Source organism: Wenzhouxiangella sp. XN79A (assembly GCF_012272825.1).
Lineage (GTDB): Bacteria > Pseudomonadota > Gammaproteobacteria > Xanthomonadales > Wenzhouxiangellaceae.
Genome location: NZ_JAAWWS010000124.1, coordinates 1 through 44,721, shown reverse-complemented (window position 1 = coordinate 44,721; position 44,721 = coordinate 1). Strand labels below are relative to the sequence as shown.

General features: G+C 66.0%; 36 protein-coding genes, 3 tRNA genes and 1 pseudogene. 7 read left to right on the top strand and 33 right to left on the bottom strand.

Annotation, left to right across the window (positions count from 1 at the left end):
* Positions 1-77: 77 nt before the first annotated feature.
* From HFP89_RS01395 to HFP89_RS01385, 3 genes are all read right to left on the bottom strand, one after another.
* Positions 78-153, bottom strand: a tRNA-Thr gene (locus HFP89_RS01395).
* A gap of 432 nt (positions 154-585) precedes the next feature.
* Positions 586-2,310, bottom strand: coding sequence for a type IV-A pilus assembly ATPase PilB (gene pilB / locus HFP89_RS01390; RefSeq protein ID WP_168715853.1), 1,725 nt, complete (start codon positions 2,308-2,310; stop codon positions 586-588).
* 165 nt (positions 2,311-2,475) lie between these two features.
* Positions 2,476-4,545, bottom strand: a complete 2,070-nt coding sequence (locus tag HFP89_RS01385; RefSeq protein ID WP_168715852.1) for a S9 family peptidase — start codon at positions 4,543-4,545, stop codon at positions 2,476-2,478.
* A 199-nt stretch (positions 4,546-4,744) separates the two neighbouring features.
* Here HFP89_RS01385 and HFP89_RS01380 point away from each other — a divergent pair, with 199 nt between their 5' ends.
* Entirely contained in the window at positions 4,745-5,479 is a 735-nt protein-coding gene (locus HFP89_RS01380; protein WP_168715851.1) for a hypothetical protein, read from the top strand.
* Positions 5,480-5,497: 18 nt separating this feature from the next.
* On the opposite strand, the gene HFP89_RS01375 is transcribed toward HFP89_RS01380, so the two are convergent.
* The 4 genes from HFP89_RS01375 to HFP89_RS01360 form a co-directional block, all read right to left on the bottom strand.
* Positions 5,498-7,624: a TonB-dependent receptor gene (locus HFP89_RS01375; protein WP_168715850.1), complete on the bottom strand. Its 2,127-nt coding sequence runs from the start codon at positions 7,622-7,624 to the stop codon at positions 5,498-5,500.
* Between the two features lie 115 nt (positions 7,625-7,739).
* Positions 7,740-8,054: a hypothetical protein gene (locus HFP89_RS01370; RefSeq protein WP_168715849.1), complete on the bottom strand. Its 315-nt coding sequence runs from the start codon at positions 8,052-8,054 to the stop codon at positions 7,740-7,742.
* 353 nt (positions 8,055-8,407) lie between these two features.
* Positions 8,408-8,626, bottom strand: a complete 219-nt coding sequence (locus HFP89_RS01365; protein WP_168715848.1) for a pirin family protein — start codon at positions 8,624-8,626, stop codon at positions 8,408-8,410.
* Between the two features lie 35 nt (positions 8,627-8,661).
* Positions 8,662-9,993, bottom strand: a complete 1,332-nt coding sequence (locus tag HFP89_RS01360) for an alkaline phosphatase D family protein (RefSeq protein WP_168715847.1) — start codon at positions 9,991-9,993, stop codon at positions 8,662-8,664.
* Between the two features lie 156 nt (positions 9,994-10,149).
* On the opposite strand from HFP89_RS01360, the gene HFP89_RS01355 reads away from it, so the two are divergent.
* Positions 10,150-10,428 carry a hypothetical protein gene (locus HFP89_RS01355; protein WP_168715846.1) on the top strand — a complete coding sequence of 93 codons (279 nt, stop codon included), beginning with the start codon at positions 10,150-10,152 and terminating at the stop codon, positions 10,426-10,428.
* 6 nt (positions 10,429-10,434) lie between these two features.
* On the opposite strand, the gene HFP89_RS01350 is transcribed toward HFP89_RS01355, so the two are convergent.
* The 3 genes from HFP89_RS01350 to HFP89_RS01340 form a co-directional block, all read right to left on the bottom strand.
* Positions 10,435-10,704, bottom strand: coding sequence for a DksA/TraR family C4-type zinc finger protein (locus HFP89_RS01350; RefSeq protein ID WP_168715845.1), 270 nt, complete (start codon positions 10,702-10,704; stop codon positions 10,435-10,437).
* Positions 10,705-10,760: 56 nt separating this feature from the next.
* On the bottom strand, positions 10,761-11,375 hold the full coding sequence (locus HFP89_RS01345) for a DUF2238 domain-containing protein (RefSeq protein WP_168715844.1): 615 nt from the start codon (positions 11,373-11,375) through the stop codon (positions 10,761-10,763).
* Between the two features lie 205 nt (positions 11,376-11,580).
* Entirely contained in the window at positions 11,581-11,820 is a 240-nt protein-coding gene (locus HFP89_RS01340) for a DUF465 domain-containing protein (RefSeq protein ID WP_168715843.1), read from the bottom strand.
* Positions 11,821-11,991: 171 nt separating this feature from the next.
* Here HFP89_RS01340 and HFP89_RS01335 point away from each other — a divergent pair, with 171 nt between their 5' ends.
* Positions 11,992-13,044, top strand: a complete 1,053-nt coding sequence (locus HFP89_RS01335; RefSeq protein ID WP_168715842.1) for a hypothetical protein — start codon at positions 11,992-11,994, stop codon at positions 13,042-13,044.
* Positions 13,041-14,849: a M14 family zinc carboxypeptidase gene (locus tag HFP89_RS01330; RefSeq protein WP_168715841.1), complete on the top strand. Its 1,809-nt coding sequence runs from the start codon at positions 13,041-13,043 to the stop codon at positions 14,847-14,849. Before HFP89_RS01335 ends, HFP89_RS01330 begins: the two co-directional genes overlap by 4 nt.
* 28 nt (positions 14,850-14,877) lie before the next feature.
* On the opposite strand, the gene HFP89_RS01325 is transcribed toward HFP89_RS01330, so the two are convergent.
* Positions 14,878-18,315, bottom strand: coding sequence for a methylmalonyl-CoA mutase family protein (locus tag HFP89_RS01325; protein WP_168715840.1), 3,438 nt, complete (start codon positions 18,313-18,315; stop codon positions 14,878-14,880).
* 139 nt (positions 18,316-18,454) lie between these two features.
* On the opposite strand from HFP89_RS01325, the gene HFP89_RS01320 reads away from it, so the two are divergent.
* Positions 18,455-18,817, top strand: coding sequence for a metalloregulator ArsR/SmtB family transcription factor (locus HFP89_RS01320; protein ID WP_240955815.1), 363 nt, complete (start codon positions 18,455-18,457; stop codon positions 18,815-18,817).
* A gap of 6 nt (positions 18,818-18,823) precedes the next feature.
* Here HFP89_RS01320 and truB read toward each other — a convergent pair whose 3' ends face one another.
* The 7 genes from truB to htpG all read right to left on the bottom strand — a co-directional run bounded on the left by truB (position 18,824) and on the right by htpG (position 27,172).
* On the bottom strand, positions 18,824-19,702 hold the full coding sequence (truB, locus tag HFP89_RS01315; protein ID WP_168715839.1) for a tRNA pseudouridine(55) synthase TruB: 879 nt from the start codon (positions 19,700-19,702) through the stop codon (positions 18,824-18,826).
* A gap of 63 nt (positions 19,703-19,765) precedes the next feature.
* Positions 19,766-20,113, bottom strand: a complete 348-nt coding sequence (rbfA, locus tag HFP89_RS01310; RefSeq protein WP_168715838.1) for a 30S ribosome-binding factor RbfA — start codon at positions 20,111-20,113, stop codon at positions 19,766-19,768.
* A gap of 1 nt (position 20,114) precedes the next feature.
* Positions 20,115-22,706 carry a translation initiation factor IF-2 gene (infB, locus tag HFP89_RS01305; RefSeq protein ID WP_168715837.1) on the bottom strand — a complete coding sequence of 864 codons (2,592 nt, stop codon included), beginning with the start codon at positions 22,704-22,706 and terminating at the stop codon, positions 20,115-20,117.
* Positions 22,707-22,771: 65 nt separating this feature from the next.
* Complete coding sequence (gene nusA, locus HFP89_RS01300; RefSeq protein WP_168715836.1) at positions 22,772-24,280, bottom strand: transcription termination factor NusA; 1,509 nt, start codon at positions 24,278-24,280, stop codon at positions 22,772-22,774.
* Positions 24,281-24,395: 115 nt separating this feature from the next.
* Entirely contained in the window at positions 24,396-24,896 is a 501-nt protein-coding gene (rimP, locus tag HFP89_RS01295) for a ribosome maturation factor RimP (protein ID WP_168715835.1), read from the bottom strand.
* A gap of 175 nt (positions 24,897-25,071) precedes the next feature.
* A tRNA-Met gene (locus HFP89_RS01290) sits at positions 25,072-25,148 on the bottom strand.
* 56 nt (positions 25,149-25,204) lie between these two features.
* Positions 25,205-27,172 carry a molecular chaperone HtpG gene (gene htpG / locus HFP89_RS01285; RefSeq protein ID WP_168715834.1) on the bottom strand — a complete coding sequence of 656 codons (1,968 nt, stop codon included), beginning with the start codon at positions 27,170-27,172 and terminating at the stop codon, positions 25,205-25,207.
* Between the two features lie 157 nt (positions 27,173-27,329).
* On the opposite strand from htpG, the gene HFP89_RS01280 reads away from it, so the two are divergent.
* The gene (locus tag HFP89_RS01280) at positions 27,330-28,283 is read left to right on the top strand and encodes a M23 family metallopeptidase (RefSeq protein ID WP_168715833.1); all 954 of its coding nucleotides are present in this window, start codon (positions 27,330-27,332) and stop codon (positions 28,281-28,283) included.
* Positions 28,187-28,630 (top strand): polymer-forming cytoskeletal protein, encoded by a 444-nt coding sequence (locus tag HFP89_RS01275; RefSeq protein WP_168715832.1) that lies wholly within the window; start codon positions 28,187-28,189, stop codon positions 28,628-28,630. Before HFP89_RS01280 ends, HFP89_RS01275 begins: the two co-directional genes overlap by 97 nt.
* Here HFP89_RS01275 and HFP89_RS01270 read toward each other — a convergent pair.
* From HFP89_RS01270 to tuf, 15 genes and pseudogenes are all read right to left on the bottom strand, one after another.
* Positions 28,619-29,101 (bottom strand): DUF4442 domain-containing protein, encoded by a 483-nt coding sequence (locus HFP89_RS01270; protein ID WP_168715831.1) that lies wholly within the window; start codon positions 29,099-29,101, stop codon positions 28,619-28,621. The genes HFP89_RS01275 and HFP89_RS01270 overlap by 12 nt on opposite strands.
* A 142-nt stretch (positions 29,102-29,243) precedes the next feature.
* Positions 29,244-29,606 (bottom strand): 50S ribosomal protein L19, encoded by a 363-nt coding sequence (gene rplS, locus HFP89_RS01265; protein WP_168715830.1) that lies wholly within the window; start codon positions 29,604-29,606, stop codon positions 29,244-29,246.
* A 167-nt stretch (positions 29,607-29,773) separates the two neighbouring features.
* On the bottom strand, positions 29,774-30,505 hold the full coding sequence (gene trmD, locus HFP89_RS01260; RefSeq protein ID WP_346775174.1) for a tRNA (guanosine(37)-N1)-methyltransferase TrmD: 732 nt from the start codon (positions 30,503-30,505) through the stop codon (positions 29,774-29,776).
* 14 nt (positions 30,506-30,519) lie between these two features.
* The gene (rimM, locus tag HFP89_RS01255) at positions 30,520-31,065 is read right to left on the bottom strand and encodes a ribosome maturation factor RimM (protein ID WP_168715828.1); all 546 of its coding nucleotides are present in this window, start codon (positions 31,063-31,065) and stop codon (positions 30,520-30,522) included.
* Between the two features lie 6 nt (positions 31,066-31,071).
* Positions 31,072-31,332, bottom strand: coding sequence for a 30S ribosomal protein S16 (gene rpsP / locus HFP89_RS01250; RefSeq protein ID WP_168715827.1), 261 nt, complete (start codon positions 31,330-31,332; stop codon positions 31,072-31,074).
* A gap of 251 nt (positions 31,333-31,583) precedes the next feature.
* Positions 31,584-35,693 (bottom strand): annotated as a pseudogene (gene rpoC, locus HFP89_RS01245) (DNA-directed RNA polymerase subunit beta'); the annotation flags it as partial.
* A gap of 18 nt (positions 35,694-35,711) precedes the next feature.
* Positions 35,712-39,791, bottom strand: coding sequence for a DNA-directed RNA polymerase subunit beta (rpoB, locus tag HFP89_RS01240; protein ID WP_168715825.1), 4,080 nt, complete (start codon positions 39,789-39,791; stop codon positions 35,712-35,714).
* Between the two features lie 178 nt (positions 39,792-39,969).
* Complete coding sequence (gene rplL, locus HFP89_RS01235; protein WP_168715824.1) at positions 39,970-40,350, bottom strand: 50S ribosomal protein L7/L12; 381 nt, start codon at positions 40,348-40,350, stop codon at positions 39,970-39,972.
* Between the two features lie 35 nt (positions 40,351-40,385).
* Positions 40,386-40,913 (bottom strand): 50S ribosomal protein L10, encoded by a 528-nt coding sequence (rplJ, locus tag HFP89_RS01230; RefSeq protein ID WP_168715823.1) that lies wholly within the window; start codon positions 40,911-40,913, stop codon positions 40,386-40,388.
* A gap of 278 nt (positions 40,914-41,191) precedes the next feature.
* Positions 41,192-41,887 (bottom strand): 50S ribosomal protein L1, encoded by a 696-nt coding sequence (gene rplA / locus HFP89_RS01225; protein WP_168715822.1) that lies wholly within the window; start codon positions 41,885-41,887, stop codon positions 41,192-41,194.
* Complete coding sequence (rplK, locus tag HFP89_RS01220) at positions 41,887-42,321, bottom strand: 50S ribosomal protein L11 (RefSeq protein WP_168715821.1); 435 nt, start codon at positions 42,319-42,321, stop codon at positions 41,887-41,889. The genes rplA and rplK overlap by 1 nt, the downstream gene beginning before the upstream one ends.
* Before the next feature lie 144 nt (positions 42,322-42,465).
* On the bottom strand, positions 42,466-42,999 hold the full coding sequence (gene nusG, locus HFP89_RS01215) for a transcription termination/antitermination protein NusG (RefSeq protein WP_168715820.1): 534 nt from the start codon (positions 42,997-42,999) through the stop codon (positions 42,466-42,468).
* The gene (gene secE / locus HFP89_RS01210) at positions 42,999-43,376 is read right to left on the bottom strand and encodes a preprotein translocase subunit SecE (protein WP_168715819.1); all 378 of its coding nucleotides are present in this window, start codon (positions 43,374-43,376) and stop codon (positions 42,999-43,001) included. The genes nusG and secE overlap by 1 nt, the downstream gene beginning before the upstream one ends.
* A 21-nt stretch (positions 43,377-43,397) precedes the next feature.
* Positions 43,398-43,473 (bottom strand) — tRNA-Trp (locus HFP89_RS01205).
* A 57-nt stretch (positions 43,474-43,530) separates the two neighbouring features.
* A complete protein-coding gene (gene tuf / locus HFP89_RS01200; protein ID WP_168715786.1) occupies positions 43,531-44,721 on the bottom strand; it encodes an elongation factor Tu in 1,191 nt (396 codons plus the stop codon).

Below are 44,721 nucleotides of genomic sequence, written 5' to 3'. Positions count from 1 at the left end.
TGTTGATGGTCGGCGGTTCGAATCGTGCGCCTGGCGACGCGGGCGCATCGGCAGCGTTGGGCGCCGAAATCCGGAAATGGTGCCGGTGGACGGATTCGAACCGCCGACCCACGCATTACGAATGCGTTGCTCTACCACCTGAGCTACACCGGCACTGGCAAGAACAGCCGCGATTGCGGCAAGCCGCGTATTGTAAGACAACTTCCCGGTCGGTGGGAAGCCCCGAGTTGGTCAGGAATCGATCAGGGGTCGTCAGAGGACGCGTGAGTCGGTGAGGAAAACCGAGCAGCATCGCCGGACGTCGGCGGTTCTACGGTCAAAAATCGTTCGTGGTGCCGTTGGGACGCTCGCTGCGGGTGGCCGCCGGAGCGCAGGAACCGCAGTGTACGTTCGGGTACATGAGGATTCCGAGCACCGCCGGACGTCTGTTCTGAATGGTGGAAAATCGTTCGTGGTGCCGTTGGGACGCTCGCTGCGGGTGGCCGCCGGAGCGCAGGATCCGCAGTGTACGTGCCGGGCACATGAGGAATCCGAGCACCGCCGGGCGCCGCCAGGCAGGTGCTCAGTAGTGATATGGTCGATTTTCTAGTCTTTGGTGACTCGGTTCATCTCCACCAGACTGATCACCCCCCCCTTGACCTTGTTCAACGCCGACCGCCGCAGGTCGTTGACGCCTTCCTTCCTGCTCTGCCGCTCGATCTCCAGCGCAGTGCCGCCGGAAAGAATGACCTGCTCGATCTCTTCGGTCACGGGCATCACCTGGAACACGCCGGTCCGGCCCTTGTAGCCGTCGTTGCACTGATTGCAACCCTTGTTGGTGTAGATCTCGAGACCTTCCTCGACTTCTTCTTCGGTGAACCCGATCTTGCGCAGGGCCTCGGCCGGGATGTCCTCTTCTCGGACCTTGCACTTGTGCAGCGTCCGCGCGAGTCGCTGGGCCATGACCATGTGCACGGCCGAGACGATGTTGTAGGGCGGCACACCCATGTTGGCCAGTCGGGTGATCGACTGGGGCGCGTCGTTGGTATGCAGGGTCGAGAGCACCAGGTGACCGGTCTGGGCGGCCTTGATGGCGATCTCGGCGGTTTCCAGGTCACGGATTTCCCCGACCATGATGATGTCGGGATCCTGGCGCAGGAACGAACGCAGCGCGGCCGCGAAGGTCAGGCCCTGCTTCTTGTTCTGCTGCACCTGGTTGACGCCGGCCATCCGGATTTCGACCGGGTCCTCGACCGTGGAAATGTTGACGCCTTCCTGGTTCAGGAGGCCGAGCGCGGTGTACAGCGACACCGTCTTGCCCGAACCGGTCGGGCCGGTCACCAGCACCATGCCGTAGGGCTTGCTGATGGCTTCCATGTAGATGTCCTTCTGCTCGGGCTCGAAGCCGAGCTTCTCCGGGCCGAGGTAGGCGCCGGAGGAATCGAGGATACGCAGCACGACCTTCTCGCCCCACAGCGTGGGACAGGTCGAGACACGGAAGTCGAAGGCGCGGCCCTTCGAGATATTGAGCTTGATGCGGCCGTCCTGCGGCACGCGCCGCTCGGCGATATCGAGGCTGGACATGACCTTGAGGCGCGCCGACAGGCGGCTGGCCATCTTGGTCGGCGGCCGCATCTGCGTCTTCAACACCCCGTCCATCCGGAACCGGATCCGGTAGGTGTCTTCGTACGGCTCGAAATGGATGTCGGAGGCGTCCTTGCGGATCGCGTCGATCAGGACCTTGTTGACGAAGCGGACGATCGGCGCGTCGTCCGAGGAATCGTCCTGCTGCTGGTCCTGGTCCTGCTGCTGGTCGAAGGTCAGCGACTCGAGGTCCTCGTCGCCCTCGGTCAGTTCATCGAAGGCCTGCGAGGAACCGGCGAGCACCCGATCGATCGCCTGGTTGATCGAATCGGATGCAGCCAGCACGGCTTCGATGTTCATGCCGGTGGTGAACGCTACCTCGTCGAGCGCCGACTGGTTGGTCGGGTCGGCGACCGCCACGAACAGCCGTTTTCCGCGCTGGTAGACCGGGCAGACCAGGTGCTTGCGCATCAGGTCTTCCTTGATCTTGTCGTTCGGCGAGTGGCGGATATCGATGGCGTTGAGATCGAGCAGGGGCAATCCGAACTCGCTGGCCGCCACGTGGGCGAAGCCGGTCGGGTCGATCAGATTCTCCCGAACCAGGTGGCTGGTGAAGGTCCGGCCTTTCTCGGCCGCGCCCTCCAGCGCCTTCAGCGCTTCGTCTTCGGTGAGCAGGCCCTCGTCGACCAGCCGGCGGCCGGTACTGGGCAGGCGGGAGGCGGTTACGGATTCAACAGTCGATGCCATGCGGTCGAGCCCCGTTCAGTACGCGAATGGCCCCGCGCAGGGGCCGCAACAGCCGCAGGATACACCGATCCACGGGCCCTGTCTGCGCGAGAAGATCAGAAGCTACGCTCAAGCTCATGAAAAGTCAACAAAAGCCCCGCCGGAATTCCTCCGTCGGGGCCTCCGTCACTCGTCCGACGTGTCGGCCAGGCGATAGTCGACCCGGTACGGCGGCGGCTCGCCGCCCTCGCCGGTCAGGTAATGCTTCATCCAGCGCATCAGGCGCAGCGAATAATCCCAGCGGCTGGCGGCGCGCTGGTTGCCGTGGCCTTCGCCCGGATACAGCACCAGGCGGACCGGCGGCGCGTTCTCCTGCAGCTTCAGGAAGCGGTAGAACATCCGCGACTGGGTCGGATCGACCCGCGGATCGGCATCACCGTGCAGGATCAGGATCGGCGTTGCAGCCCGGGTCACGTGGTACAGCGGCGAGGCCTGCCGGAACAGCTCCCAGTCCTCCCAGGGCCACTTGCGCAGGTGCACGAGATTGAATTCCCAGGGAATATCGGAGGTACCGAAGGCGGCAATCTGGTCGCTCAGACCGACGTTCATGACTGCCGCTGCGAAGCGCTCGGAGTACACGGTCGCGCCCCAGGCCGTTGCATAGCCACCGTAGGAACCGCCGGTGATGCCGACCCGGTCGCCGTCGACCAGTCCTTCGTCGATCAGGTGGTCGACGCCGTCGATCAGGTCGTCGAATTCCTCCATCGCCGGCCGGCCCTGACTGGTCAGGGTGAACTCCACCCCGCGGCCGGTCGAACCGCGGTAGTTCGGGTAGAAGGTGAAGAATCCTTCCGATGCAGCGTGCTGGCCCGGCGTGTTGTAGCGGGTCAGCCAGCCGTTCGAGTAGTGCGCTTCCGGCCCGCCGTGGACGGTCAGGATCAACGGGTAGCGGGTGCCCGGCCGATAGTCCAGCGGGTAGATCAGGAGCCCTTCGATCTCCAGTCCGTCGCGAGCGGGGTAACGAACCACCTGCTGACGGGCCAGCTCGACGTCGGCCAGCCAGGGGTTGGAGTCGGTCCGTCGGAGCCACTCGTCGTCGGCGCGCTCGAGCAGTTCATCGGGATGGGTCGGCGAGCTGGCGGTGACCGCAATGCGCGATTGACCGATCGAGAGACCGGTCAGGATCGGGCCGGGGTCGGCCAGGTCCAGCGGGTTCGACCCGTCCGGTGCCAGCGAACCGAGTCGCGTGGCCACACCTTCCTGTGCGATGTAGGCCAGGCGTCGGTCACTCAACCAGGCCAGGTGCCAGACGTGGCCCTTCAGGCCCGGCAGCAGGTCGGTGAACGGACCGCCGTTGCGGTCGGCGATCAGCAACCGCCCTTCGCGCGGATCGTTGACGATGTTGGTGCCGATGAACGCCAGGTGGTCCCCGGACGGCGACCAGGCCATATCGCCGAGCTTGCCGGGGTTGTCGATCCGGCCGATCGATTCGCCTGCCGGATCGATGATCCGGATGCGGGCGAACATCAGGGTGTCATCGACCAGTTCGCGCGGCGTGACCCGGATCGCCAGGCGGTCGCCGGCCGGCGACCAGGCCACGGCCTGGACCGAAGCTTCGAGCTCGAGCATGCGGGGCCGGGCCTGATCGTCGTCGAGATCGACGATCCAGAGCCGGCGGAACTTCAGGCCCTCTTCGTAGACCTTCTGGTCGAAGCCCTGCTCTTCCAGTGCGGTCACCGCCTCGTCGTCCGGCTCGAACGCGATCAGCGCCACCTGGCTACCGGCGGGATGGAACGAGTAGCCGAGCACGTCGGTCTCGAGACGGGCCAGCACCCGAGCCTCTCCACCGTCCACCGGGATGGCGTAGAGGCGGCGGGCATCGTCGCCCTCGCGCTTGGCGAGGAAGGTGATGTGGCGGCTGTCCGGAGTCCATCCGATCGACGCTACCGATGCCTTGCCGGTGATGAACGCATGCGATTCCCCGCCGGCGTCGATCACGTGCAGCTCGCTCCAGGCCGGGCCATCCTCGCCCTGGCCCGGAATCCGGGGCACCGATCGGGTGTAGGCGATGTGTTCGCCGTCGGGGCTGACCTCGACCGAGCCGACCTGCTCGAGCCGGGCGATCTGCTCCAGCGTCATGCCGTCGGCATGCACCGGCCCAACGGCCAGCAACAGCGCCGCGCAGAGCAGCGTCACCAGGCCGAGGCCCGCGCCGTTCAGGGCCCGGTCGGCGGGAATGGGTTCGACTCGCCTCATGTTCATCGATCTCCTTGGTTCCGGATCAGGATCGAACCGCGCCCGGCGGTTCGATCGAGCGTTCTGTCTATACTAACGCAAGCCCTGCGCGGCCCGCCGCGCCCGCCCGGCGCGCACCTCGACCCGAGCAGGGTCCGGGGTATTCTTGTCCGGGCCCAGCCCGATCCCTGTTCACCGTTCCGATCAACGTCCTGTACCGATGCGACGCAAACACCTGATCGCCACCCTGTTCTTCAGCGCACTGGTCGTGACCGCGCTGGCCTGGTGGAACCGCAACGCGTTCTCCGAGGTCCTGCCCTGGGATCCGGCGCTGGCCGAGCCGCCGCGCCAGGTCGCGGTCGAGCGGCCGGCGTTCATGGCGCGAGCCAACGACGTCGATTACCGGGTCCAGCCGCTCTACGCCTACGAACTGACCGGACTGGTGGTGTCGTTCAAGCGCTTCCGGCCCGGCATCGGCCTGCACGAACGCTGGAACGATTACATCAACGTCGCCGACGTCTGCGTGGTCTGGGGCCCCAACGCGACCGACCTCGACCTGAACCGGTTCAAGTTCTGGAACCTGGAGTTCACCTGCAACTTCAAGACCAACGACCGGGATGCCTGGGCGGCCTTCGACCAGAACGCGCTGTCGAACAATCACCTGCTGACCACCGATCCGCGGATCCAGGCAGTGATCGACGACCTGCGCGTCGGCGACATCGTCCACCTGCGCGGCTACCTGTCGGAATACGGCCAGCCGGGCGGCTACATCCGGGGCACCAGCACCACCCGGACCGACCGCGGCAACGGCGCCTGCGAGACCCTGCACCTGGAGCACGCACAGATCCTGGCCTCGATGGACAGCGACTGGCGCCGGCTGTTCTGGCTCGGCCTGCTGGGCCTGGTGTTCTCGGTCGCCTGGTGGTTCCTGACGCCGCACCACCACCTGCGCTGACTCGCACTCGCGGCCCCATTACAGCCCGTTTCGATAACCCAGCGCCATCCAGACGGCCCGGCCCGGTTCATTGACACGCAGCTGCGTGGCGTCGAAGGCACTGGACCGATTGAGGTGCTGCGCATACTCCCGATCGAACAGGTTGTCGATCCCGGCACGAAGCTGCCAGGAGCGGCCGAGATCGCGGGATACGTACACATCGAACACCGACCATCCCGCCGTCGGACCGGCATCCAGCCCGCTGCCGGTCAATGGATCGTCATCGACTCGCGTCTGCCGGGCCGCGGCCCGCAGGCGAAGCCCGAAGCCGGTTCCTGCTTGCTGGCGTTCGATTCGGAGCGACCCTTCCAGCGGCGGCGTCTGCGCGATCGGGCGACCTTCCGTGCGATTGGTGGCTCGCACATAGCCGAGATCGAACCCTGCCATCCAGCCGGACCCACTGCGGAGTTCCCCGGCCAGTTCACCGCCGCGCAGCCGTGCATCGATATTGCGGTAGACGGTAGCGTTGTTGCCCGGCGCGCCGAATCGATCCCGCAGAATGTAGTCTTCCACGCGGTTTTCGAACACGGAGAACTCCAGTCCCCAGCGCCGGCGATCGATCTGCCAGCCCAGCTCGATCTGGTCGTGACGCTCGGGCTCCAGCGTCGGGTTGCCGACCCAGCGCATCGAGGGCATCGGTCGATTGGAGGCAATGAAGCGCTCGGTGGCATCGGCCGTTCGGAACGATCGGGAAGCCACCACGTACACGCGACCGCCCGCCACCGGCCGAACATATCGGATCAGGCCGCCCAGGTGATCCTCGGTGACGGAATCCAGGCCGTCGACGCCGTAGTAGATGCGGTACAGAGCCGAAGGTGAGCGCATCGCTCCGGCCGGCTGAAGATCGACCGCATCGGCCTGCACACGAACGCGGTCATAGCGGACTCCGACGGTCCAGCCCGCATCGCGCGCCTCGGCACCCCGCCATTCCACGAATGCGCCCCGTCGGGCGATTCCGACGTCCGGCCACAGGACGGACTGCAGACTGTCGGTCGCATCGTTGATGCGTCGTGCACTGCGTTCGGTATCGCGCAGTTCCACCCCAGCGCGCAACGCGCCGCGTTCGAACGGAAGCTCCGCACGCAGGCGCAGACCGGAGTTGTCGGAACTCGACGGTGCGCGCAGTCGCATCGTCGGTTCGGACGGGGCACGCAGCGAGTAATTGTCCATGACATGGTCGATCTCGGAGCGATCCACGGCCAGTTGCAGCTTGCGGAAGGGGCCCGCCTGGTCCCGGTTCCAGGCCGCACGCCACAGGGTCGCGTCGGATGCCGGAGAATCCATGCCGGCACCCGCGAACAGGACATCGCGCAACCGCCGCTGCTCGACGCTGACCGTCAGCCGCTGGCCGTCGTCCGGCGTCCAGCCGAACTCGGCGCCGGCGCCGGTGTCTTCGAATCCCGATCGAACCTCGACGCCACCGCCGTCGGTGTAGTTATCGGCCTCGCTGCGATTCGCGAACAAGCGAACGAACCCGGCCGGCGAGCCCGACGCATGGTCGATCGAAAGCTCCATCCCGCCGCCGTTGTCTCGATACCCCGCATCGATCTCGAGGCGGGCAGGTTCACCTTGCAGAAAGCGGGGCGTATCCCGGATTACCCGGACCGTGCCGCCCGGACCGCTGGCTTCCTCCAGCGTACTCAGCCCGCGCACCACCTCGACTCGATCGGTGCCGGCGCGCGATGCATAGGCGCTGGCCGGATCCATGCGATTGGGACAGGCCCCTTCGACCCGGGCCCCGTCGATCAGGACATTGATGCGATCCAGCGCCAGCCCGCGAATGGCCGGATCGGTCCCGTGGCCGCCCATGCGGGATCCCGATACACCGGCGATATCGCGCAACCAGTCGGCCAGCTCTCGCGCCGGCCCCTGCTCCGCCTGATCCAGAATCCGTGTCGTCGATGTCAGCGGTGGCTGCTCGACCTCGATGTCGTCCAGTTCGAGTAGTTCGTGCCGATCGGCCGCCGTGGGTCGGCCCTGTGCCGCCGATACCGGGGGCTCCGAAGGAGAATCGGCCGCCCCACTGGATTGGGTCGCCGACAGCGTCAGAATGAAAACAGCGACCACCACCTTGCGGGTGACGGCACGCAACGAGCACGGGTACATGGTTCGGGTTCTCCTTTGGCAACGCGGGTCGCCGCCGGCAGGAACGGCCCGCCGGGCTGCGCTTGTCGCGATTCACATCAATCGGGTAGGCCCGAGAACGGGCCGGTGGACTGAATCAGGCGCAGGAAGGAGAGGCCCGCGCCGGCGGACCCGAGGCAGGGCACGTCGCTGCCGGAGCGGATGGCCGCCCGACAGGCGAAGCGCCCGGGAACGAAGCGTCGATGGAAAGACGTGCGAGATCCGGCAGGACAGCGCTGGTCAAGGCCTGGTCCCAGAAGCAGCGATCCTGCGAGGACGACGCTCCATCGGCATCGAGCACCCAGCGTGCGCCATCCAGACTGCAGAGCTGAACCCAGCCGTCGCTGCCGGGCATGAAGCCGGCCGGCACCAGGGCGCGCAGCAGCAGTACCGCGAGCAGCGCGGCGAGCATCGGAGTCGGAAGCAGGCGGTCGGGACGCATACTCTTAGTTTAGCAGGTGCTGATATATGAGCGCGCGGTCCATCGATCAGCCGATCACCGGGGCCGTTTTCGACGCGCGAATTCGAGGAAACGTCATCCGGGTGCAGTCCGGCCGCTCAGAACCCCGGAAGATCCGGGAGCGGGATCCGCTCCTCAGCGCCGGGGACCGGCGCGAAGCGACCGGCCTGCCGATCCGACCGGGCTTCATGGTTCCGTTCCGGTGTCGAGACCACGGACTTCCACCAGGGGAAACCGCGGGTCGTCCATCGGTTCGCCACCGGGCACCATCAAGTGAACGGGTGAATCCGCCTCGAGTGCGACCGTCAGCCCGGGGCGAGCGCCCGCAGGCGATTCGAGGGCCCCGGCCGGACGTCCGGATCGCGGCCCGGCATGAATTCGCCCGGCCCCATCCGATCGAACGACACGAACGGCCCGACCATCCGCCGCTCGCGGCTGGCCAGCACTCGGGCGACCTCGAAGCCGTCGATGTCGCTGCTGCGCGGAACGATGACCTGATCGACGCCGCTGATCGGATCGGCCACGGCATCCAGCCGCGCGCCCGGGCAGGCCGTTGCGCTCAGGAGCCGCTTCTGAGGTCGTTGGCTCGAATGGTGTAGCGGTAGCGCTCCTCGCCGTCGCTGTCGTGCAGGACCAGGGTCGCCACGCGGTCATCGCGCGGCCCGCTGATCTCGACGCGCCCGAAGTTGCGATCGGTGTACAGGCTGCCCTCGACGCGATACTGCCCTTCTCCGTCTCGCGGCGAACTCGGCCCCGCGGTCAGCGGCGATACGGTCCAGTCATGGAGCGGGTAGTCGCCCCGCCGATCCATCTTCAGCAGCACCGAATGGTGCCGGTCGCCGGTCAGGAACACCACGCCCGGAATGTCCTCGGCCGCCAGTCGGTCGAGGATCTCGCGTCGCTCGCCGGGCGCCAGCGCGATGTAGTTCTCGAACAACTCGGCGCTGTTGATGAACTGGCCGCCGATGACGACGAACTTGAAGGTCGCGTTGCTCTTCTTCAGCGCGTCGATCAGCCACTCGACCTGGTCGCGACCCAGGATCGTGCGCTCGCCGGTCACGCGGTCGTTGGCCGAGCGGAAGAACCGGTTGTCGAGCAGGAAGAAGCCGGCATCGTGCCACTCGAAGTAGTTCATCACGCCCCCGCCCCCGGCGCCGGAGAACGGCGGATTGGGCCAGAACGCATCGAACACCGCCTTGGCGGTGTCGCGCAGTGCGTAGCTGCGGTCGGCGTTGTTCGGACCGTAGTCGTGGTCGTCCCAGGTCGCGAAATGGTGCGTCGAGCGCAGCAGGCGCTGCATCTCCGGCAGCTGGCGGGCATGGCTGAAGCGCTGCACCATTGCCCACGGCGAATCCCAGTCGACTTCGCGGTAATAGACGTTGTCGCCGAGCCAGATCATGAAGTCCGGGTCGGTCTCGGCGATTGCATCGTAGATCTGGTACTCGCCGCCGTACGGACGACCCGGGCGATCATACGGCGGATCGTTGACGTAGGAACACGAACCCAGCGCAAAGCTGAAGTCCGGCGGGTCCTCGCGCCATTGCCAAAGCGGCTGGGTCCGGAACCGCAGCGGCTGGTCGGCGGCCTGCGCCGTGCCGTCGAGCAGGACGCGGTATTCATAGACGGTGCCCGGCTCCAGGCCGGTCACGTCGATCTCCGCGGCGTGGGCCATGGCGGCATCGGTGACCACGGCCTCGCTGACCCGGTCATCACCTGCGCTACCGACCGGACGATAGGCCAGCCGAACCTCGGCTTCCGCGTCGGTCTGGATCCAGACCTGAACGGCGCGCATCGCCGAATGGCCGGGCATCGGACCGGCCACGACCTGCTGGGCCTGGGCCGCCGCGGAAAGGGTGACGAGCAACGCGAAAGAAAGCCAGCGAAGGAGCATGAACATTTCCTGATGTGGGCCGGGGGTCAAGGATACTGCCCTTGAATGCCGGCGCGACCCGACCGGGCCGGCGAACCGTTGTGCAATCGATTCGGCCATTGGCCGGTCTGTACCGGTTCGAGCACGCGCAGCCGGACCAGGAACAGGAACCCGCCAATGAAACCCAGCCAGGAACACCGCTTCGAAATGCTGCTGTTGATCGCTGCACTGGCGATCGTCCGGATGCCATCGCCCGACACGGCGCCGGCCGCCGCATTGCCGATCGATCCGGCGACCGGCGCCGGCCGACCCGCGGCGTCGATCGACAACGCCGAGCTGCGTTCATCACCACAGCGACTGGACCCGGTCGGCCTGCTCCAGGCCGGGGTTCCGGAGCACTGGCGCGTGCCGGTGACCGAGTTGCCCTACGCCTCGGTCGTCGACCGGGCCTGCTGAGCACGCTCAGCGCAGCTGGCTGTCCTTGCTTCCGCGTCGGTTGACCGCCGCGCCGCGCCCGGCCTCGCGATCCGCTTCGGCCTGGCACGGCACGCAGCGCCGGACGCCCGGCACGGCCTGCCGCCGAGCCTCGGGAATCGGCTCGCCGCAGTCCTCGCACTCCTCCAGGCTCGGGCCGCCGCCGACCAGGCGGCTGCGCGCCCGCCGGACTTCGTCGTCCACGCTGGCGTCGATCTGGTCCTGAACGGCACCGTCTCGGGCCCAACCTCCGGCCATGCTGAACACCTCGTCGCTCGAATCGCGTGCAGGCCCCAGTCTATCGCGACGGCCGATCAGCGTGCAGCGAAGGGCCGGCCGCGCATCCAGGCCACCGTCACGATCGACCCGAGGATGGCCAACGCAAGATCCCACTGGGCATCCCAGTGGTCGCCCTGGGTGGCCAGGAAGCGCTCTCCGGCAGACGCGTCGACCCACTCCAGCGCAAGCGCTTCCAGCACTTCGTAGATCGCCGCGGTGCCGGCGACGAACAGGACCGGCAACAGGAATCGCCAGGCCCGGCGCGGCGGCGCCCGCTCGGCCAGCAACTCGATCACCGCAGGGGTCACCAGCAACCCGTAGGCAAGATGCACGCAGCGATCGTACGGGTTGCGGCTCCACTGGGGAAACGGCGCCGTCAGCCACTCGCCGATCGGAACGCGGGCATAGGTGAAATGGGCGCCGATGGCGTGCAGAACGAGAAACAGTGCAATCAGCGCCAGGGCCGGATCGCTGAAGCGCAGCCGCGACCGGGTCAGCGCCAGCAGCCCGACGGCAAGCACCGTCAGCCCGTGCTCCAGCGCCCAGACCGCGCGATCGAAGGGTGCGATCGCCAGACCGATCCAGATCACGCCGAACGCAATCAGCAGGCGCAGTGCGTTGCGGTCGTCCGGTGAACCCTGTGATCCCATGCTCGGTCTCCGTGACGGGTCGTGGTCCGGTCTACCAATCGCGCTCCGGGGACGGCCTCGTTCGATTTCGATGACCGCCGGCGGCGACAACGCGGCAAGCGGTCGATCGAGGCGCGGCCCGACGCGGGGCCGAGCCGATTGCGCGAATCGATCCTGCGCCCTGGTCGAGGGACCCGTCGCCGTCCAGCAGGCGACCGGCAGTCGATCAGTGGGCGGCCAGGTACTCGGCGATCCGGTCCTTCAGCTGCATGCGCTTCCTGCGCGCTTCTTCCTCGACTTGATCGGTCACCGGCTCGACGCGGGTTTCCATCCGGTGCACCTCACGGTTGACCTTGTGATACTCCTCGGCCATGTGGGCAAAATGCCGGTCGTTCATCTTCAGGGTGTGCATCTTCTCGACGTACTCGGGGAATTCCTCGGCCAGCTCGTGCGGGACGTGGCTCATGCATGTCTCCTTCTGCGAATTCACGGTGCGTCCGCCCATCGGACGCTCGGGGACAGTCTGAAGCAGCTCGAGCGTGCCGCGCTTGCGTTGGGTCAAATCGTCGTCCGGTCGGGGTCGCCGGACGCCGGCGCCCGAATTGTCCCCGGCCCCGGAATCCGATAGGCTCGCGGCATGAACCTCGTCGCCCCGGTCACCCTGCTTTTCGCGGTGCTCATTGCCAGCGCTGCTGATGCCGAGGTGCTGGACCCGGCGGAACTCGCGGCCCTGCAGGCCAGCGCCCGCGCCGATCTCGAGGCGGCCGCCGGCAGACCCGGCACCGGCGAGGCCGCCGACCGAGCCTTCGAGCGTGCCTGGATCGAGACCGACCCGGAGCGCCGGGAGGCCATGCTGTCGGCCTGGCTGCGCGACTGGATCGGACCCGAGCCCGGATTTCCGGTTCCATCGGGCCGGCTGGAGCGACTGCTGGACCTGCCGCCGACGGTCCGCACGCTCCATCCCGACCACCCCGGCCGCAGCCACCCGGCCTTCAACGTCGCCATGCTGGCGCGAAACCGGATCGCCGAACAACAGCTACGCACGCTGGCCGAGCGCTGGACCGATCGACCGGATGCGATCACCACGGGGCTGGCCGCGCCGCCGAATGGACAGGAATTCCGGGCCGCGCTGCGTGCGCTGACCCGATCGGCCCCGGCCGCCCGGGACGAGGTGCTGGACACCCTCCAGAACCGCCTGGCCAAGGGGGCCCGCCCCGACCACGTCCAGCTGGCCCTGGTCGACAAGGGTCTGCTCGGTCCGGACACGCTGGACGCCTTGATCGACCGGGCCGAGCCACGCGTGGCCCTGGCCGCGTTCCGCGAGGCGGTCCGCGGCGCGTCCCCCGGACCGGTCTCGCTGCTTCGGCGCGCACTGGACCGCCCGGAGCTCGGCGGCCTGCCCGTTCACCACGCCGCCCGCAGCTCCGACGCGTCGCTGCGCGCACGCGTGTGGGGCCTGCTCGACGAGCCGGAGCGCGGTGCCGACGCGGCGCTTGCGCTGGCCGAAACCGCGCCCGGGCTCGAAGCCCGCATCGACCGCAGGTTCGACGCAGCCTCCGAGCGCGCCCGGCTGCGCATGCTGCTGGCGCTGCATCTACGCGATTCTGCCGCCAGCCGGCGACTGTTGAAGGCCTTGCACGAGGATCGGCTGACAGCCGACGAATCCGCGCTGGTGGAGCGCTGGCAGTGAACGTGCGCACCGTCGCCCGGAAGCACGTCGTCTCAGCGCCGGTCGTCCTGGCGCTGGTCCTGCTGGTGCTGCTCGCCGTCCCGGCCCACGGCCAGCAGCGCTACACCTATGTCGAGTCCCCGAGCGGCGGCAGCAGCTTCGCGCTGGGCTATCCGCCCCCGGTGCCCGAAGACTCGACCCTGCCGTTCGACGGCTTCCGGACCTGGGCCGCGCTGCACGCCCGCCACCAGGACCTGATGATGCTCAACGACTTCATCGACGGGACCGTGGTCGGCCAGACGCGGCTCGGGCGGGATATCTGGGCCTACGCGATCACGACTCCGGCCGCCGATACGCCGGACGGTGGGCCGAAATCCTCGGCCCTGATCAACGGCGGCATTCACGCCCGCGAGTGGGGCACCCCGGAACTGACCACCGGGCTCATCGAGGGCTTCGCCGCAGGCGCCGGCGACGGGTGGCTGTACGACTACCTGCTCGACCACGTGCGCTTCACCGTGCTGCCGGTCAACAACATCGACGGCTTCCTGCAGACCCAGCGCTACCCGACCGAGGTCCTGGTCGGCGAGGATCCGCGCACCGACCAGTGGCCGCGCGACGGCCGGATGCGGCGCAAGAACCTGCTCGACGCCGACGAAGTCCTGGACACCGTCGGTGATCACCTGTTCGGCGTCGACCTGAACCGGAACAATCCGCCGTTCTTCGACCCGGGCGGCTGGACCGACGTCGAGACCGACCTGACCTACCACGGCCCGTTCGCGCAGAGCGAGCCGGAGACCCGGGCCCTGGCCGCCGCTGCGGTCCATGCCGGCGAGGATCGGCTACGCTGGTACCAGGACACCCATTCGTTCACCCAGCTGTTCTTCTCCTCGCGCACCGAAAACGATCGTCGCAATTCCATTCAGGACGCACTGCTGTCGACCTACAGCCGCTTCCACGATGCGCTGTCGGAGGAGCGTCACGGCCACGGACGGCTCTATCGCGACGTCCGCGATCCGATCGGCGCCGGAATCGGCACGACCGCCGAGTACTTCGCCTACGCCTACCAGATTCCGAGCTGGACGCTGGAGATCGAGCCGGCCAACGGCGGCGAGGACTACGGCGGCTTCGGCGCCAACCACGATGGATTCATCCTGCCGGAGTCCGAAGTCGCCCGGCTGCGCGAGGACATGGCGATCACCCATGCCGTGGTCGCCTACCGGATGGCCGGTCCGCCGTCGGTGAGAACGGTCGAGATCCACAGCTCCGACGGCCGCTGGCCGGTCCTGACCGCCGAATGGACCAGGACCGCCGACGGCCAGCGGTCGCTGGAGGCCCGACTCCGGGAGCCGCTGCTGCCCGGACTCGACTATCGGCTCCGGATCACCTTCGACAAGCCGATGCGCTGGCTCGACCGGCACGGGGAGGTTCGGACGGCGCCCGGGCACTCGGTCCGCCTGGAACCGCTGATCTGGCTGGGCTCGCCGACCGCCGCGACGTTCTCCGTGGACACCTCGGCGGGCCGATGGCAGGTGCCGGGCGATCGCTACGCGACCGACACCTTCGAGGTGGTCTTCCAGCTGCCCGAGAGCCTGGATCCGGGCGCGGCCCTGGCCAGCATCCAGACGCTGGTGATCAACGCATCGGACTTCACCGGCCAGCCGCTGGACAGCGACCCGTCGACCGCCGTCGACTGGGCCGACGGCGGCTGGACCGGCTACGAGAACAGCCAGGGAACGCCCGGGGATTCCGGCGGCTCCGATGCCACGCTATCGGTCCTGACGACCACGCGCGGCCTCGCCCGCATCTGGCTGCGCCGGCGCGGTTGACCCGCGGTTCCGACGTCGAGCGCAACGGCTACATGTTGCGTCGATACTCTCCGCCGACCGCGTACAGCGCATGGCTGATCTGGCCGAGCGAACACCGCTTGACCGCCTCGATCAAGGCTTCGAACGTATTGCCCCGCTCGCGCGCGACGTCCTGAAGCCTCGCCAGCCGCTGCTCGCCCTCAGCGGTGTTGCGCCGCTGGAAGGCACGGACGTTGGCAACCTGCTGGTCCTTCTCGTCGGTCGTCGAGCGCATCAACTCGATTTCGCCGCCTTCCTGCTCGGCCCCCTCGGGCGGCAGGAAGGTGTTGACCCCGATCAACGGCAACGAACCGTCGTGCTTCTTGTGTTCGTAGTACAGCGACTCTTCCTGGATCTTGCTGCGCTGGTACATGGTGTCCATTGCGCCGAGCACACCGCCGCGCTCGGAAATGCGCTCGAACTCGGCATAGACCGCCTCTTCGACCAGGTCGGTGAGCCGATCGATGGCGTGACTGCCCTGGAACGGGTTCTCGTTGAAGTTCAGACCCAGTTCCTTGTTGATGATCATCTGGATCGCCACGGCCCGCCGCACCGATTCCTCGGTCGGGGTCGTGATCGCCTCGTCGTAGGCATTGGTGTGCAGGCTGTTGCAGTTGTCGAAGATCGCGTAGAGCGCCTGCAGCGTGGTCCGGATGTCGTTGAACTGGATCTCCTGGGCGTGCAGCGAGCGGCCCGACGTCTGGATGTGGTACTTCATCATCTGCGAGCGCTTGTTGGCGCCGTAGCGCTCGCGCATCGCACGCGCCCAGATGCGCCGCGCGACGCGGCCGATGACGGCGTATTCCGGATCCATGCCGTTGGAGAAGAAGAACGACAGGTTCGGGGCGAAGGCATCGATGTCCATGCCGCGAGCGAGGTAGTACTCGACGATGGTGAAACCGTTGGACAGCGTGAAGGCCAGCTGGCTGATCGGATTCGCGCCGGCCTCGGCGATGTGGTAGCCCGAGATCGACACCGAGTAGAAGTTGCGCACGCCGTGGTCGATGAAGTACTGCTGGATATCCCCCATCATGTGCAGCGCGAATTCGGTCGAGAAGATGCAGGTGTTCTGCGCCTGGTCCTCTTTCAGAATGTCGGCCTGGACGGTGCCGCGAACGACCTTCAGGGTGTCGGCCTTGATCCGGGCGTAGGTCTCGGCATCGACCAGCTGATCGCCGGTCACGCCGAGCATTCCGAGGCCGAGGCCGTCGTTGGTCTTCGGCAGCGTGCCGGCGTATTCGGGCAGGTCCGCACCGAGCAGTTCACGCCGCCTGGCCTGCGCGTCCTCCCACTGCCCGGATTCCTTCAGGTGCTTTTCGACCTGCTGATCGATGGCGGTGTTCATGAACATCGCAAGGATCATCGGCGCCGGGCCGTTGATGGTCATCGACACCGAGGTCGCCGGGTCGCACAGGTCGAAGCCGGAGTACAGCTTCTTCATGTCGTCCAGGGTCGCGATCGAGACGCCGGAGTTGCCGACCTTGCCGTAGATATCGGGTCGCTCGGCCGGGTCTTCGCCGTAGAGCGTGACCGAGTCGAACGCGGTCGACAAGCGAAGCGCCGGCTGGCCCTCGGACAGGTAGTGGAACCGGCGGTTGGTGCGCTCGGGCGTACCCTCGCCGGCAAACATCCGGATCGGGTCCTCGTTGGTCCGTCGATACGGGTAAACGCCGCCGGTGTAGGGGTAGTGCCCGGGCAGGTTCTCCTTGTGCAGGAACACCATCAGGTCGCCCCAGTCGCTGGTCTGCGGCGCGGCGATCTTCGGAATCTGCAGCTTCGACAGCGACTCGCGGTAGTTCGAGCCGGTGATTTCCCGGCCCCGCACTTCGTAGCTGTAGGCGTCGGCCTCGACCGAGGCCTTCAGGTCCGGCCAGCCGATCAGGCGATCGCGGGCGTGTTCGGGAATCGACTTCAGCGCCTCGTTGTAGCGCTCGGCGAGCAGCCTGCGCTCCCCGCTGTCGGGCAGCGTCGGAAACGTGTTCAGCGGCTCGGGAAGGCCCGCGGTGTCGAGCTCGCGCAGGACCTCGTAATAATGCTGGGCGCGCCGCGCCTCTTCGGCCCAGCCTGCGATCGACGCGTTCAGGGCCCGGCCCTGCTCGGCGATCTCGGCCAGGTAGCGTACCCGCTGGCCCGGAATCAGCACCGTACCCCTGGGCTCGACCGCCTCACCGGCGATGTCCGGCTCGAAGTCGCAGCGCGGCCCGCGACGATCCAGCCCGCGCACCAGCCGGCAGAGGTTGGCGAACATCCAGGTCACGCCCGGGTCATTGAACTGGCTGGCGATGGTCGGATAGACCGGCACCTGCTCATCGGCCAGGTCGAATTTCAGTCGGTTGCGCTTCCATTGTTTCCGTACATCGCGCAGCGCATCCTGGCTGCCTTGCCGATCGAATTTGTTCAGCACCACCAGCTCGGCGAAGTCGAGCATGTCGATCTTCTCGAGCTGGCTGGCCGCGCCGTACTCGGAGGTCATGACATAGACCGGCAGATCGACCAGGTCGACGACCTCGGAATCCGACTGGCCGATGCCGGCGGTTTCCAGGATCACCAGGTCGAACTCGCAGCGGCGAAGGAATTCCAGGCTGTCGCGGACGACTTCGGAGGTCGCCAGGTGCGCGCGGCGCGTGGCCATGGAGCGCATGAACACGCGGTCCGACCGCAGCGTATTCATCCGGATCCGGTCGCCGAGCAGCGCGCCGCCGGTGCGGCGCCGGGTCGGGTCGACAGCCAGCACGGCGATACGCATGTCCGGGAAGTACTGCAGGAAGCGATTGATCAGCTCGTCGGTGACCGACGACTTGCCGGCGCCGCCGGTGCCGGTCAGACCGATCACCGGGACCGGGCCATCGACCGGCCGGGCGAGCTGGGCCTGCTGGTGTTCCGACAGCCTGCCGGTCTCGATCGCCGACAGCGTCGCGGCGATATCGCCGGCGGCCAGCGCGTCACCGCCGCCGGGCAGTCGCGCGGCGCCCTGCGCCCGCTCGTCGCGGGCCTTGCGAGTCCGTTCGACCAGGTCGCCGATCATCTCGGCCAGCCCCATCTTCATGCCGTCGTCGGGGTGATAGATGCGGTTCACGCCGGCCGCCTCCAGAGCACGGATCTCGGCCGGCGTGATCGTCCCGCCGCCGCCGCCGAACACCTGGATATGCTTCGCGCCCTGCTCGGCCAGCGTATCGACCATGTACTTGAAGAACTCGTTGTGCCCGCCCTGGTAGGAACTGACGGCGATCCCGTCGGCGTCCTCGCAGATCGCGGCCCGGACGATCTCGGCGACCGACCGGTTGTGGCCGAGATGAACGACCTCGCAACCCTCGGCCTGGATCAGCCGTCGCATCAGGTTGATCGCGGCATCATGGCCGTCGAAGAGGCTGGCGGCGGTGACGAACCGCAGCGGCGTGGCCGCGCCCCGTTCGGGACGTCGGGAAACGGATTCGGCGCTCTGGGACATGGCTTCTCATCCAGGCTGGGAAAGCCGTTCATTCTACCCGGAGCGGCGTCCAGGCCGGACCGTGCCGGATCGGCCAACGATCGCGAATGCGGTACACTGCGAGGCCCTGATGGACGACCACGACCGGGCAGGACCCGCGATGACGCAAGCCGAACCCAGACCAAGCACCGCAGACTACCGCCTCGAAGGCATGCCGCTGACCGAAATGGCGCGCCACGCGGAAGATGCCGCGCAGTTCCTGAAGCTGATGGCCAACCCGCACCGGCTGATGATTCTCTGCCACCTGCTCGAACAGGAAATGTCGGTCTCCGAGATCAACCGCCACGTCCCGCTTTCGCAGTCGGCGCTGTCCCAGCATCTGGCGATCCTGCGCAACAGCGGCATGGTCGCCACGCGTCGAGAGCAGCAGACGATCTACTATCGATTGGCCAATTCGGGCGTCCAGGCCATCATGGACCAGCTCTATCAACAGTTCTGCGCCCCGTCCAACGGCGAGCGCTGACCCGCTTCATTCGGGATGGATCAATCGGCGCGGGCCCAGCGTCTGCCGCTCGTCGATCCGCCCCAGCCCGAGAAAGATCCCCTCGCTGTACATCCGCACCGGGTCGCCCGGCGGCGCCGTGCAGCGCACCGCCTGACCCTGTCGAATCCGCGCAGCGGCATCGGCATCGATGTCCACCGAGGGCAGCCCCGGCAGTGCCCGGTCGGGCGGCATCATCCGGGCACGGGCGGCCTCCTCGCCGTCGTCTTCCAGCGTTTCCAACGTGACCGCATCGGCCAGCGCGAACGGCCCGGAACGCTCCCGGCGCAGCGCCGTGAGATGCGCACCGCAGCCCAGCGCCGCTCCGATATCCATGGCCAGCGAGCGGATGTAGGTGCCCTTGCTGCAATCGACGCGAAGCGCCAGCCGAGCGCCGTCGACGGCGAGCAGGTCGAGTTCGTGGATGATGACCGGGCGCGGCGGGCGCTCGACTTCGATCCCGGCTCGGGCCAGCTCATGCAAGCGCCGACCCTCGTGTTTCAGTGCCGAGACCATCGGCGGAACCTGCTCGATCGGCCCACGGAACCGGTCCAGCAGCCGGTCGAGACCTTCGCGGTCCAGCGGCGGCACCTCGGCCGTCGCGATGACCTTGCCGTCGGCATCCCCCGAATCGGTCGACACGCCCAGCTCGAGTTCGGCCAGGTAGCGCTTGTCGGCATCGAGCAGGAAGGCCGAAACCTTGGTGGCTTCGCCGAAGCACAGCGGCAGCAGCCCGGTGGCCATCGGATCCAGAGCGCCGGTATGCCCGGCCTTGCGCAGACCGAGCAGGCGCTTGGCCCGGCCCAGCGCCTGGTTCGAGGTCAGGCCGGGCGGCTTGTCCAGCAACAGGATTCCGGAGCGTGACATGAGTGGTGTCGGGAGAAACCGTCGGATCGCAGTCGGGCGAGCGGCCAGCGCCCGGATCGGCCGTCAGGAATCGCGAGGCTTGCGCGCGGCAGCCAGCAGTTGTTCGATACGCTGACCCGACTCGGTCGACGTGTCGTGGATGAACCGCAGCGCAGGCACGATGCGCAGCCGGACGCGGCCGGCCAGTTCGTGGCGGATCGCCGGCGCGGCTTCGGCCAGCGAGGCCATCACCTCGCCGGCGTGTTCGATCTCGAGTACCGAGACGTAGACCCGGGCATGGGCAAGATCCCGCGAGACCTCGACGTCGGTCACGCTGATCAGCGACGGCAGTTCGCGCTCGAAACCGGACCGAACGATGTCGGCCAGCTCGCGCCGGAGCAGTCCGGCGACCCGATCGGAACGTCCGGCCACCTCAGTCCTCCAGCGTCCGCGCCACTTCGTAGCGCTCGAAGCACTCGATCTGGTCGCCCGGCTTGACGTCGTTGTACTGCTTCACGCCGATCCCGCACTCGGTGCCGGCCTGGACTTCCTTGACGTCGTCCTTGAACCGGCGCAGCGACTCGAGTTCGCCCTGGAACACCACGACGTTGTCGCGCAGCACTCGGATCGGGTTGGCACGCTTGACCACGCCCTCGACCACCAGGCAGCCGGCGATGGCACCGAGCTTGGACGAGCGGAACACGTCCTTGACCTCGGCCAGGCCGATGATCTCTTCCTTGATCTCGGTGCCGAGCAGGCCGGAAATGGCCTTCTTCACATCGTCGATCGCCTCGTAGATGATCGAGTAGTAGTTCAGGTCGAGATCGGCCTCGCTGATGACCTTTCGGGCCGACGCATCGGCACGCACGTTGAAGCCGATGATGATCGCGTTCGAGGCCTGGGCCAGCGATGCGTCGGACTCGGTGATGCCACCGACGCCCGAAGACACCACGTTGACCTTGACTTCGTCGTTCGAAAGATTGGTCAGCGCATCGCGCAGCGCTTCGGCAGAGCCCTGGACATCGGCCTTGATGACCAGGTTCACGGACTGCTGATCGCCGACCGAGCCCTCGCCCATCTGGTCGAACAGGTTCTGCAGCTTCGCCGCCTGGCGCTCGGCCAGCCGGCCCTCACGGGCCTGCGTCTTGCGCTGATCGGCCGCTTCGCGCGCCTTGCGTTCGTCGGCCACGACCAGCACGTCGTCGCCGGCGTTCGGCACCCCGGACAGACCGAGAATCTCGGCCGGAATCGAAGGACCGGCCTCGTCGATCGGCTGACCCGACTCGTCGAACATCGCGCGCACCCGGCCATACTCCTCGCCGGCCAGCACCATGTCGCCCTTCTTCAGAGTCCCGTCGAGCACCAGGATCGTGGCGACCGGGCCCCGGCCCTTGTCCAGCGCAGACTCGACCACCACGCCGCGGCAGCGCCGATCGGGAACGGCCTTGAGCTCGAGCACTTCGGCCTGGAGCAGGATGGCGTCCAGCAGCGAATCGATCCCTTCGCCGGTAATCGCGGAGACCGGAACGAAGATCTCTTCACCGCCGTAATCCTCGGGCACGACTTCCTCGGCCGACAATTCGTTCTTGACGCGGTTGAGGTCGGCCTCCGGCTTGTCGATCTTGTTGACCGCCACGATCAGCGGCACGCCGGCCGCACGCGCGTGCTGGATCGCTTCCTTGGTCTGCGGCATCACGCCGTCGTCGGCGGCCACGACCAGGACCACGATATCGGTGGCCTGGGCGCCGCGAGCGCGCATCGCGGTGAACGCGGCGTGGCCCGGCGTATCCAGGAAGGTCACCACGCCGTTTTCGGTCTCGACGTGGTAGGCACCGATGTGCTGGGTGATCCCGCCGCTTTCGCCGGCGGCCACCTTGGCGCGTCGGATGTAGTCGAGCAGCGAAGTCTTGCCGTGGTCGACGTGGCCCATCACGGTCACGACCGGCGGACGGGTGACGGCATCGCCGCCCTCTTCCTGGGCGACCAGTTCGCTCTCGATGTCCTTGTCTTCTGCCGGACGGGCCTCGTGGCCCATTTCCTCGGCCACCAGGATCGCGGTTTCCTGGTCCAGCGCCTGGTTGATCGTGACCATCGAGCCCATGTTCATCAGGGCCTTGATCAGGTCGCCGGCCTTGACGGCCATCAGCTTGGCCAACTCGCCGACGGTGATCGACTCGGGAATCTCGATCGCGCGCCGGACCGGCTGGGTCGGCATCTGGAAGCCGTGCTCGCCGCCGACGCTGGAGGACTTGCCGCGGCGCTTCGGCTTGCGACGCTTGCTGCGGCTGGCCACGTGGAGCTCCTCGCGGCCATAGCGGGTCTTGCTGCCCTTGCCGGCCTTGCGCTTGGCTTCCTTCTCCTCGTCGCGCTTCCGACGCGCCTCGCGCTCCGATTCCAGGCGAGCGGCTTCGGCCTCGGCGCGCGCACGGGCCTCGGCCTCTTCGCGCGCCTTCTGCTCGGCTTCGCGCATCTTCTCTTCTTCGGCCTGGCGCCGCTCGCGCTCGGCCCGCTCGATCTCGCGGGCTTCCTCGTCGGCCTTTTCAACCGCTTCGAGTTCGGCCTTGCGCTTCTCTTCGCGCTCGCGCTCGGCAAGTTCGGCCTGCTCGCGCTGACGGCGCGATTCTTCGAGGGCCTTCAGCGCTTCTTCGCGCTCGGCATCGGGCTGCTCGGCCTCGGCGATGGCGCCGCGCTTGACGTAGGTGCGCTTCTTCCGGACCTCGACGTTGACGGTACGCGAAGGGGCGGCGCCACGACCGCGGGTGCGGCCGGCACCGCCGCTGGGCACCTTCAGCTCGCTGACGGTCTTGCGCCTGAGCGTCACCCGCTTGGGCGAGTCGGTATCGTCGCGTGACTCGGACTTGCCGTGCGACGTACGCAGAAACGCCAGCAGCTTCTTCTTGTCGTCGTTGGTCACGGGCGCGTCGGCCGCCTCGATCTTGATGCCGGCTTCCTTGAACTGGGCCAACAGTCGATCGGGCGTGACACCGAGCACCTCTGCCAATTGCGTAACGGTGACCTGCGACATTCAGACTCCTTGCTGTCTTCGATGCAACTTCATTGATTTCGTGGTTCGAGCGCGTCGACGCTGGCTCAACCTTCTTCGGTGAACCAGTGCGAACGGGCTTCCATGATCAGCGTGGCGGCGGTTTCCGGATCGAGATCCTTGACCTCCTCCAGTTCGTCGACCGCACATTCGGCGAGATCGTCACGGGTCCGGATGCCCTGCTCGGCCAAGCGGAACGCGATCGCCTCGGTCATGCCCTCGAGGTCGAGCAGGTCCTGGGCCGGGCGGTTCTCCTCGAGCTGCTCCTCCGACGCGATCATCTGCGTCAGCAGGGCATCGCGAGCGCGCTGGCGCAGCTCGGCGACGATGCCTTCGTCGAATTCCTCGATGGCCAGCAGTTCGGATTCCGGCACATAGGCCACTTCCTCGACGTTCGAGAAACCTTCCTGGACCAGGATTCCGGCCAGTTCCTCGTCGACATCCAGCTTCTCGACGAACATCTGCAGCACCGAACGGGATTCTTCCTCGCTCTTGGCCTCGGCATCCTCGACGGTCATGACGTTGAGCTCCCAGCCGGTCAGCTCCGAAGCCAGGCGGACGTTCTGGCCACCGCGGCCGATGGCCTGCGACAGGTTGTCTTCCTCGACCGCGACATCCATGCTGCGCGCGTCCTCGTCGACGACGATCGACGCGACCTCGGCCGGCGCCATCGCGTTGATGACGAACTGGGCCGGGTTCTCGTCCCAGAGAATGATGTCGATGCGCTCGCCGCCGAGTTCGTTCGACACCGCCTGGACGCGTGATCCGCGCATGCCGACGCAGGCGCCGATCGGGTCGGTCCGCGAATCCAGCGCGTGGACGGCGATCTTGGCCCGGCGTCCGGGATCACGGGCCGCACCCTTGATCTCGATCAGCTCCTGGCCGATTTCCGGCACCTCGATCTTGAACAGTTCGATCAGCAGATCGGGCAGCGTGCGACTGACGAACAGCTGCGGTCCGCGCAGTTCCGCGCGCACTTCGTACAGGAAGCCGCGCAGGCGATCGTTGATGCGCACGTTCTCGCCCGGAATGGTGTGACGCGACGGCACGAAGGCTTCGGCATTGTCGCCCAGGTCGAGGTAGATTCCGCCGCGCTCGAGCCGCTTGACCTGGCCGGACACCAGTTCGTTGACCCGGTCTTCGTAGGCTTCGACGACCTGTGCGCGCTCGGCCTGGCGGACTTTCTGGACAATGACCTGCTTGGCGGCCTGGGCCTCGATCCGGCCGAATTCAGGCGCTTCCATCGGTTCCTCGACGTAATCGCCGATCTGCAGGTCGGGGTCGAGTTCCAGCGCGTCGGCCAGCCGGATCTGGCGATCTTCGGATTCCAGCTCGACCTCTTCGGCGTCATCGGAAATGACTTCCCAGCGGCGGAACGCCTCGTAGTCGCCGGTCGTGCGATCGATCGCGACCCGCGTGTCGATGTCCTGCGGATGGCGCCGGCGGGCCGCCGAGGCCAACGCGGCTTCGATCGCCTCGAAGATGATGTCCGGCGAAAGGCCCTTCTCGTTCGAGACCGCTTCGGCGACCGCCAGAATTTCCTTGCCTTTCTTCATTCCTGTGCTTCCGGTTGCTGATTCAATGGAGGTCGATGATCCCCGGCGGGGCCGTTTCCTGCTCGACCTTTCGTCAACTCCTTCGTCGACCCGTGTGCGAAATCGCTGTGCGACTTCACTCGGCGACGTCGCCCGTTCGCGCCTCGCCGGCCATCAGGGCGTCCCAGTCGGGCTTCAGATTGGCCCGCCGGATCGCATCGAACGGCACATCGACGATCGCTCCGTCGATCTCGATCTCGACCCGGGCGTCGTCGGCACCGCGCAGGATGCCGGTCAGCTTGCGTCGTCCGTCGATCGGGGCGTGCAGCTGCAGCACCGCCTCTTCACCGGCGAACGCGGCGTACTGCCCGGGTTCGAACAGTGGCCGCTCCACGCCCGGCGACGAGACCTCGAGGCTGTACTGGCCCGACACCGGATCCTCGACGTCGAGCAGTGCCGAGACCTCTCGACTGACATCCGCGCAGTCGTCGATCGAAACACCGTCGGGCGCGCGGTCGATGAAGATACGAACGAGGCGGTTCTTGGGGTTGGACAGGTACTCCACCCCGACGAACTCGAAGCCCATCGCCTCGATCGCCGGCTTCAGCAGCGCCTTGAGATCGTCCTGGACCGCCATGCACGCGCCTCCGTCGTCTTCGTGATCTTTTCGTCCGCACCCGCCGCCGGATCGGGCCGACCGGACGCGAACTGCGGGGCAGCTCTGCTCCGCTTCAAGCCGCGGTGAACATCCGGCAGAATGCCCGAAAACAAAAAAGCCCCTGAAGACCAGGGGCTTTCTTGCACCGATGACCTGGTAGCGGGGGCAGGATTCGAACCTGCGACCTTCGGGTTATGAGCCCGACGAGCTGCCAGACTGCTCCACCCCGCAATCGAGCCGAGAATTGTATCGGAAGATGATTTTCTTTGCAAGCCTCCGGGGCAAAATCAATCCGGCGAACCGATGTTCGGAGCTTCGGGCTGGTGGTCCGGTGATCGAACGGCGGCAGCGTCCGCGCCCGCCCAGGCCGCATGAAGCATGGCGTTCACCCGCCGCACGAAACCCGCCGGATCCTCGAGTTCCCCGCCGTCGAGCAGCACGGCCTCGTCGAACAACAATTCGGCAATGGTCGCGATGCGCTCGTCGCCATCGGGCAGGTCGCCGAGCAGCCTGACCAGCGGGTGTGCCGGGTTGACCTCCAGGCGGGGGCGAATCGGCGGCAGCGGCTGCCCGGCCTGCTCCAGCATCCGGCGCATGCGCGGATCCAGCCCGATCGGGTCGACCACGCAGCTGGGCGAATCGGTCAGCCGGCGCGAGAGGACGACTTCACCGACCCGCTCTCCGAGCGCCGCGGCGACCCGTTCGACCCGGGCGTCCGACGCCGCGGCGGCCTCTTCGGCATCGTCGCTGTCGGCGTCGTCGCCGGGCGGACCCTCCGACACGGGTTTCAGCGGCGTCCCGTCGAATTCGAACAGGTGCCCGACCACCCAGGTATCGATCGGGTCGGTCATCAGCAGCACTTCGATGTCGCGCGCCCGGAAGGCTTCGAGCTGCGGACGGGTCTTCGCCTGGGTCACGCTCTCGGCCGTCAGGTACCAGATCGCTTCGACGCCGTCGCCGGCGCGCGCCTTGTAGTCGGCAAGACCGACGGAATGCGGTGCATCGTCGCGCGTACTCGAGAAGCGCACCAGGCGTGCGATCCGCTCTCGGTTGTCCGGATCCTCGATCAGGCCTTCCTTGAGGATCGCACCGAAGTCGCGCTGGAAATCTGCCCACGGCGCGCCGCCCGTCTCGGCCAGTTTCTCGATCATCGCCAGGCCGCGCTTGACCACGGCGGCGCGGATCCTGGCCAGCAGCGGGCTTTCCTGCAGCAGCTCGCGCGAAACGTTCAGCGGCAGATCGGCCGAATCGACCACGCCGCGCAGAAAACGCAGGTAGCGCGGTACGAGCTGCTCGGCGGCGTCCATGATGAACACCCGCTGGATGTAGAGCCGCACGCCGCGTCGGTCGTCGCGGTTCCAGGCCAGGTCGTACGGCGCCTGGCCCGGCACGTAGAGCAGCAGCGAGTAGCTCTGGGTGCCCTCGACATGGTGGTGAGCCCAGGTCGACGGCGGCCGGGTATCGCCGGTCAGGCCTTCGTAGAACTCGCGGTAGGCCTCGTCGCCGAGTTCCTGCCGCGGCCGGGTCCAGAGCGCCTGCGCCTCATTGATCGGCTCGACGGTGTTCGCCGATTCCCGGTCGTCGGCCGCGCCGCCGTCCAGATGGATCGGAAACGCGACGTGGTTCGAATAATGCTTCAGAATCGAGCGCAGCCGCTCGGCGTCGAGCAGGTCCCGGTGGTCTGCGCCGATCTCCAGTTCGACGGTGGTGCCCGGCCGCTCGCGCTCGATGGCCTCGAGCGTGTATTCGCCCTGCCCGTCCGAGCGCCAGCGCACGGCCTGATCGGACGGGACGCCGACCCGCCGGGACTCGACGGTGACCCGGTCGGCGACGATGAACGCCGAATAGAACCCGACGCCGAACTGCCCGATCAGCCGCGCATCCGCTGTTCGATCGCCGCTGAGTTGCTCCAGGAACCTCGCCGTGCCCGAACGGGCGATGGTGCCGAGGTTGTCGATGACGTCCTGGCGGGTCATTCCGATGCCGTTGTCTTCGATCCACAGCCGGCCGCGCTCGGCATCGAAGCGCACATGAATGGCCGGGTCCGCCGCCAGCGCCGCGGCGCCCTCGTCGGTGAGGGCCTCGAAGCGCAGCTTGTCGAGCGCATCGGAAGCGTTGGAGACCAGCTCGCGCAGGAAGATCTCCCGGTTCGAGTACAGCGCATTGATCATCAGCTTCAGCAGCTGGTGGACTTCGGCGCCGAAGACATGGGTCTCGACGTCGGCGGATGAGCGGGTGGACGGCGTTTCTGACATCGGTTTCGACGATTGCTTCACGAAGACCTGGCGTAGATGGGCGGTGACCGGCATTTTTTCAAGGCCCGCCGCCCGTTGCGCCGGCCGCCCGGCATCGGGATAATGGAAGGTTCCCGCGTCACGTTCCCATCGGGCGGCGCGCCACGGTTTCCTGCGCATGCGACAGCATTACCGAATCACCGTTTCCGACTACCGCGGGGCACGGCATTACACGCTGTCCCAGGTGATGTGGCGGGCGGCACTGGGCGGCGCCGGCGTCGTCGCGCTGGTGTTCCTCGGCAGCCTGATGGTCATCCAGCTCCTGTCGGGGCGGATCGACGGTCTGAACGGCGACCTGGCCGAACTCCGCGAACAGAACCGCACGGTCGAAGAACGCAACCATGAGTTGCTGAGCCACCAGAACCGACTGAACGAACAGATCGACAGCCGCGCCCGCGAACTGATCGCGTTGACCGACGAACTGGAGCAGCTCGAAACGATCATCGGCGTACGCCCGCCGGAGGCGTTGCCGGTCGCGGAGCGGATTTCCGTAGCCAGCCACACTGCCCTGGAGCGCCGCCTGCTCCTGACCTCCGTGCCCAGCGGCTATCCGCTGGCGGAAACCCGGATCACCTCCGGGTTCGGTATGCGTGACCACCCGGTCACCGAGGGCACGCGGCTGCACGGCGGTGTCGACATGCGTGCCGCTCCCGGGACCCCGGTCCTGGCCACCGCCGACGGCGTGGTCGAATGGGCCGGTCCGAATCCCGGTTCCGGGCTCGGCACCATGGTGAAACTGGTCCATAACTACGGGTTCACGACCCTGTACGCGCATCTCGACGATGTCGATGTCCGCGTCGGCCAGTACGTCCGCGAAGGCGAGCCGATCGGGAAGTCGGGCAACACCGGGCTATCGGCCGCGCCCCACCTGCACTATGAAGTGCGCTATCTCGGCCGTCGGCTGGATCCGCGTCCATTTCTGGACTGGTCCCTCGACCGCTATGACCTGGTATTCGAAAAAGAGGAACGCGTGCAATGGGAATCCTTGGCAGAGACCGTCCGCAGCAAGGTACGAGTTCTGGATCCACCATCATCGGATCCGACACCCAGCTGGTCGGCAATCTCACCCTGAACGACAACCTCCACCTGGACGGCCGGATCGAGGGCGACATCCAGTCCGACGCCGATGTCACCGTCGGTCAGAGCGGCCGCCTCGAGGGTGAGATTCGCGCCCGCCGCGTGCTCGTCAGCGGCCGGGTGCAGGGCCGGATCGAGGCCGAACGGCTGGAGATCGTCGCCGGCGGCGTGGTCGAGGGCAACGTGGTCACGGTCGACCTGGTGATCGAGCCGGGCGGGCGATTCAACGGCTCCAGCGAGATCCGCCCGGAAGCCGCGTCCACGCAAGCCGGCACGAAGAAGACTCCACCGGCGGCCAGGAACGCGGACGCGTCGACCGAAGGCTCTTCGTCACCGGCCTGAGTCGCTCGACCCGGCCCCGTCGTGAACGGGCGCCTTGCGTCGGACGTACACGGTCCGTTCGATCCGGGCGACGAGTTCGCCCTGCTGGTCGAACACTTCCACGACATGGGTCTTGAGGTACCGTTCGCCCGCTGAGGTCGCCGCGCGCACCTCCTCGAGCATCGCCTCGTCGAGGCGGAACTCGGCCGTCACCGTCCCCCTGCCCGGCCGGACGAACCGGATCGAGGCCGAATGATCCCAGACCACGTAGTCCGGGCCCAGCGCCTTGATGTACATCAGCATCAGGAACGGGTCGGCCATCGAGAACAGGCTGCCGCCGAAGTGGACCCCGACGTAGTTGCGATTGAGCAGCGTCGCGACCAGATCGACCCGGACATAGCGCCAATCGGGCGCGATCTCACGCACCCGAACGCCGGCGCCGCGGTACGGCGGCCACAGGTTCATGATCCAGCGGAACAAACCGGGTCGCATGGTCGTTCGATCCTGTCAGCGGGCAGCGCCCGAGCGGCCGTTGGAAGCACAAGGAAACGGCCCGGTGCGAAGACCGGGCCGTTCAGGGAACCGCTGCGATCGAAAAGCCGGGCACACGGGGCTCGGCCTTTCCGATGAAGCGTCAGGACGCGCGAGCGCGACCGGTAAGCTTCTCGCGGATGCGCGCCGCCTTGCCTTCCAGATTGCGCAGGTAGAACAGCTTGGCGCGGCGAACGCGGCCCTTGCGCTTGACCGTGATCGACTCGATCAACGGGCTGTAGCTCTGGAACACGCGCTCCACCCCCGTGCCGTGCGAGATCTTGCGTACCGTGAAGGCCGAATGCAGGCCGCGGTTGCGACGTGCGATGACGACGCCTTCGAACGCCTGCAGGCGCTGACGTTCGCCCTCGCGAACCCACAGGTTCACGACAACGGTGTCTCCGGGCGCGAAATCCGGGATTTCCCGCTGGGTCTGTTCTGCGTTGATCTGATCGATGATATTCATGATGCGAATCCCGTCCGCTCGGCAAATTCTTCGGCAAGTGCTTCGCCGACAGGTTCGGCCGTCAAGGCGATCCCGTCGGTCCGTTCGGCGCGGGCGACGATGCCCGCGAAGTCAAGCGCGAAAGTATAACGCAAGATCGTTTCACGCGAAAGCCCCGGGGCCTGGATTCAATCGGGATCGGATGCCGCCAGGATGGCCCGGTCGGTGGCATCGAGCCGGTCCTCCCGGTCGAGCCGGGCAATCAGGTCGGGGCGGCGATCCCGGGTGCGCTCGAGCGCCTGGCGGCGGCGCCAGCGCGCGATTGCCGCGTGGTCGCCGGAGCGCAGGACCTCCGGCACGTCCAGCCCGCGCCACTGCTCGGGCCGCGTGTAGTGCGGGCAGTCGAGCAGACCCTGGGCGAACGAATCCTGGGCTGCGGACTCGGCGTGGCCCAGCACGCCGGGCTGCAGGCGGACCACCGCATCGATCAACGCCGCGGCTGCCAGTTCGCCACCAGACAGTACGAAGTCGCCCAGCGACCACTCCTCGTCGACCAGGGTTTCGTGGACCCGCTCATCGATGCCTTCGTATCGACCGCAGACCAGGATCAGACGCGGCCTGGCCGCCAGCTGTTCGACCGCCTGCTGGTCGAGCGGCCTCCCCTGGGGGGTCAGCGCGGCGACCGGGCTGTCGGAGCCTGTCGACGCGGCCTCGATCGCCCGCGCCAGCGGCTCGGGCCGCATCACCATGCCCGGGCCGCCTCCGTAGGGCCGGTCGTCGACGCTGCGATGAACGCCCTCGGCATAGTCGCGTGGGTCGAAGGTGCGGAGGCGAACGCGGCGCTCGGCCAGTGCACGGCCGGTCAACCCAAGCGCTTCGAGCGATTGAAACCAGCCGGGAAAGATCGAAACGACGTGGATCTCTTCGAGCACGCTCACTCCGCGTCGGTCCATTCGGGCTGCCAGTCGACAACGATCCGACCGGTCTTCAGATCGACCGAATCGACGAACCGGCCGCGCACGAACGGCACCAGGTGATCCACGCCCGGGCCCGGGCGATCGATGACCAGCACGTCGTGGACGCCGGCATCGAGCAGTTCGCGCACCCGGCCCAGTGGTCGACCTTCGCGGTTCTCGACCTCGAGTCCGATCAGGTCTCGCCAGTAGTACCGCCCGTCCGGTGGCCGCGGCAGCGCCGAGCGCGGCACCGAAAGGTTCAGGCCCGCCAGCCGCTCGGCATCTTCGCGGGTCGGGATCTGCTCGATCTCGGCGACCAGGCGCGGCCCCTGGCGACGCCAGCCCAGCACACGCAACAGCCCTGGCGAACCGTCGGTTCGCCAGGGCTGGTACTCGAAGATCTGCTCGGGCGGATCGGTGTAGGAAAACACCTTGACGGCGCCGCCCACACCCCAGGCCCCGCTCAAGCGCCCGACGGGGATGAGCTCATCCTCGACCGGCACGTCCTTGAGGGGACCGCCCATGCCGGATCAGGCGTCGGCCGAGGCGGCCTTGCGCGACTCGTTGACAAGGTGGCCGACACGCTCGGACACCTGGGCGCCTTCTCCGACCCAGTGTTCGTAACGCTCCAGGTCGACGCGAAGACGCTCGGCCTGGCCGCGCGCGACCGGATTGAAGAAGCCGAGCCGCTCGATGTAGCGGCCGTCCCGGCGGTTGCGGCTGTCGGTAACCACGATGTGGTAGAAGGGCTGCTTCTTGGCACCACCACGTGCCAGTCGGATCTTGACCATGTTGACTCCTGCTCGATGGACCGGTCGATCATCCCGGTCGGCATGACGGATTATTCGAAGGACGCGGGATTGTACCCGCGATCCAGGTTGATTCGTACGCCACGATCCGGGCGGCGGGCCGCCCGGATCGATGACGGCTACTATTCGGCCGCGTCGTCGCCGCCGGCGTCGACCGTGACCGCCGACTCGGCTTCGTTGGCTCGCAGCAGCGCGGCCAGTTCCGCCTCCGTATCACCGATCACCTCGACATCCTCACGCCGACGCTCGCGCGCCACGCGTCCGGTACCGGCGGGGATCAGGCGACCGACGATCACGTTCTCCTTCAGGCCGCGCAGGTGATCGACCGTGCCGCGCACCGCGGCATCGGTCAGCACCCGGGTGGTCTCCTGGAACGAGGCCGCCGAAATGAACGACTCGGTGGCCAGCGATGCCTTGGTGATGCCCAGCAGCACCGCCTGCCAGCGGGCCGGCTGCAGACCGTCCTTCTCCAGGCGCTGGTTCTCCTCGATCACGCGGACCGCGTCGAGCTGCTCACCCGGCAGGAACTTGCTGTCGCCGGAGCCGAGAATCTCGACCTTGCGCAGCATCTGGCGGATGATCACCTCGATGTGCTTGTCGTTGATCTTCACGCCCTGCAGGCGATAGACGTCCTGGATTTCCTGCACCAGGTAGTTCGCCAGGGCCTCGACGCCGAGCAGTCTGAGGATGTCGTGCGGGTTCGGCTCGCCGTCGACGACGGTCTCGCCCTTTTCGACATGCTCACCCTCGAACACCAGGATCTGGCGCCACTTCGGAATCAGCTCCTCGTGAGTGTCGCCGGCCTCATCGGTGATGACCAGGCGCTGCTTGCCCTTGGTTTCCTTTCCGTAGCTCACGGTACCGGAGGCCTCGGCCAGGATGGCCGGTTCCTTCGGCTTGCGGGCTTCGAACAAGTCGGCCACACGCGGCAGACCCCCGGTGATATCGCGGGTCTTCGACGATTCCTGCGGGATGCGCGCCAGGATGTCACCGACCTGCACCTCGTCGCCGTCGCGGCAGTTGATCACCGCACCGGCCGGCAGGTAGTTCTGGGCCGGCTGGTTGGTGCCCGGCAGCATCAGCGGCTTGCCCTTCTTGTCGACCAGGCGAATCGTCGGACGCAGGTCCTTGCCTTCCGAACCGCGCTTCTTCGGGTCGGTCACCACGATACTGGTCAGGCCGGTCACGTCGTCGGTCTGTTCGGTCACGGTCACGCCGTCGATGAAATCCTGGAACGACGTACGACCATTGACTTCTGCGACCACCGGGTGGGTGTGCGGATCCCAGTTGGCGACGACCTGGCCGGCTTCGACCTTGTCGCCCTCGCGAACGCTCAGGATCGCGCCGTACGGAATCTTGTAGCGCTCGCGCTCACGTCCGTGGCTGTCGATCAACGACAGTTCGCCGGAACGCGACACCGCGACCAGCTTGTTGTCCTTGTTCTCGACCGACTTCAGGTTGTGCAGCCGGATGGACCCGGCCGACTTGACCTCGATCTGGTCGATCGCGACCGCCCGCGATGCCGCGCCCCCGATATGGAACGTCCGCATCGTCAGCTGGGTGCCGGGCTCGCCGATCGACTGGGCGGCGATCACACCGACCGCTTCGCCGATGTTGACTTCCGATCCGCGCGCCAGGTCACGGCCGTAGCAGGTGGCGCAGATGCCGTACCGGGTCTCGCAGGTGATCGGCGAGCGGACCAGCACGCGGTCGATCGCGTTTTCTTCCAGCAGCGCCACGCAGCGCTCGTCGATCAGTGCGCCGCGCGCAACGAGCACCTCGTCGCTGTCGGCCGGATAGATGTCCTCGGCCAGCACGCGACCCAGGATCCGCTCGCCGAGCGGTTCGACGACGTCACCGCCTTCGACGATCGGCAGCATCTCCAGCCCGTTCTCGGTACCGCAGTCTTCTTCGATGACCACGAGATCCTGTGAGACGTCGACCAGGCGGCGGGTCAGGTACCCGGAGTTTGCGGTCTTGAGCGCCGTATCGGCCAGGCCCTTTCGCGCACCGTGGGTCGAGATGAAGTACTGCAGGACGTTCAGTCCCTCGCGGAAGTTTGCGGTGATCGGCGTCTCGATGATCGAGCCGTCCGGCTTGGCCATCAGGCCTCGCATGCCGGCCAGCTGGCGGATCTGCGCGGCGGAACCACGCGCACCGGAGTCGGCCATGATGAAGATCGAGTTCATGGAATCCTGCTCGACCTCGTTGCCGTCCTTGTCGATGCGGATCTCCTTGCCGATCCGACGCATCATCGCTCGTGCGACTTCCTCGTTGCAGCGCGACCAGATGTCGACCACCTTGTTGTAGCGCTCGCCGGCCGTTACCACGCCCGAGGCGTACTGGTTCTGGATGTCGAGCACTTCCTGCTCGGCCTGGTCGAGAATCTTCTTCTTCTCCGGCGGAATCTGCAGGTCGTCCAGGCAGATCGAGACGCCGGCGCGGGTGGAATTCGCAAAACCGGTGTACATCAGCTGGTCGGCAAAGACCACGGTCTTCTTCAGACCCAGCTCGCGGTACGACTCGTCGATCAGCTTGGAGATCTGCTTCTTCTTCAGCGCCCGGTTGAAGAGCTCGAACCGCATGCCCTTCGGCGCGATCTCGAACAGCAGCGCGCGACCGGCAGTGGTCTGGCGACGTTCCGTATGCGGAATGAACTCGCCGTCTTCGTTCTTGATGAACTCGGTCACGCGCACCGAGATCGGCGCCTGCAGCTCGACCTGCTTGTTCAGGTAGGCGCGGTGGACTTCGGCCGTATCGGAGAACGCCATGCCCTCGCCCTTGGCCCCGGCCAGTTCGCGGGTCATGTAGTACAGGCCGAGGACGACGTCCTGGGTCGGTACGATGATCGGCTCGCCGTTGGCAGGCGACAGGATGTTGTTCGACGACATCATCAGCGCGCGCGCTTCCAGCTGGGCTTCCAGGCTCAGCGGAACGTGCACGGCCATCTGGTCGCCGTCGAAGTCGGCGTTGAATGCGGTACAGACCAGCGGGTGCAGCTGGATGGCCTTGCCTTCGATCAGGACCGGCTCGAAGGCCTGGATGCCGAGGCGGTGGAGCGTCGGTGCACGGTTGAGCAGCACCGGATGCTCGCGGATGACCTCCTCGAGAATATCCCAGACTTCGCCTTCTTCCTTCTCGACCAGCTTCTTGGCCGCCTTGATCGTCGGCGCCATGCCGCGGCGCTGCAGCTTCGAGAAGATGAACGGCTTGAACAGTTCCAGCGCCATCTTCTTCGGCAGGCCGCATTCATGCAACTTCAGGGTCGGCCCGACCACGATCACGGAACGGCCGGAGTAATCGACGCGCTTGCCGAGCAGGTTCTGGCGGAATCGACCCTGCTTGCCCTTGATCATGTCGGCCAGCGACTTCAGCGGACGTTTGTTGGTCCCGGTGATGGCGCGGCCGCGACGACCGTTGTCGAGCAGTGCATCGACCGCTTCCTGCAGCATCCGCTTCTCGTTGCGCACGATGATGTCCGGCGCATTGAGTTCGAGCAGTCGCTTGAGACGGTTGTTGCGGTTGATGACTCGACGGTACAGGTCGTTGAGGTCCGAAGTCGCGAACCGACCGCCGTCGAGCGGAACCAGCGGACGCAGGTCCGGCGGCAGCACCGGCAGCACGGTCAGGATCATGTACTCCGGACGGTTCCCGGACTCCAGGAACGCCTCGACCAGCTTGATCCGCTTGGTCAGCCGCTTGATCTTGGTCTCCGAGTTGGTCGACGCGATGTCTTCGCGCAGCTGGGACAGCTCCGTGGCCAGATCGACGTGCTTGAGCATGTCGTAGATCGCCTCGGCACCCATCTTGGCGTCGAATTCGTCGCCGTAGGTTTCCATGGCTTCGAGGTACTGGTCATCGGTCAGCAGCTGACCGCGCTCCAGCGGCGTCATGCCCGGATCGAGCACCAGGTAGGACTCGAAGTACAGGATGCGCTCGATGTCGCGCAGCGTCATGTCCAGCATCAGGCCGATGCGCGACGGCAGCGACTTCAGGAACCAGATGTGGGCCACCGGGCTGGCCAGGTCGATATGACCCATGCGCTCGCGGCGGACCTTGGTCAGGGTGACCTCGGTGCCGCACTTCTCGCACTTCACACCACGATGCTTCATGCGCTTGTACTTGCCGCACAGGCACTCGTAGTCCTTCACCGGGCCGAAGATGGCCGCACAGAACAGCCCTTCCCGCTCCGGCTTGAAGGTCCGGTAATTGATCGTTTCCGGCTTCTTGACCTCTCCGAACGACCAGGAACGGATCATGTCCGGCTGGGCCAGACCAATGCGAATCGCATCAAAATCAGTGATCTGATGCTGGCGCTTGTAGAAATTCAGCAGATCGCGCACGTGGATCCTCCTCCTCGATCAGGATTCTTCGAGTTCAATGTTGATGCCCAGCGAGCGGATTTCCTTCACGAGAACGTTGAAGGACTCCGGCATGCCGGCCACCATGCGGTGGTTGCCATCGACGATGGCCTTGTACATCTGGTTCCGGCCCTGGACGTCGTCGGACTTGACGGTCAGCATTTCCTGCAGCGTGAAGGCGGCCCCGTAGGCTTCCAGCGCCCAGACCTCCATCTCGCCGAAGCGCTGCCCGCCGAACTGGGCCTTGCCGCCCAACGGCTGCTGGGTCACCAGGCTGTATGGCCCGGTCGAACGCGCATGCATCTTGTCGTCGACCAGGTGGTTGAGCTTGAGCATGTACATGTAGCCCACGGTCACCGGCCGATCGAATGCATCGCCGGTCCGTCCGTCGTACAGCGTCATCTGACCGCTTTCCGGCAGGTCGGCCATCTTCAGCAGTTTCTTGATCTCCTGCTCGTCGGCACCATCGAACACCGGCGTGGCCATCGGCACGCCACCGGTCAGGTTGCCGGCCAGCTCGAGCACCTCGCCCTCGCTGAATTCGTTCAACGAGACCCGGCCCTTGCGATCCGAGTTGTAGATCTCCTCGAGGAACTTCTTGATCTTGGCCGGCTTCTCCTGCGCCTCGAGCATGGCCTCGATCTTCTTGCCGAGACCGTGCGCTGCCAGGCCGAGGTGGGTTTCAAGCACCTGGCCGATGTTCATGCGCGACGGCACACCCAGCGGGTTCAGCACGATATCGACCGGTGTACCGCTTTCGTCATAAGGCATGTCCTCGACCGGGACAATCGTCGAAATGACGCCCTTGTTGCCGTGGCGGCCGGCCATCTTGTCGCCCGGCTGCATGCGACGCTTGACGGCCAGGTGGACCTTGACCATCTTCAGCACGCCCGGCGCGAGATCGTCGCCGCGGGTGATCTTGCCCTTCTTTTCCTCGAAACGCTCGTCGGCCAGCTTGCGCTGCTTCTCGATCTGGCGCTGGGCGCGCTCGAGCACGTCCTGGGCTTCGTCGGAGCGCATGCGCAGCTTGAACCACTGGTCGCGCTTGAGCTCGTCGAGATAGTCGTCGGTGACCTTGGCGCCCTTCTTCAGGCCCGGCCCCTTGTCGACCACCTTGTTGAGCAGCAGCGAGCGCAGGCGATTGAAGATCGCGTCTTCCATGATTCGCAGCTGGTCGTCCAGGTCCTTGCGCACCTGGTCGATCTGCTCCTTCTCGATCGACACCGCGCGGGAGTCCTTGTCGACGCCCTCGCGGGTGAACACCTGGACGTCGATGACCGTGCCGTCCATGCCCGAAGGCACGCGCAGCGAGGTGTCCTTCACGTCGGAGGCCTTCTCGCCGAAGATCGCGCGCAGCAGCTTCTCTTCCGGGGTCAGCTGGGTCTCGCCCTTCGGCGTGACCTTGCCGACCAGGATGTCGCCGGCGCGCACTTCCGCGCCGATGTAGACGATCCCGGCATCGTCGAGCTTGCTCAAGGTGTACTCGCCGACGTTCGGGATGTCGCTGGTGATCTCTTCGGAGCCCAGCTTGGTGTCGCGGGCAACACAGGTCAGCTCCTCGATATGGATCGAGGTAAAGCGATCTTCCTGGACCACGCGCTCCGAGATCAGGATCGAATCCTCGAAGTTGTAGCCGTTCCAGGGCATGAACGCCACGCGCATGTTCTGGCCCAGGGCCAGCTCACCGAGATCGGTGGACGGACCGTCGGCCAGCACGTCCCGGGCGCTGACCACGTCGCCGACCTTGACCAGCGGACGCTGGTTCATGCAGGTGTTCTGGTTCGAGCGCTGGTACTTGACCAGGTTGTAGATGTCCACGCCCGGGTCGTCCTCGCCGACTTCCTCTTCGTTGGCGCGCACGACGATCCGGCCGGCATCGACCTGGTCGACCACACCACCGCGAAGCGCCACGGTCGTCACGCCGGAGTCGGTGGCGACCACGCGCTCCAGCCCGGTGCCGACCAGCGGCTTGTCGACGCGCAGCGTCGGCACGGCCTGGCGCTGCATGTTCGAGCCCATCAGGGCGCGGTTGGCGTCATCGTGCTCGAGGAACGGCACCATCGCCGCGGCCACCGACACGATCTGGCGCGGCGAGACGTCGATGTAATCGATCTCCTCCGGCGTCTTGAGCGTGAACTCACCCTGGTGGCGGCACGGAATCAGTTCGGCGGTGAACTTGCGGTTCTTGTCGAGCTCGGCATTGGCCTGGGCGATCGCGTAGTCGCCCTCCTCGATCGCCGAAAGGTAGGTGACGTCATCGGTGACCTTGCCGTTGACCACCTTGCAGTACGGCGTCTCCAGGAAGCCGTAGCTGTTGGTCCGCGAATAGACGGCCAACGAGTTGATCAGGCCGATGTTCGGACCTTCCGGCGTCTCGATCGGACACAAGCGGCCATAGTGCGTCGGATGGACGTCGCGAACTTCGAAGCCGGCGCGTTCGCGGGTCAGACCGCCCGGCCCCAGCGCCGAGACGCGGCGCTTGTGGGTGACTTCCGACAGCGGGTTGTTCTGATCCATGAACTGCGACAGCTGCGAGGAGCCGAAGAATTCCTTGATCGCGGCGGCCACCGGCTTGGCATTGATCAGGTCCTGCGGACCCAGGCCTTCGCTCTCGGCCATGCTCAGCCGCTCGCGGACCGCGCGCTCGACGCGGACCAGGCCGATCCGGAACTGGTTCTCGGCCATCTCGCCGACCGAACGGACACGACGGTTACCCAGGTGATCGATGTCATCGACCGTGCCGTTGCCGTTGCGGATGTCGATCAGCACCTTCAGCACGGCCAGGATGTCTTCGCGATCCAGCGTGCCGGGGCCTTCCAGCTCGTCGCGACCGACGCGCCGGTTGAACTTCATCCGGCCAACCGAGGACAGGTCGTAGCGCTCGTCGGTGAAGAACAGGTTCTTGAACAGGTTCTGGGCCGCTTCCTTGGTCGGCGGCTCACCCGGGCGCATCATCTTGTAGATTTCCCACAGCGCCTCGAGCTCGCTGGAGGTCGGGTCGATGCGCAGGGTGCTCGAGATATACGGACCCTGATCGAGATCGTTGACGTAGAGGATCTCGAAGGACTTGACCTTGGCCTCGCGCATCGTTTCGAGCAGCTCGGCGGTGATCTCGTCGTTGCAGGCCGCGATCAGCTCACCGGAATCGGTATCGACGATGTTGTGGGCGAGAATCCTTCCGATCAGGTATTCGTCGCTCACATCCAGTGCCTTCACCCCGGCGTCTTCCATCTGCTTGACGTGACGCGCGGTGATGCGACGATCCTTCTGGACGATGACGTTGCCGTCCTTGTCGGCAATGTCGGCCAGCGCGGTTTCGCCGCGCAGGCGTTTCGGCACCAGGTCGATCTTGGCGTCGCTCTTGCGCAGGGTGATCCTGGACTTCTCGAAGAAGGTATCGAGAATTTCCTCGTCCTCCATGCCCAGCGCACGCAGCAGGATCGTCACCGGCAGCTTGCGGCGACGATCGATTCGGGTGAACACGCAGTCCTTGGGGTCGAACTCGAAGTCCAGCCAGCTGCCGCGGTACGGAATCACCCGCGCGTTGTACAGCAGCTTTCCGGACGAATGGGTCTTGCCGCGGTCGTGGTCGTAGAACACGCCCGGTGAACGGTGCATCTGGTTGACGATGACGCGCTCGGTGCCGTTGATGATGAACGTGCCGGTCTCGGTCATCAGCGGCAGGTCGCCCATGTAGACGTCCTGTTCCTTGACCTCCTTGACCTTCTTGTTGCGAGCCGGGCTGTCCTTGTCGTAGATGACCAGGCGCACCGTGACGCGCAGCGGCGCCGCATAGGTCATTCCGCGCATCTTGCACTCGACGACGTCGAACTCGGGCTTGCCGAGCTCGTAGCTCACGTACTCGAGCGCGGCGTTGCCGGAGTAGCTCGAGATCGGAAACACCGACGAAAGCGCACCGTGCAGGCCCTTGGGCTCTCGGTCGCTTTCAAGAACCTTGTCCTGCAGGAATTCCTTGTATGACTCCACCTGGGTTGACAACAGGAACGGCGGGTCAATAACCTGCACATGTTCCCCAAATTCCTTCCGGATTCGCTTCTTTTCGGTAAACGAGTAATTCATCGGCATTTCACCCGCGTGCTGGTGCAGTTGATCCGGGACACTTCATGCGAGACTGAACCGCCAGGACACCCGGAACGGGCCCTGGCGATCGATTCTTCTGGCCGCATAGAAAACAGGAACGGGCCGGGCGTCCGAGAACGCCCAGCCCATGCCTGGCATCAATGTGCGACCGGCGAGATTACTTGACCTCGACGGTAGCGCCGGCTTCTTCGAGCTGCTTCTTGATGTCTTCTGCTTCTTCCTTGCTGACGCCTTCCTTGACCGGGGACGGAGCGCCCTCGACCATGTCCTTGGCTTCCTTCAGACCCAGGCCCGTAATGCCACGGATGGCCTTGATGACCTGGACCTTCTTGTCGCCGAAGCCTGCGAGGACGACGTCGAACTCGGTCTTCTCTTCAGCAGCAGCGGCTTCGCCACCGGCCGCCGGAGCAGCCGCAGCAGCCACCGGAGCGGCAGCGGAGACACCGAACTTCTCTTCCATCGCTTCGATGAGATCAACGACCTCGACGACGGTCATGTTGGAAATGGTTTCAAGAATATCTTCTTTGGAAACGGCCATTGTTCAAACTCCATTAAACGAAATAAACGAAAGGATCAGGCAGCCTGCTTGCTGTCGCGAACCGCGGCGACCGTACGAACCAGCTTGGCGTGCGGCTCGGCGAGGGTACGGGCGAGTTTCTCGATCGGCGCCTTCATGACGCCCATCAGCATGGAAATGGCCTGGTCGCGGGTCGGCATCTTGGCCAGGCGTTCGATCTCCGAAGCCTGATAAAGCGTCGCGCCCATGGCAACCAGACGAACGACGAGCTTGTCATCGTTCTTCGCGAAGTCCTTGATCAGCCGCGCTGCGGCGCCCGGGTCCTCGATGGAGAACGCGAACAACAGCGGACCGGTCAGTTCCTCGGCCATGCATTCGAACTCGGTACCCTCGACGGCACGCTTGACCAGCGTGTTCTTGGCCACCTTGAGATAGACGCCTTCGGAACGGGCCTTGGCCCGCATCTCGGTCATCTTCTCTACGGTGATGCCACGGTATTCGGCAGCTACGGCTGAGTGTGCGGACTGGGCCACCAGGGCCACTTCCGCCACGACCGCCTTCTTCTGCTCAAGACTGAGAGCCATGTGCTACCTCCGTCAAGTCGGAGGGTCGGATCGTTCCGACCGTCCAGCCACACCGGATCCGATTTCGATCCGGCACCTCGTTGGTGGCCGTTTTCCCGTGATCCGAAGATCGATTCGGGGAATCGGGCGACACCATCTGCGCAGGCGGACTCGCGTCCTTTATCGTCCGGTGTCTGCCACCTTCGGACCTGCGGTCTATGACGGGCGCGGAAACGGTCTCCGCGATACGCCCGCTTTTCACACGGACGCGTGCGCCCGTGCGAATCCTTGCTGCCGGATCAGAGATCCAGCGACGCGTTGTCGATCGTGATGCCGGGACCCATGGTCGTCGACAGCGCGATCTTTCTCAGATACTGACCCTTCGAGGCGGCCGGCTTGGACTTGACCAGCTCCTGGATCAGCGCCACGAGATTTCCTTTCAGTGCATCGACATCGAAATCGGCCTTGCCGATCGTCGTGTGGATGATGCCGCCCTTGTCGGTCCGGAACTGGACCTGGCCGGCCTTGGCGTTCTTCACCGCCTGCTCGACGTCGGTCGTGACGGTGCCGACCTTCGGGTTCGGCATCAGGCCGCGAGGACCCAGCACCGTGCCGAGGCGACCGACCACGCGCATGGCGTCCGGGGTGGCGATGCAGACGTCGAAATCGATCGTCCCACCCTTGATCGTGTCGGCCAGATCGTCCATGCCGACGATATCGGCACCGGCGGCCTGGGCCTTCTCGGCGTTCTCGCCCTGGGCGAACACGGCCACGCGCACACTCTTTCCGGTGCCGTTCGGCAGCACGATGGCGCCGCGGACCACCTGGTCGGACTTGCGCGGATCGACACCCAGCCGAACGGCCACGTCCACGCTTTCGGTGAACTTGACCTTGCTGAGGTCCTTCAGGATTTCCAGGGCCTCGTCGATGCCGTACAGCTTTCCGGCTTCGACCTTCTCGCGGATTGCGCGACGACGCTTGGTATTGGCAGCCATTATTCGAGACCCTCCACGTTCAGGCCCATGCTGCGCGCACTACCGGCAATGGTCCGCACGGCGGCGTCCATGTCGGCGGCGGTCATGTCGGGCTCCTTGATTCTGGCGATTTCTTCCAGCTGGGCACGGGTGACCGTACCGACCTTCTTCGTGTTCGGCTCACCGCTGCCCTTCTGGATCTTGGCGGCCTTGCGCAGCAGCACGGCGGCCGGCGGCGTCTTGGTGATGAAGGTGAAGCTGCGGTCGTTGTAGACCGTGATCACCACCGGCGTCGGCAGGCCCGGCTCGATGCTCTGGGTCGCGGCATTGAACGCCTTGCAGAATTCCATGATGTTCACGCCGTGCTGACCCAGCGCGGGGCCCACGGGCGGACTCGGGTTGGCCTGGCCTGCAGGAACCTGCAGCTTGATGTAGGCCGAAATCTTCTTCGCCATCGTCGTTTCTCCTTCGGGTCCAAGCGCCTGCCGATCACCGACCTGGATCGGTACGACGAGGCTCCCCATCGTTGTCGTTTCATTGTTCCGACCCGCCTCACGGCGCGCCGGCCTCGCGATCGGCCGCAGCCGGTCGCGGACTTCTTACACTTTCTCGACCTGCTGGAAGTCGAGTTCGACGGGCGTCGAACGCCCGAAGATCGAGACGGCCACACGCAGGCGGCTCTTCTCGTAGTTGATTTCTTCGACGGTGCCGTTGAAGTCGTTGAACGGACCATCGATGACCCGGACCATTTCGCCCGGCTCGAACAGCACCTTGGGCCGCGGCTTGTCGACGCCTTCCTTGACGCGGTTCAGGATCGCGTCGGCCTCGGCCTGCGAGATCGGCGCCGGCTTTTCCTGCCGTCCGCCGATGAAACCCATCACCTTCGGCACGTCCTTGACCAGGTGCCAGGTGTCTTCGTTCATTTCCATCTCGACCAGCACGTAGCCCGGGAAGAACTTGCGCTCGCTCTTGCGCTTGACGCCCTTCTTCATTTCCACGACCTCTTCGGTCGGGACCAGGATTTCGCCGAACTGGTCTTCCATGTCGGCGCGCTCGATCCGCTCCTTCAGCGACCGCTGAACCTGCTTCTCGAAGCCCGAATAGGCATGAACCACGTACCAGCGCATGGTCATCAGAGCTCTCCGCCGAGCCCGATCAGACGCCGCACGATCCAGCCGAACAAGGTATCCATCGCGAACAGGATGATGCCGACGATGACCGTGATCACGAGCACGATCAGCGTGGTCTGCAACGTTTCCTGCCGGGTCGGCCAGACCACCTTGCGACGCTCGACGTCGACTTCTCGCACATAGCTGAAGAATTCGCCGCCCTTGGAGGTCCGGGACGCGACGAACAGGGCCAGGCCGGCGGCTGCGAGCAGCACGACGATCCGGACAAGATCCAGGACCTGGCCTTCCAGATACCCGTACCCGACGATGCCGCCGGCGAGAATCAGGATGGCGACGATCCAGAGCGGAATGTCACGCGTTGCGTTGTTTTCGGCTGCCATATCGCACTTCTGCTGATTGAGTGGCAGGCGAGGAGGGACTCGAACCCCCAACCTGCGGTTTTGGAGACCGCTGCTCTGCCAGTTGAGCTACTCGCCTGTTGAAAACCGACCGGGATCCGACCCGCCCGCGGCGGGCCGGAACTCGCCCGCGTGCTTACTTGTGGATCTTGGCAACCACGCCGGCGCCCACGGTCCGACCACCCTCACGGATGGCGAAACGCAGACCTTCTTCCATGGCGATCGGTGCGATCAGCTCGACCTGGATCTTCACGTTGTCGCCCGGCATCACCATCTCGACACCTTCCGGCAGCTCCACGGCACCCGTCACGTCGGTCGTGCGGAAGTAGAACTGCGGACGGTAGCCCTTGAAGAACGGCGTGTGACGGCCGCCCTCTTCCTTGCTCAGCACGTACACCTCGGCTTCGAAGTGCGTGTGCGGCGTGATCGTGCCCGGCTTGGCCAGCACCTGGCCGCGCTCGACGTCGTCACGCTTGGTGCCGCGCAGCAGCACGCCGACGTTGTCGCCCGCCTCACCGCGATCCAGCAGCTTGCGGAACATCTCCACGCCCGTGCAGGTCGTCTTCGTGGTGTCCTTGATGCCGACGATTTCCAGCTCGTCGCCCACCGTCACGATGCCGCGCTCGATGCGACCCGTCACCACCGTACCGCGACCCGAAATCGAGAACACGTCCTCGATCGGCATCAGGAACGGCTTGTCGGTGTCACGCTCCGGCGTCGGAATGTAGGTGTCCAGCGCCTCGACCAGCTTCATGATCGACGGCACGCCGATGTCCGAATCGTCGCCTTCCAGCGCCTTCAGCGCCGAACCGGTGATGATCGGGGTGTCGTCGCCCGGGAAGTCGTAGCTCGACAGCAGCTCGCGGACTTCCATCTCCACCAGCTCCAGCAGCTCTTCGTCGTCGACCATGTCCGCCTTGTTCAGGTAGACCAGGATCTGCGGAACGCCGACCTGGCGCGCCAGCAGGATGTGCTCGCGCGTCTGCGGCATCGGGCCGTCGGCCGCCGACACCACCAGGATCGCGCCGTCCATCTGCGCCGCACCGGTGATCATGTTCTTGACGTAGTCGGCGTGCCCCGGGCAGTCCACGTGGGCGTAGTGACGCGCGTCCGACTCGTACTCGACGTGCGCCGTCGCGATCGTGATCCCGCGCGCACGCTCTTCCGGCGCGTTGTCGATCTGATCGTAGGCGCGGAACTCGCCGCCACGCGCTTCCGCGCACACCTTCGTCAGCGCCGCCGTCAGCGTGGTCTTGCCGTGGTCGACGTGACCGATGGTGCCGACGTTCACGTGCGGCTTCGTACGTTCGAATTTAGCCTTGGACAT

Bases quoted from the DNA above. Each gene is read 5' to 3' on its own strand.
- pilB (WP_168715853.1), bottom strand. From the start codon at position 2,310: ATGGCATCGACTGTTGAATCCGTAACCGCCTCCCGCCTGCCCAGTACC.
- HFP89_RS01385 (WP_168715852.1), bottom strand. From the start codon at position 4,545: ATGAGGCGAGTCGAACCCATTCCCGCCGACCGGGCCCTGAACGGCGCG.
- HFP89_RS01380 (WP_168715851.1), top strand. From the start codon at position 4,745: ATGCGACGCAAACACCTGATCGCCACCCTGTTCTTCAGCGCACTGGTC.
- HFP89_RS01375 (WP_168715850.1), bottom strand. From the start codon at position 7,624: ATGTACCCGTGCTCGTTGCGTGCCGTCACCCGCAAGGTGGTGGTCGCT.
- HFP89_RS01370 (WP_168715849.1), bottom strand. From the start codon at position 8,054: ATGCTCGCCGCGCTGCTCGCGGTACTGCTGCTGCGCGCCCTGGTGCCG.
- HFP89_RS01360 (WP_168715847.1), bottom strand. From the start codon at position 9,993: ATGCTCCTTCGCTGGCTTTCTTTCGCGTTGCTCGTCACCCTTTCCGCG.
- HFP89_RS01355 (WP_168715846.1), top strand. From the start codon at position 10,150: ATGAAACCCAGCCAGGAACACCGCTTCGAAATGCTGCTGTTGATCGCT.
- HFP89_RS01350 (WP_168715845.1), bottom strand. From the start codon at position 10,704: ATGGCCGGAGGTTGGGCCCGAGACGGTGCCGTTCAGGACCAGATCGAC.
- HFP89_RS01345 (WP_168715844.1), bottom strand. From the start codon at position 11,375: ATGGGATCACAGGGTTCACCGGACGACCGCAACGCACTGCGCCTGCTG.
- HFP89_RS01340 (WP_168715843.1), bottom strand. From the start codon at position 11,820: ATGAGCCACGTCCCGCACGAGCTGGCCGAGGAATTCCCCGAGTACGTC.
- HFP89_RS01335 (WP_168715842.1), top strand. From the start codon at position 11,992: ATGAACCTCGTCGCCCCGGTCACCCTGCTTTTCGCGGTGCTCATTGCC.
- HFP89_RS01325 (WP_168715840.1), bottom strand. From the start codon at position 18,315: ATGTCCCAGAGCGCCGAATCCGTTTCCCGACGTCCCGAACGGGGCGCG.
- HFP89_RS01320 (WP_240955815.1), top strand. From the start codon at position 18,455: ATGACGCAAGCCGAACCCAGACCAAGCACCGCAGACTACCGCCTCGAA.
- truB (WP_168715839.1), bottom strand. From the start codon at position 19,702: ATGTCACGCTCCGGAATCCTGTTGCTGGACAAGCCGCCCGGCCTGACC.
- infB (WP_168715837.1), bottom strand. From the start codon at position 22,706: ATGTCGCAGGTCACCGTTACGCAATTGGCAGAGGTGCTCGGTGTCACG.
- nusA (WP_168715836.1), bottom strand. From the start codon at position 24,280: ATGAAGAAAGGCAAGGAAATTCTGGCGGTCGCCGAAGCGGTCTCGAAC.
- rimP (WP_168715835.1), bottom strand. From the start codon at position 24,896: ATGGCGGTCCAGGACGATCTCAAGGCGCTGCTGAAGCCGGCGATCGAG.
- htpG (WP_168715834.1), bottom strand. From the start codon at position 27,172: ATGTCAGAAACGCCGTCCACCCGCTCATCCGCCGACGTCGAGACCCAT.
- HFP89_RS01280 (WP_168715833.1), top strand. From the start codon at position 27,330: ATGCGACAGCATTACCGAATCACCGTTTCCGACTACCGCGGGGCACGG.
- HFP89_RS01275 (WP_168715832.1), top strand. From the start codon at position 28,187: ATGGGAATCCTTGGCAGAGACCGTCCGCAGCAAGGTACGAGTTCTGGA.
- HFP89_RS01270 (WP_168715831.1), bottom strand. From the start codon at position 29,101: ATGCGACCCGGTTTGTTCCGCTGGATCATGAACCTGTGGCCGCCGTAC.
- rplS (WP_168715830.1), bottom strand. From the start codon at position 29,606: ATGAATATCATCGATCAGATCAACGCAGAACAGACCCAGCGGGAAATC.
- rimM (WP_168715828.1), bottom strand. From the start codon at position 31,065: ATGGGCGGTCCCCTCAAGGACGTGCCGGTCGAGGATGAGCTCATCCCC.
- rpsP (WP_168715827.1), bottom strand. From the start codon at position 31,332: ATGGTCAAGATCCGACTGGCACGTGGTGGTGCCAAGAAGCAGCCCTTC.
- rpoB (WP_168715825.1), bottom strand. From the start codon at position 39,791: ATGAATTACTCGTTTACCGAAAAGAAGCGAATCCGGAAGGAATTTGGG.
- rplL (WP_168715824.1), bottom strand. From the start codon at position 40,350: ATGGCCGTTTCCAAAGAAGATATTCTTGAAACCATTTCCAACATGACC.
- rplJ (WP_168715823.1), bottom strand. From the start codon at position 40,913: ATGGCTCTCAGTCTTGAGCAGAAGAAGGCGGTCGTGGCGGAAGTGGCC.
- rplA (WP_168715822.1), bottom strand. From the start codon at position 41,887: ATGGCTGCCAATACCAAGCGTCGTCGCGCAATCCGCGAGAAGGTCGAA.
- rplK (WP_168715821.1), bottom strand. From the start codon at position 42,321: ATGGCGAAGAAGATTTCGGCCTACATCAAGCTGCAGGTTCCTGCAGGC.
- nusG (WP_168715820.1), bottom strand. From the start codon at position 42,999: ATGACCATGCGCTGGTACGTGGTTCATGCCTATTCGGGCTTCGAGAAG.
- secE (WP_168715819.1), bottom strand. From the start codon at position 43,376: ATGGCAGCCGAAAACAACGCAACGCGTGACATTCCGCTCTGGATCGTC.
- tuf (WP_168715786.1), bottom strand. From the start codon at position 44,721: ATGTCCAAGGCTAAATTCGAACGTACGAAGCCGCACGTGAACGTCGGC.